This is a genomic window from Pseudoroseicyclus sp. CXY001, assembly GCF_041714655.1.
Lineage (GTDB): Bacteria > Pseudomonadota > Alphaproteobacteria > Rhodobacterales > Rhodobacteraceae > Pseudoroseicyclus_A.
Window position 1 is genome coordinate 2089993 of sequence record NZ_CP168219.1, and the last position, 55576, is coordinate 2145568.

A 55576-nucleotide genomic window follows, 5' to 3' on the forward strand; every position below is an offset into this window, starting at 1 on the left:
TCGGACTCCCCCGGCTCCGGGCCGATGCCCGGCAGGTCGGGCAGGCCCATCGGGGCCGCGGCGAAGCCCGGCGCCTCGCCGTCGCCCCCCATCGCCATGCCGAGCGGCGCGGCCATGGGGGCGAAGGCGGGCGCTGCCTCTCCCTCCTCCTCCCCCGCGCCGGGGCGCATGGCCATCGGCATGGGCTGAGGCATGGGTGCGAGCCCGGCGGCCGGCATCGGCATCCCGAAGCCGGTGCCTGTATCCGGTGCGGTGTCAGGAGGGATGCCGGGAGCGGTGCCCGGCGGCCCAGCGGGCGGAAGGGCGCCGAAACCGCCAGGCATCCCTCCACCCGCCATTCCCCCGCCCAGGGGCATCCCGCCGACGCCGCTCCGCCCGCCGATCGGCACGTCCTGCAGGGAGGGCGGCCCCGGATCCTCGATGCGCACGGCCCGCAGGCCCGAGGCCTGGCCGAGACGGGCGCGGGCCTGGAGCTTGCCATCCGGCCCCTCGAGCCGGAGAGAGCCGACGGTGACGCCGGGCAAGGGCAGCACCTGGCCGACCTTGAAGCTCTCGATGGCAGCGTAAGGCAGGCGGAAGCGGTGGAGCACCGCCGTCAGCACCGCGGGGGCGGAGAGAACGGCGCTGCGCAGCGCGCCCGACCAATCGGTCTCTGGCCCGGCATCCTCGGCCTGGCCGGCGCCGGTGGCGGGGAGCATCAGGAAGAGCGCGCCCTGCCGCTCGGCGAGGCCGAGATCGAGCGTCAGCCGCGCCATGCGGTAGCTGCCCTCCGGCAAGACCAGCCGCGCCGCCTTGACGCCGCTGAGCCGGCGGAGCGCCCGGGCGCCGTTCGCCCAGCCGTCGAGCGTCGTGCCCTCCGCTGTCTGGCAGACATCGGCGATGAGCGCGTCGATCAGGGGCAGCGAGAGGGCGGCATCGGTGCCGGTGATGGGGCGCGATTCGGCGGGGCGGCTCCGGAGCTCCCCCAGGGTCTGCATCTCGACCACGGCCCCCCGGGCCTCGGCATCGAGCCCGGCGAGGCCGTTGATCATGCCGTCCGGCCCGCAAAGGCCGATCAGCAGCCAATCCTCCCCCAGCCCCTCGAGCGCCGGCTCGAGCTCCAGCCGCTCCTCGCCGACGCCGAGGACGACCAAGGACAGGCCGATGGCCGATTCGGCGGCGCGGGTCATCGACAGGCGCAAAACACGGGCGGCCGAAGGCGGAAACTCCCCCTTCGGCACCTGCCGACGCTTGACCAGCCGGCTGAGCAATGGCGTCTCGTCCGTTTGCGACATCCTGCCCGCAGTCCTTGGGGAGCCGTGTGCCCCCAACGGGTAAATGCCTACCGAGGGGGGTTTAAGGCGAGGTTGATGTCAGGCCGCGACGCGTGCCCGCGCCGGCAGGGTGACGCGGAAGGCGGCGCCCCCCTGCCCCGGCAGATAGGCGATCTGGCCGCCGAGCCGCTCCATCACCTCCCGGCAGATGGCGAGCCCGAGCCCGGCGCCGCCGGCGCGGGCATGGTCGGTCAGACGAGAAAACTTCTCGAAGATCAGGCTCGTATGCTCCGCCGGGATGCCCGAGCCGTTGTCCGTAAAGTCGATCACCACCGCCTCGCCCGCGCGGCGGATGTCGATGCGCAACTCCGGCCGGGCGGCGTCGCAATATTTCGCGGCATTGGAGATGAGGTTGATGAAGACCTGCGCCAGCCGGTCGTGATCGGTGGTGACCCGCAGCTCCTCCTCGCCCGGGCGGCGGAGGATGCGCAGCCCCTCCGCCCGCTGCCCGGCGGCGCCGATGGCGCGCTCGATGGTCTGGCGGAGCGGCTGGGCGGCGATGTTGAGCACCACCTGCCCGTTCTCGAGCACCGAGAGGTCGAGGAGGTCGTCGAGCAGGCGCGTCAGGCGCATCGCCTCCTCCGAGATGATCGCCGCATAGCGCCGCTGCATCTCCGCCCCGATGCCGCCCTCGCGCAGGATCTCGGAGAAGGAGCGGATCGAGGTCATGGGCGTGCGGAGCTCGTGGGAAATCTGGCCGAGGAAGGCATCCTTCTGGGCCGAGAGCGAGGTGAGCTTGGCATTGGCATCGCGGAGCGCGCGGGCGGTGCGCTCCAGCTCCTCCGACTTCGCCTCGAGGCGGGCGGAATATTCCATGATCTGCGCGGCCTCGTCGGCGACGGCCATCAGGTCTTCGACCGACACCATGACGCCCTCAGTCATCTGGCCGATCATCGCATGGGCGGTCGCGGCGCCGACGGAGCCGGAGAGCTCGCGCTCGAGGCTCTGGATGAATTCCGGCGTCACATCCGGCAGATAGCCGGCTTTCCCCTGCCCCGCCGCGGCGGCCTGGAAGATCGCCTGCGCCTCCACCGGGCCGATGATGCGCTGCGCCATGATGAGCAGGTCCTCCGCCTGCGCGGCGCTTTGCCGCCAGGTGGTGGCGCCGGCGGCATGTTCGAAGACATTGACGAACTGCGCCCCCTGCAGCCGCTCGACCGGCGTCGGGAAGGTCATGAGCGAGCCGAAAAGGAAGAGCCCGGTGTTGAAGAGCATCGACCAGAGGATGCAGTGAAGGAGCGGGTCCATCCCCTCGATGCCGAAGAGCGCATGGGGGCGGAGCCAGGCGAGGCCGAAGGGGCCGCTCTCCATCCAGGCGAGCGGGATGACCGCGCCCTCCCCGAGCCCGGGGAGGAAGAGCGTCCAGAGCCAGAGGAGGAATCCGGCGCTGAGCCCGGCGCCGGCGCCGACCTTGGTAGCCCCCCGCCAGAACATGCCGCCGATCATCACCGGCAGCACCTGCGCGACGCCGGCGAAGGAGATGAGCCCGATGGCCGCCAGCGCCTCCCCCCCGCCGGAGAGGCGGTAATAGACGAAGCCGAGCCCGAGAAGCGCCGCGATGGAGAGCCGCCGCGCCGAAAGCACCACGGCCCGCACGTCGCCCGAGACGGTGGCGCCGGGGCGGCGGAGGCTCAGCCAGAGCGGCAGGGCAATGTGGTTCGAGATCATGGTGGAGAGTGCGATGGTGGCGACGATGACCATCGAGGTGGCGGAGGAAAAGCCGCCGAGAAAGCTCAGCGTCGCCAGCCCGTATTGCTGCTCGGCGAGCGGCACGGTGAGCACGAACATGTCGGGGTTGGAGCCCGCTGGCAGCATCGCGAGCCCGGTGACGGCGATGGGCACGGTGAAGAGCGACATGGCGGCGAGATAGGCGGGGAAGGCCCAGCTCGCCGTCGCGAGGTGGCGCTCGTCGGCATTCTCGACCACCAGCACCTGAAACATGCGCGGTAGCGTCAGGAAGGCGGCGGCGGAGAGGAAGGTGAGCCCGATCCAGCGGCCGTGATCCTGCTCCCATGCGGCGATGGGCGAGGCGTCGATGGCGGCGAGCATGGGGCGCAGGCCCCCGCCGACGCCCCAGATGACGAAGATGCCGACGGCAAGGAGCGCGCCGAGCTTCACCACGGCCTCGACGGCGATGGCCATGACGATGCCGTGGTGCCGCTCGTTTGCATCGAGGTTACGCGTGCCGAAAAGGACGGTGAAGAGCGCGAGCCCGGCGGCGCTCCAGAGCGCGATGCCGCCGAGATCCACCGCGTCGCCGCCGGCATTCTCGGCGAAGACGGCGAAGGAGAGCGTGATGCTCTGCAATTGCAGCGCGATATAGGGCGTGACGCCGACGACAGCGAGCAGCGTCACCAGCACGGCGAGCGGCGCCGACTTGCCGAAGCGCGACGAGATGAGATCGGCGATGGAGGTGATCCGCTGGCTCCGCCCGATGCGGACGAGCTTGCGCAGGATCAGCCACCAGCCGGTGATGACCAGCGTCGGGCCGAGATAGATCGTCAGATATTCGAGCCCCGACCGCGCGGCGTAGCCGACGGCGCCGTAGAAGGTCCAGGCCGTGCAATAGATCGAAAGCGACAGCGTATAGACCAGCGGCGAGCGCAGCCAGGAGCCGCCGGCGCGGGCCGCCCGGCGCTCGGCGGCGAAGGCGACGATGAAGAGGAAGGCCACATAGCCGACGGCGGCGGCGATGAGGGCATTGAACGGCGGCATCAGCGCGGGGCCTCGCCGGGGCCCTCGTCCTCCGCGGCACCCAGCCGGTGCGACAGGACGCGGGCAAGCACGATCAGGAGCGTCCAGATCGTGAAGATGTAGATGAGCCCGGCGGCCGTCCCGGCCTCGCCCTCGCGCCACAGGAGCGGCAGCATGAAGAGAACGGCGCCGAGCACCGGCAGGATCCGCGCGGCATCGGCGAGCCGGCGGCGGCGATAGGTGTTGCGCGCGAGAAAGACCGGGGCGGACGGGCGCGCCATCGGCCCCTAGCCCCCCGCGAGCGTGCGGACGTGGGCCAGGATCTCGGCGTTGGAGAAGGGCTTGATCATGAAGTGATCGGCCCCGAGCCGCAGCGCCATGTCGCGGTCCTTCGACTGGCCGCGCGCGGTAAGCATCATCACCGGCAGGCGCTCGGTGAGCGCGTCGGCCCGCAGGTCGCGCAGGATGTCGTAGCCGGACCGGCCGGGGAGCATGACATCGAGAATGATGAGATCCGGCGGATGGGCACGGACCCGTTCTGCGGCGGTCTCGCCGTCGGAATGGGTGTGCACCGTCCAGCCATCGCGGGTCAGAATGAAACTGATCGCCTCGATGATGTTCGGCTCGTCCTCGATGAGCAGGACGCGCTTGGCCATAGATATCCCCCTGGCCCGCGCCTCTTTGCGGGAGCGGGACCTCGCGGACTATCGCGGCCTTTGACGTTCAAGTCAAAGTGTCGCAACCCCTCGGGGGGAGAAATTTTCCTCGGAAAGTATCTCGGGCCACACCGGCGCCGCGGTGCGCCGCTCAGAGCCCCGGCGCCATCCCGGGCACAAGCGCCGGCTCGCGGCGGGCGCTGCACTGCGTGCGGGGGCAGATGCGGCAGGCCGTCCCGGCCGGGATCGCCGCGCCCTCCGCCGGAGCGGGCCGCAGGAGCATGACGGAGGTCAGCGGCGCCGGGCCGCCGAACCCCGCCGGGCGCTCCGGCGCCGCCGCCGCATGGGCGAGGAAGGTCCCGCCCCGCTCCCCCGGCATGGCGACGCGCGCCGCGATCGGGCGGCCGGGCTGGCCCAGCGCCTGAAAGAGCGGCCAGAGCGGGCAACCGCCCGAGCGGGGCAGCGCCAGGCCGGGCAGCGGGCGGAGCCGCGTGAGCGCCCCCGCCGCATCGCAGATTGCGAGACCGAAGGCGGGGTGCCCGCCGGAGGGCGGCAGCGTCGCGAGGCGGCGCAGCACCACCTCGGCCGGGGCGCCGGTGGCGGCGACGAGGGCGCCGGGGTCGTGATCCTCCGCCTTGGCGAGGGGTGCGAAGCCTTGCAGAGGCAGGGCCCTCGCATCCGCGCGGTAGCGGCGGGCCCAGGCGAGGGCCAGGGGCGCCGCAGCGGCCGAGAGGCCGGGAAGCGCGGTCAGGATCGCCTCGGGCTCCGCGCCCGCCGCCTCCAGCGCCGGCAGATGCTGGCCGGCCCGCTCGAGCGCCGCCTCGAGCTCGTCGAAGGGCGTCTGCAGCGCCGCCTCGCCGGGGCCTTCGAGATAGGCGGCGAGCGAGCGGCTCTCGGCCGCGAGGCGCTGGGAATCCTCGAAGATGTTGCGATGAAAGCGCGCCTGCCAGTCGCCGTCGAGCGCTTCGCCGGAGGCGAGGATCGAGGCGGTGGAGCGGATCGCCGTCACGGCCGAGATTACCTCGTGCATCGAGGCGGCGAGCGCCGGATCATGCGTCAGCCTGTCCGTGAGCGCGGCCATCTGCTCTTCCAGCGCGCCGATCCGGCCCGCCTGCGCCGCCAGAAGCCGCGCCCAGCCGGGGAAGCGCCCGGCGAGATCCTCGGCCCGCTCGAGCTCCGCCCCCGCCTCCGGCCGGGCCCCCGCCGCCGCGCGCAGCGCCGCCGCCAGCCCGGCGCCGCCGCCTTCTACCAGGAGCGCCGGATCGCTGCCGAGCTCGCGGGCGATGGCGTTGAGCAGCGCGCCGCCGATTCTGCGCCGGTTGTGCTCGATCAGATTGAGGTAGGAGGCCGAAATCCCGACCACGGCCGCCAGCTCGACCTGCGAGAGCCCGCGGTCCAGCCGCCGCTGGCGGATGCGCGAGCCGGTGAGCGCCGGCTGAACGGGCTGGGCCATGCCGATTTCCTTTCGCCTTTTCAGGCGCTTTCTGCGGGCGCGGGAAAACTTCTTTACAGATTAACCGCCCTTCATGTGGATGTCTTTACAAAAAAACCGTTTTAAACGTGAGGCTTGTTGAGAAGTTTTCGCCACACCCCGAGTATGCAGCCCAGCACTGGTACTCAGTGCGCCCGCCTTGGCGGGGGGCGAGGAGGCCCCCTTCCGCAGGCGCGCCCGTGGCAAGGGAGGAGAAACCACCCATGACAAAGAGCAACTTCACGCGACGCGGCGTGATGAAATCGACGGCCTTCACCGCCGGCGGCCTGGCGCTGCCGACGATCTTCACCGGCTCCTCGGCAGCCGCCTTCACGAACGAGCCGACGGGCGATTCCGTCGTCTTCGGCTTCAACGTTCCCCAGACCGGCCCCTATGCCGAAGAAGGTCTCGACGAGCTGCGCGCCCAGCAGCTGGCCGTCGAGCATCTCAACGGCGAAGGCGACGGCGGCATGCTCAACACCTTCTCGTCGAAGGCGCTGGACGGCACCGGCATCCTCGGCAAGCGCGTCGAGTTCGTCACCGGCGACACGCAGACCAAGTCCGACGTCGCCCGCGCTACCGCGCAGTCGATGATCCAGAAGGACGGCGCGATCATGATCAACGGCGGCTCGTCCTCGGGCGTCGCCATCGCCGTGCAGGGCCTGTGCCAGGAAGCCGGCGTGATCTTCATGGCCGGCCTCACCCACTCCAACGACACCACCGGCAAGGACAAGAAGCGCAACGGCTTCCGTCACTTCTTCAACGGCTACATGTCGGGCGCCGCCCTCGGGCCGGTGCTGGAGCAGGCCTATGGCGGCGAGCGCCGCGCCTATCACCTGACCGCCGATTACACCTGGGGCTGGACCCAGGAGGAATCGATGATCGCCGCCACCGAGGCGCTCGGCTGGGAGACGGTCGAGACGGTGCTGACGCCCGTCGGCGCGGGGGACTTCTCGTCCTACATCGCCCCGGTCATCAACTCCGGCGCCGACGTCCTCATCCTCAACCACTATGGCGGGGACATGGTGAACTCGCTGACCCAGGCCGTGCAGTTCGGCCTGCGCGACCGCCAGGTCAACGGCAACAACTTCGAGATCATCGTGCCGCTCTATTCCGAGCTGATGGCGGCCGGTGCCGGCGATGCCATCAAGGGCGTCTACGGCTCGATGAACTGGAACTGGCAGCTGGGCGACGAGGGCACCGCCGCCTTCACCCGCTCCTTCGGCGAGAAATACGGCTTCCCGCCGTCGGGCTCGGCGCACACCTGCTACGTGCAGACGCTGCTCTATGCCGATGCCGTGACGCGGGCCGGCTCGTTCAACCCCTGCGCCGTGGTCGAGGCCCTCGAGGGCTTCGAGTTCGACGGGATGGGCAACGGGCCGACGCTCTACCGCGCCGAGGATCACCAGTGCTTCAAGGACGTGCTGGTCATGAAGGGCGCCGAGAACCCGACGACGCCGTTCGACAACCTCGAGATCGTGGAAGTCACCCCGGTCGAGCAGGTCACCTACGAGCCCGATCACCCGATGTTCGCCGGCGGCGATCTCGGCGAGTGCAACCCGGGCGCCTGACGGCCCCGGGGGCGGGGGCCGGCGCGGCCGGCCCCCGCCCGATCAAGAAGAGCGGCTGTCCCCCCAAGGCGGGGACGGCCGCCGCATCTGAGGCGGGACAATGGACGCAATCATCCTTCAGATCCTCAATGGTCTGGACAAGGGCTCGGCCTATGCGCTGATCGCGCTGGGGCTGACGCTCATCTTCGGCACGCTCGGCGTGGTGAACTTCGCCCACGGGGCGCTCTTCATGATCGGCGCCTTCTGCGCCGTCACCGTGCAGCGGCTGATGGGCCTGTCGCATACCGAGATCGACGACACGCGCACCGACTTCCTCGGCAATCCGCTGAAGGTCGACGTGCCCTATCTTCACTCCTGGTTCGGCCCCGAGGTGGGCGAGACGCTGATCTCCTGGTCGGTGCCGATCGCCATCCTCCTTGCCATTCCGGTGATGATGCTCATCGGCTGGATCATGGAGCGCGGGCTCATCCAGCATTTCTACAAGCGCCCCCATGCGGACCAGATCCTGGTGACCTTCGGGCTCGCCATCGTCCTGCAGGAGGTGATCCGCCAGTTCTACGGCGCCAACCCGATCCCCACCCCGGCGCCCGATGCGCTGCGCGGCTCGATCGACTTCGGCGCCTGGCTCGGCTTCCCGCCCAATGCGATCATCTATCCCGCCTGGCGGCTCGTCTATTTCGTCTTCGCGGCGCTCATCATCGCCGGGGTCTTCGCCTTCCTGCAGTTCACCACCTTCGGCATGGTCGTCCGCGCCGGCATGGCGGACAGGGAAACGGTCGGCCTTCTCGGCATCGACATCGACAAGCGCTTCACGCTGATGTTCGGCATCGCCGCCGCCGTCGCGGGGCTCGCGGGCGTGATGTACACGCCCATCCTCAGCCCCAACTACCACATGGGGATGGACTTCCTCGTCCTGTCCTTCGTGGTCGTCGTGGTGGGCGGCATGGGGAGCCTGCCGGGCGCCGTGCTCGCCGGCTTCCTCCTCGGCATCGTGCAGAGCTTCGCCTCGATGAACGAGGTGAAATCCATCCTGCCGGGGATCGACCAGATCATCATCTACCTCGTCGCCATCGTGATCCTGCTGACAAGGCCGCGGGGCCTTCTCGGCCGGCGCGGCGTGATGGAGGAGTAAGACATGCTCGGACTTGGCAGACGCGACACGATCATTCTCGTCATCGTCGCGGTGATGGCGCTGGCGGCGCCGATCATCCTCAACCCCTTCCCCACCGGCTCGGCCATGGCGCAGTTCAACGCCGGCTATCCCGACCTGATGCAGCGCTTCGTGATCTTCGGGATCTTCGCCATCGGCTTCAACATCCTCTTCGGGCTGACGGGATATCTCTCCTTCGGCCATGCCGCCTTCCTCGGCGCCGGCTCCTATGCCGCGGTCTGGATGTTCAAGCTGCTCAGCTACAACGTGCTGCCGGCGGTGCTCCTGTCGATCATCGTGGCCTCGCTCTTCTCGGTGCTGATCGGTTACATCTCGCTCCGCCGCTCGGGGATCTACTTCTCGATCCTGACGCTGGCCTTCGCGCAGATGAGCTACAACCTCGCCTATTCGGTGTTGACGCCGCTCACCAACGGCGAGACCGGCCTGCAGGTCTATACCTCCGACCCGCAGTACCTGCGCGACCCCGGTGACCCGATCGTCACCCATCTGTTCGGGCTCGAGATGCGCGCGAAGGAGACGCTGAGCCTTGGCCCCTGGGATTTCGACTTCTCGGTCGGCTACTACTTCTGCGCCATCATCATGCTGATCTCCTTCTACGTCTCGATCCGCATCTTCCGCTCGCCCTTCGGGCTGATGCTCCGGGCCGTGAAGTCCAACAACAACCGCCTCAGCTACACCGGGCTCAACTCGCGCCCCTATGCGCTGACCGCCTTCATCATCTCCGGCGCCTATGCCGGGCTGGCGGGCGGCCTTCTGGCGGCGATGGACCCGCTGGCGGGAGCCGAGCGGATGCAGTGGACGGCCTCGGGCGAGGTGGTGCTGATGACCATCCTCGGCGGCGCGGGCACGCTCATCGGCCCCGTCCTCGGCGCCGGCTTCATCAAATATTGCGAGAACATCTTCTCGAAGATCAACGAGACGGTGCTGCATTCCTGGTTCCACGCCCTGCCCGACGGGCTGGAGCAGGCCATTGTCTGGGTCGCCTCGAAATTCGTCGGCGAGGGCTGGCACCTGACGCTGGGGCTCATGTTCATGCTCGTCGTCATCTTCCTGCCCGGCGGGCTGGTCGAGGGCGGCCAGCGCATCGGCCGCATGCTCTCTCGCCGTCGCCGCGGCACCGACGAGCCGGCCGAAGACGCCAGCCGCAACCCGGCCGAATAGGAGGCACCGATGGGCATTCTCGAAGTCAAGGGCGTCAACAAGCGCTTCGGCGGGCTGAAGGCGCTGAGCGACGTCAACCTCTCCGTCGAGGAGGGGAGCGTCCATGCCATCATCGGCCCGAACGGCGCCGGCAAGTCGACGCTCCTGAACGTGCTCGTCGGCAAGCTGATCCCGGATTCGGGCTCGGTCATGTTCGACGGCAAGTCCGTCCTTGGGCGCAAGCCGCACGAGATCAACCAGATGGGCATCTCCCGCGTCTTCCAGACGCCGGAGATCTTCAACGACCTCTCGGTCTTCGAGAACGTGCTCATCCCCTCCTTCGCGCGGCGGGACGGCGCCTTCCGCATGCAGGGCTTCGCGACCGTCGGCAGCCAGGCCGGCGTCATCGAGGAGGCGGAGCAGATCCTCGTGGACGTCAACATGGCCGACAAGCGGCACCTGCATGCCGGCTCGCTCTCGCGCGGCGACAAGCGCCGGCTGGAGATGGCGATGTGCCTCGTGCAGCAGCCGAAGCTCCTGCTTCTCGACGAGCCGACCGCCGGCATGGCGCGGGCCGACACCAACAACACGATCGACCTTCTGAAGGAGATCAAGGCGGCGCGGCCCATCACCATGGCCATCATCGAGCACGACATGCATGTCGTCTTCTCGCTCGCCGAACGCATCACCGTCCTCGCCCAGGGCACGCCGCTGATCGAGGACACGCCCGAGAACATCAAGGGCCACCCGAAGGTCCGCGAAGCCTATCTCGGCGAGGCGCAGGTCTAGATGCCGGGCCCCGCCCCTTTCGCCGACAAACGCCCGCCCGCCCCGAAGGAAACGCAAGAATGACCCATGTAGAGCGCCTCTCGTCCGGCCAGCCCTTCGACAAGCACCGGAACATGGCGGCGACCTCGTCCAAGTTCCTCTCCGTCTGGGACATCCGCGCCTATTACGGCGAGAGCTACATCGTGCAGGGCGTCAGCTTCGACATCCACGAGGGCGAGATCCTAGCGCTCCTGGGGCGGAACGGCGCCGGCAAGACCTCGACGCTGCGCACCATCGCCCGGCTCGGCAATCCGGCGCTGTTGCATGGCGAGATCTGGCTCGACCACCAGCCGCTGCACCAGATGAAGAGCCATCAGGCCGCGCAGGCCGGCATCGCGCTGGTGCCGGAAGACCGGCGCATCATCGCGGGGCTGACGGTGGAGGAGAACCTCAAGCTCGCCCAGATCAACCCGCCCATCGGCTGGTCGCTCGATAGGATCTACGAGCTCTTCCCCCGCCTCGGCGAGCGGCGGACCCAGGAGGGCGTCACCCTCTCCGGCGGCGAGCAGCAGATGCTGGCCATCGCCCGGGCGCTGGCGCGCGATATCAAGGTGCTCCTCCTCGACGAGCCCTACGAGGGCCTCGCCCCGGTCATCGTGCAGGAGATCGCCAAGACGCTGGAGCTGATCCGCGACCAGGGCATCACCACGGTCATCGTCGAGCAGAACGCCGTCGCCGCCCTCAAGCTCGCCGACAGGGCCGTCATCCTTGACACCGGGCAGGTGGTGTTCGACGGATCGGCAGAGGAAGTGCTGGAGAACGAGGCGCTGCGCGCCCAGTATCTGGCGATCTGACGGCCAATAAGGGGGAGGAGACCATGGCAGACGCAAACGAGGTGACGGCGAAGAGCTTCCCGCCCCCGGCGGAGCTCGCCGCCTCGGCTCATGCCGACAAGGCCCGCTATGACGAGATGTATGCCGCATCGGTGGCCGACCCCGAGGCGTTCTGGGGCGAGGAAGGCAAACGGCTCGACTGGATCGAGCCCTATACCCGCGTGAAGAACACCTCCTTCGCCTTCGGCAATGTCTCGATCAAGTGGTACGAGGACGGCGTTCTCAACGTCGCCGCCAATTGCATCGACCGGCATCTGGATACGCGCGGCGACCAGACCGCCATCATCTTCGAGCCCGACGACCCCGAAGACGAGGCGCAGCACATCAGCTACCGGCAGCTTCACGAGAAGGTCTGCCGCTTCGCCAATGTGCTCCTCAGCCAGGGCGTGATGCGGGGCGACCGGGTGGTGATCTACCTGCCGATGATCCCCGAGGCCGCCTATGCCATGCTCGCCTGCGCCCGGATCGGCGCCGTGCATTCGGTCGTCTTCGCCGGTTTCTCGCCCGACGCGCTCGCCAACCGCATCAACGACAGCGGCGCCAAGGTCGTCGTCACCTCCGACACCGCCCCGCGCGGCGGGCGCAAGACGGCGCTGAAGTCGAATACCGACGCGGCGCTGCTGCATTGCTCCGACAAGGTGCGCTGCCTCGTCGTCAAGCATACCGGCGACCAGACCACCTGGATCGACGGGCGCGATGTCGACGTGAAGGCGCAGATGGAGGTCGCGGCCCCCGATTGCCCGCCCCGGCCGATGAACGCGGAAGACCCGCTCTTCATCCTCTATACCTCCGGCTCGACCGGCAAGCCCAAGGGCGTCGTGCACAGCTCCGGCGGCTATCTCGTCTATGCGGCGATGACCCACCAGTACACGTTCGACTATCACGACGGCGACGTCTTCTGGTGCGGCGCCGATGTCGGCTGGGTCACGGGGCACAGCTACATCCTCTACGGGCCGCTGGCGAACGGCGCGACGACGCTGATGTTCGAGGGCGTGCCGACCTGGCCGGACGCGAGCCGCTTCTGGCAGGTGATCGACAAGCACAAGGTCAACCAGTTCTACACGGCGCCGACGGCGATCCGCGCGCTGATGGGTCAGGGGACAAAATTCGTCGAGGGCGCCGATCTGTCGACGCTGAAGGTGCTCGGCACGGTCGGCGAGCCGATCAACCCCGAGGCCTGGGCCTGGTACAACACCCATGTCGGCAAGGGAAAACTCCCCATCGTCGACACCTGGTGGCAGACCGAGACCGGCGGCCACATGATCACCCCCCTGCCCGGCGCGACGACCACCAAGCCCGGCTCGGCCACCCTGCCCTTCTTCGGCGTGCAGCCCGCGGTGCTCGAGGCCGAGAGCGGCCGCGAGATCGAGGGCAATCCCGCCGACGGCGTGCTGGCGATCAAGGACAGCTGGCCGGGGCAGATGCGCACGGTCTGGGGCGATCACGAGCGGTTCGAGGCCACCTATTTCCAGCAATACAAGGGCTATTACTTCGCCGGCGACGGCTGCCGCCGCGACGAGGACGGCTATTACTGGATCACCGGCCGCGTCGATGACGTCATCAACGTCTCGGGCCACCGCATGGGCACGGCCGAGGTCGAAAGCGCCCTCGTCGCCCATGAGAAGGTCGCCGAGGCCGCCGTCGTCGGCTATCCGCATGACGTGAAGGGCCAGGGCATCTATGCCTATGTGACCCTCATGAACGACGTGGAGCCCTCCGACGAGCTCCGCAAGGAGCTCGAGACCTGGGTGCGCCGCGAGATCGGCCCGATCGCCAAGCCGGACCTCATCCAGTGGGCGCCCGGGCTGCCGAAGACACGCTCGGGCAAGATCATGCGCCGGATCTTGCGCAAGATCGCCGAAAACGACTACGGCTCCCTCGGTGACACATCGACGCTGGCCGACCCCTCGGTGGTCGACGAGCTGATCGAGAACAGGATGAACCGGGGCTAACGCCCCGCCACGGTATGAACCGGGGCCTCCCGCCTCGGCTCATGACGCCGGCCACCTCCTCGGCCGGCCCTCCCCGCCGCCGCCGGTTCGCCGGTGGCGGCGACCCACGGTCCGGAGCCCCCCATGATCGAGATCCGCCGCATCCCCGCCCCCGAGGGGGACGATGCCGCCCCCGCGACCCCGGCCGATGCCGCCCGCGGCCGCATCGGCGCGCTCCTCACCGAACATGCCGCCGCCCTCGGCATCAGTTTCCACTCCCGGGCCCTGATCTTCGAGGCGCATGAGAGCACCGCCCCCGAGGGCGAGAGCTATGCCGGCGGCATCGACGCCGCGCTCGGCGCCGCCTTCTGCTTCGTCCGCCTCCTCGCCGTGGCGCCCGCCCAGCGCGGCAAGGGCGTCGGCGCCCTGCTCCTCAGCGCCGTCGAGGACGAGGCCCGCGCCGCCGGCGCCCGCGGCATCTGGCTCGACACCTTCTCCTTCCAGGCCCCGGCCTTCTACCGCGCCCATGGATTCGAGGAGGTCGGCACCATCGCCGAGTACCTCCCCGGCCATTCCCGCCATTTCTTCGTGAAGCGCTTCCCCGGCTGAGCCCGCCCGCCCCGGGATCGCCCCGCCGCCAGCCGAACCGCCCCAACCGCGTCCCGCCCCCTCCGCCACCAGGGCCGCTGCTTCGGAGCCGTCCATCGCTGGGGCCTCGTCCGGCCGCGGGGGCGGCCCGGTCAAGCGGAATTGCGGAGGCTCCGCCGCCCGGCACGGGCGGTGGAAACCGTCATTCCGCTTGACCGGGCTGCCGCCGTGGCCGAGGCCCCACCAGCGATGGAGGGCTCCGAAGCTGCTGCTTTGGTGAGTTCGGAAGCGAAAATCTCTTCCACCCCACCGCGGGCCGTAGCACCGCCTTCCCCTCACACGCCCCACTCTCTTCCGGCGCGGGCCGCAGGCCCGCGCCCCCCGTCGACGCGCCGAAGGCGCGGCGAAACCCGCGCGCAGCGCGCCTCAGCTCTCACGCCGCGCCATGACCAGCTCCAGCCGGCGGATCTCGCGGATCACTCGGTCGGCCTGGATCTGCGGCATGAGCGAGAGCTTGAGGCTCACCGCCATCAGCCAGAGGACGGCGCCGGAGATCCCCCAGCGGATCGCGGGCAGGAGCTCCTCGGTGCCGAAGAATTTCACGGCACACCAGCCGCCCGCGACGAACATCACGGTTTGCACCACCATCAGCACCCAGGTCACCCAGCCGAGCGGGCCGCGGAAGAGCCCGAAGGCGAGGCGGAACCAGCCCGCCTCCTCCAGCTCCTTCGCCATCTGCCGGTCCTCGCCCTCGAGCGCCTCCCGGATCAGGTCGTCGATCTTGCTCATGAGACTTCTCCATCCTGCGGCTCCAGGAGCGCCCGGAGCTTCGCCCGGGCATGCATGAGCCGCGTCTTGATCGTGCCCAGGGGCACATCCAGGACCGCCGCCACCTCGGCAACGGTCAGATCCTCCAGATAGAAAAGCGCCACCGTGGCCCGGTGGGCCGGGGGCAGCGCCTCGAGTGCCGCCCGCACCCGGGCGGCGTCATGCGCCTCCGCCCCCGGCTCACCCGCCTCAGCGGTGCCCAGCGCCAGGGCCTGCGCTCCCGCCTCGGCGGCGATGGCGCGCTGGCGCTGGCGGGCGCCGATGATCCGCCCTACGCGGCGGGATGTGATCCTTAGCGCGAAGGGCAGGAAGGCCGCGTCGTCGCGGAGCGCCGGCAGGGCGCGGAGGATCTCCACCCAGGCCTCCTGCACCGCATCCCGCGCGCCCTCGCGCTCGCCGAGAAGCCGCGCCGCATGGGCGAAGAGCCGCGGCCCGTGGAGCCGCACGAGCCCGTCCATCGCCCGCCGGTCGCCCGTGCGGGCGGAGGCGACGAGATAGGCGCCGAGCGCGCGTTCCTTCTCCGCCTGGCTCATGCTCGCTCCACGACCTTGTCAGGGCAATCGGCGCCCCGCGCCCGCCTTCGGTCAAAGGTGCCGCCACGAGGCGCGCCGGTTCAACCCGGGGCCCGCCGTTAACCAGCACCTCCGTTCCCCTGCCGGACTTTACCCCTCGTTTACGCCTCGGGGCGCAGATTCCCGTCGCCCGATATGCGTCATCTGGAGATCGCGATGGATATCACCGTCAATCCGGGCGTGCCGCCGCCGGGCGGCCACGCCGCCCCGCAACCGACCCCCGACCTGCGGCCCAGCGCCGACAGCGCCGCCCTCGCCCGGTCGGCCCCCGAGGCCCTGCCGCTCGTCCTCGCTCCGCCCCAGGCTGCGGCCTCAGTCGGCCCCACCACCGAGGCCGGCAAGATCGCCCGCGCCCGGCTCGAGGGGCTGGAGACCGCCCGCCCCTCCACGGCGCCCGAGCGCGTGCTCAAGCCCTTCGGCATCTCGATGCTGCCGGATTTCGAGGCGCGCCAGCGCGAGGCCGCGGCCCGCGAGGCCGCCGAGGATTCGCGCCAGCGCTCCGCCGAGGCCGCCATCGACGCCGAGACGGCCGCCGCCGCCGCGGCGGAGGACGAGGCGAGGGCAGAGGCCGTAGCCCGCGAGGTCGATGCCAGCACCGAACGCGCCGCCGCCGCCACGGCCCGCGCCGACCAGCCGGCCGAGACCGCGGCGCCCGATACGCGCGAGAGCTGACGGGTCAGCGGCCCGGCCCTCCGGCGCACCCGCGGCAGCCCCCGGGGCGCCTAGCGCGCCGCGGCATCCTCCACGGCGGCCACGATGTCGCCCACGACATCGGCGAGGAGGCTCTCGTCCTCCGCCTCGGCCATGACCCGGATCAGCGGCTCCGTCCCTGATTTGCGGATCACCAGCCGCCCCGAGCCGTTCAGCCGCGCCTCGCCCTCGGCGATGGCCTGGGTGACCTCCAGCATCTCGAGCGGCTGCACGCCCGCCGCATAGCGGACGTTCTTCAGCATCTGCGGCACCGGCGTGAATTGGCGCACGAGCTCGCTCGCCTGGCGCCCTGTCTCCACCATCGCCGCCAGCACCTGCAGGCCCGCGAGGAGCCCGTCGCCGGTCGTCGCATAGTCGGTCATGACGATATGGCCCGATTGCTCGCCGCCGAGGTTGAAGCCGCCCTGCCGCATCGCTTCGACCACATAGCGGTCGCCGACGCGGGTCCGGTGGAGATGCAGCCCCCGCCCCTCGAGGAATTGCTCGAGCCCGAGGTTCGACATCACCGTCGCCACCAGCGTGCCGCCGGAGAGCCGCCCCGCCCCGCCCCAGCGCGCCGCCATCAGCGCCATGAGCTGATCGCCATCCGCCTCTTCGCCGTTCTCGTCGAGGATGATGACCCGGTCGGCATCGCCGTCGAGGCAGATGCCGATGTCGGCGCCATGGGTCACGACCGTCTCCGCCGCCGTCCGCGTGAAGGTCGAGCCGACGCGGTCGTTGATGTTGAAGCCGTCCGGCTTGGTGCCGACCTCGATCACGGTCGCGCCGAGCTCCCACAGCACCTCCGGCGCCACCTTGTAGGCGGCGCCATTGGCGCAATCGATCACCACCTTCAGCCCGTTGAGGCGCAGCCCCTGCGGGAAGGTGCTCTTCAGACGCTCCGCATAGCGGAAGCGCCCGTCGTCGATCCGCTTGGCGCGCCCGATGTTGTTGGCCTGGGCGGGCTCGAGCTCGCTCATCACCAGCGCCTCGATCTCCGCCTCCGCCGCATCGTTGAGCTTGAAGCCGTCGGGCCCGAAGAACTTGATGCCGTTGTCCTGGTGCGGGTTGTGGCTGGCGGAGATCATGATCCCCACATCGGCGCGGACGGAGGTCGTCAGCATCCCCACCGCCGGCGTCGGCACCGGCCCGAGAAGGAAGACGTTCATCCCCGTTGACGTCAGCCCCGCCGTCAGCGCGTTCTCGAACATGTAGCCCGAGAGCCTTGTGTCCTTGCCGATCACCACCCGGTGGCCGTTGCTGCCGTCGTTGCGGAAGTATCGGCCGGCGGCGGCGCCGATCTTGAGCGCCATTTCGGCCGTCATCGGCCAGGTGTTGGCGGTGCCGCGCACGCCGTCTGTTCCGAAAAGCTGCCTCACCATGTCTCTGCCTCATTCAGCGCGGCCTGCACACGCAGGGCCTGCCGTGTTTGCCGGGTGTCATGCACCCGGATGATCTGCACCCCCGCCCGCGCCCCTGCCAAGGCGACGGCGATGGAGCCCCCCAGCCGGTCCGCCGCCTCCGGCGCCTCGCCGATCGTGCCGAGGAAGCGCTTGCGCGACGCACCGAGGAGGAGCGGCGTGCCGAGGTCATGATATAGCGGCAGATGGGCGAGAAGACTCAAGTTATGTTGCAAAGTCTTGCCGAAGCCGATGCCCGGATCGGCAATGATCCGCTTCCTCCGGATGCCCGCGGCCTCGGCCAGGGCAATGCGCTCGGCCAGATGGTCGAAGACCTCCGCCACAACGTCGTCATAGCGCGCCTCGGCCTGCATGGTCTGCGGATCGGCGAGGGAATGCATGAGGCAGACGGGCACGCCCCGCTCCGCCACCAGCCCCGCCATGGCGCTGTCGAAGCGGAAGGCCGAGACGTCGTTGACCATGTCGGCGCCGGCATCGAGCGCCGCCGCCGCCACGTCCGCCTTGCGCGTGTCGATGGAAAGGGGCGCTCCGATCCCGGCCGCGCGGATGGCGCGGATCACCGGGGCGGTGCGGGCGATCTCTTCGGAGGTGGAGACCTCCTCCGCCCCAGGCCGCGTGCTCTCGCCGCCGATGTCGAGGATGTCGACCTCGGCCGCCATCTCGCGGGCGCGGGCGAGCGCCGACTCCAGCGTGGCATGGCGCCCGCCGTCGGAGAAGCTGTCGGGCGTGACGTTGAGGATGCCCATAAGTCGGGGCCGGTCCATCGGGATGCCGCAGATCGCGGGCCGGGGGGCCGAGAGCCGCGCCCGCGCCGCCTCCGGTAAGGCCGCGGCCGGCATCCGGCCGCCGCCCCATTTCTGCACTTCGGCGAACCAGAGCCCGTCCTGCCCGGCGAGCGGCAGCGCCCCCTCCGGCCTCGGCCCCGCCCCGGGGATCGGCGCCAGCCTCACGGGAGCGCCCGCACAGGCACGAGTGCCACCGGCTCGGGCTGCCCGACGGAGACGATCTCCGCCGCGCCGAGCGTATCGGCCAGCCAGGCGGCGAGCGTCGCGGCGTCGCGCGCCTCGGGCGCGCCTGGGGTGTTGAGCACCAGCCGCGAGGGCAGCCAGAGCGCCGTCTGGCCGTTGCGGAGCCCCCAGTCGAGCTCCGTCCGGCTGGCGACCGGCACCAGATCGGGGTGGCGGGCATGGAGCGCCCAGGCCGCCTGCTCCATCGCCAGAAGCGCGATCCGCCTGGCGGCCCCCGGCTCCGCCGCCGCCGGCACCGGCAGGTCCGCCGGTGCGGTCAGGGCGATCATGGGCATGTCGCCCAGGCCCTCCGGCGGCACGCGGCCCGGCCCCAGCAGCACCACACGGAAGCGCGGCAGCGCCCCGCCCTGCCCCTCGGCCTCCCCCTTCGCGCGGACGATCTCGACGCCGAGCGCGAAGGGCCCCCGGTCGAGCTTCTGGATGCGCAGGATCACCCGCTCGGCGAGCGGCTCGGCGAGGATCCGTGCCGCCACCGCCTCGGCGAGCGATTCCAGCAGGTCGTGGCGCGCCGCCCCGAGCTCCGCCGCGATGGCCTCCGTCACCCTGTCGTAGGAGAGGATGGCATCGACATCGTCACCCGCCCCGGCGGCCCGCACCTCGACCACCACGTCGAACTGCAGCCCCTGCCTCAGCCCGCGCTCCGCCTGAAAGGCGCCGATCTCGGCCTCGGTACGGTAGTCCCGCACCGAGATCCTGTCCGGCAGCCCCGCCAGCGCCGCCGCCCGCCCCTCCGGGTGCCCGAAGGCCTCATCCGTCTCGCTCATCCTGCACCCCTCATCTGCCCCTCCCACCTAGGCAACCCGCCGCAGCCCCGCAACATGTGCCCCCCGCCCCCCGTCTTTGCTCCAAAGAAATCCTCGGGGGGAGTCGCCTGAAGGGCGACGGGGGGCAGACAGCCCCCCTCCCCGCTCTCCTCCCGGTACACCGGCGGCCCGCCGGGCGCCCGAAATCCGTCTCGAGAACACTTCCGCCCCGATCTTCCGCCGCCGCCCCGCCCCCCGCGCTTGACCCGCCGCGCTCCGCCGGGCACCTCTGGGTCCATGCCCGATCTCGACATGATCATCTCGCCCGCCCTCGCCGCCCGGCATGCCTTCTTCGGGCGGGCCGGCGGCGCCTCGTCGGGGGTCTATGCCGGGCTCAACTGCGGGCGCGGCTCGGGGGATCAGGCGTCGGCCGTCACCGTCAACCGCGCCCGGGTGGCCGAGGCGATGGCGGTCCCAGGCCTCGCCGGCGTCCATCAGGTGCATTCCGCCGATGTCGTCACGCTGACCGGGCTGCCCGAGACCGCGCCCAGGGCCGACGCCATGGTCACCGCGACGCCGGGCCTCGCGCTCTCCATCCTCACGGCCGATTGCCAGCCGGTGCTCTTCGCCGATGCGGAGGCCGCCGTCATCGGCGCCGCCCATGCCGGCTGGCGGGGGGCGCTCGCGGGCATCCTCGAGAACACCATTGAGGCGATGGAGGCACTCGGCGCAGACCGCTCCCGTATCCTGGCGGTCATCGGCCCCACGATATCGCAGGCCGCCTACGAGGTCGGCCCCGAGTTCCTCGACGAGATCCGCGCCGATGACGAGGAGGCCCTGCGCTTCTTCGCGAATGGCGAGGGCGACCGGATGCTCTTCGATCTGCCCGGCTACGGGCTCTGGCGGCTCCGCCGCGCCGGGGTCAGTGCCGAGTGGACGGGCCATTGCACCTATGCCGATGCGGGGCGCTTCTACTCCTACCGGCGCGCCACCCACGAGGGCGCACCGGACTACGGCCGGCTGATCTCCGCCATCCGGCTCTGACCCGGCGGAACCTCCGGGGCCTCTCACCGATTTCATCTTCATGCCGGCCGGCGGCCGCATTGGTGCCGTTTTGCCGGACGAGCCTGAAGCCCTGCCAGGACTGCTGCAAGTCCGCCAAAGGAGAGGCGAGAGATGAAGACGACCCCCCGCTGGATCAGCGCCCGGATCCGTGACGCCGCTGCTTGCCGTCACCGGATGCCCTGGGAGCGCGGGCTGCGCCGCGCCGCCATGATCGCCCGCCGGCAGGCCGGCTTCGCGGCCGCCGGGGGCGCGCATCTGACCGCACGCCCTGCGACCGTCGCTATCCCGGTCGCCATCCACGTCGCCCTTGCTGACGGGCCCGGCCCGCGCCGGGCCGGGCGCGGCTGAGAGCCGCCGGCCGGCCGCCCTGCTCGCGGGCCGGCCGGCGTGCCTCGAAGGAAGGCCGAATCTCCGCAACGGCACGGTTGACGGAAATACACCAATCCGGGCGCCATGGTTGCGCCCGGCGAGACGATCCGCCGAAGCCCGCGGAATTGCCCGGGCTCCGGCGACAAACCGTCCCTGATTTTGACAGGCCCGTCCCGGGTCCGTCATGGTCGCGGGCACAGCGAAGATCCTCAGCTGTTGTCGGTGGGGGCCGGCAGGTGAGCCTGATGAAGGCGATGCCATGACGATCCCTCTGCCCGCCGTCCATCTGACGGCGGATCCATCGGCAAGCCAGCCCGACGGCCGGCTTCACTCCGCCCAGATCACTCGGGCCGACGGGCGACCTCAGCGCAATCAGCCTCTCCTGCGCAAGATCGAGGTCGCCTGTCTCGACGAGCGCGGCGATATCGTCGATTTCACCCGCCTCGTCCCCTCGCATCCCGTCTTCGACGGCGCCTTCAGCGCTGTCGCCCGCGGCGCGCTGCTGCAGACGGAGCGCGGCGCCGTCGCCATCGAGGACGTGCTGCCCGGCGACCGGATCCGCACCGGCGGCGGCGACTTCGAGACGCTGCTCTGGAAGGGCTCGACGCTGATCCACGCCCAGGCGCGCGGCCAGTCGGACGCCATGCGCCGCCTCATCCGCATCCCGGCCGATACGCTCGGCATCGCCCGGCCGATGGCCGATCTCGTCCTCGGCCCGGCGGCGCGCATCGTCCGCTCCGTGCCCGGCATCCGCCGGCTGACGGGGGGCGATCACGCCCTGATGCCGGCGCGCGACTTCATCGACGATCTCGGCTTCATCGAGCTGACACCGCAGGTGCCGGTGCCGGTCTATCACCTCGCCTTCGCGCGGCACGAGCGCGTCGCCGTCAACGGGCTGGAGGTGGAGAGCTTCCACCCCGGCCCCGCCCATGCGCTCGGCCTTTCCGGCGAGCTGGAGGAGCTCCTCCTCTCCTGCTTCCCGCATGTGAGCCGCCTCGCCGATTTCGGCGCGACGCTGATGCCACGCCTCCGCCGGGCGGATCTCGACCTGATCGACGTGGCCTAGGCCAGAAGCGCCGCCTCCTGCGCCGCGCTCATCCCGGCCTTGAGCGGCTGCGCCCGCGCAGCCCGGTCATGGGCGAGGATGTCGGCGATGGTCTCGCCGAGCGGCCGGAGCACCAGCCCCGCCGCCTCCGCCTTCGCGGTCGAGAGGGCCATCATATGCGCGAAATCCGGCGCGTCCGGCAGGGCGAGCGGCATGTCCGACCAGGGCGCGACCCCGGCGGCGTCCATCTGCGCTGCGGTGACCCAGCGCCAGTCCGGCGTGGTGCCCGCGACGCGGGCGATCTCGCCGAAGACCTCCCGCCTTGGCACCCCGCGGCCGGTGACGTTCCAGATGCCCCCGAGCCCCGATGCGGCGGCCTGCAGCGCGAAACGGGCGGCGTCGCGCATGTCGATGATCTGCACGGGAGCCTCCGGCGGGGCGGGTACGGGGACGGTCCCGCCCGCCCCCGCAAGATCGATCCGCCGCACCCAGAAGGTGAAGCGGCCCGTCGGATCACCCGGCCCGACGAGCAGCCCCAGCCGCAGCGCCGTTGCCCGGCTGCCGAGCCGCGCCTCGGCGGCAAGCTCGGTGGCACGCTTCAGGGGCCCGTAAAGCGCCGCAAGGCCGGCGGCGCTGCGCTGATCCGGCGGCGTCGCCTCCACCTCGGCGACGGTCTCGGGCGACGCCGGCGGCACATCCGCAGTCTCGTCGAGCCCGGGCGCGGCGAAGCCGGGATAGGCGGAGATGGAGGAGGCGAAGACATAGCGCGCCGGCGGCTCCGGCAGCGCATCCATGAGCCCCGTCACGTCGCCGGGCGTGAAGGCGCAGGTGTCGAGCACCCAGTCGAAGGGCGCGGGGATCGGCCTGCCCTCGTGCCGGTCCATCGCCAGATGTCGGGCGCCCGGGGGCAGGCCCTGCCCCCGGCGCGAGAGCACCGTCACCTCATGGCCGGCGCCCAGCGCCGCCGCCGTGATGGCGCCGCCCAGAAACCCCGTGCCGCCGACAACCAGTACCCGCATGGCGCCCCTCCTCTGCCCCGAGGAAAGCCCAGCTTAATACGTAAGTCAATGCTTACAGTAAGCGCCCACTTACCTCTCGGCGGCGAGCCGCGCCTCGAGCACGTCGAAGGGCACGCCCGGCTCGTCCTTGGCGTCGCGGATCACCAGCGAGGTCTTGACCGAGGCGACATTCGGCGCGGCCGTCAGCTCTTCCGTCAGGAAGGTCTGGAAGCTGCGCAGGTCCGGGGAAGTACATTTGAGCAGGAAATCCACCTCGCCGTTCAGCATGTGGCATTCGCGGACGAGCGGCCAGTCGTGGCAGCGCTTCTCGAAAGCGGTCAGATCCGCCTCCGCCTGCTTGACGAGCCCGACGGAGGCGAAGACCGTCACCTCGAAGCCGAGCTGGCGCGGATCGACATCGGCATGGTAGCCGCGGATGAAGCCCTGCTCTTCCAGCGCCCGCACACGGCGCAGGCATGGCGGCGCCGAAATGCCCACGCGGCTTGCAAGCTCGACATTCGTCATGCGCCCATCGGCCTGCAGCTCGGCGAGGATCTTGCGGTCGATCTGGTCCAAACGGTTGCCGGGCACCCTGGCTCTCCCTCGCTACATGCAAAGATCATACGTCAAGACGGCAGCGTGCGCAATAAAATGTCGCCCTGACGCAACTTCCGGCAAGCTTCGGGCGACAACCTGCCGAAGGACGAGGCACGGCACGCGGCAGGGCCGCGGGGGTTTCCCCGGGGCGGAGCCGGGCCTATATCCCCATCCACTGCTCGCCGAAAGGAAGGACATCCCATGGCCGATCCCACCCATACGCGCCTGCTCATCATCGGCTCGGGCCCGGCCGGCTATACGGCCGCCGTCTATGCCTCCCGCGCCATGCTGTCCCCGCTGCTGATCCAGGGGCTGGAGCCGGGCGGCCAGCTCACCACCACGACCGAGGTGGAGAACTGGCCCGGCGACATCGAGGTGCAGGGCCCCGGCCTCATGGAGCGGATGGAGGCCCATGCCCGCGCGATGGGGGCCGAGATCGTCTCGGACATCGTGACCAAGCTCGACCTCAAGCGCCGGCCCTTCACGGCGACCTGCGATTCCGGCGCCGTCATCACGGCTGATGCGGTGATCCTCGCCACCGGCGCCCGCGCCAAATGGCTGGGCCTGCCGAGCGAGGAGAAGTTCAAAGGCTTCGGCGTCTCCGCCTGCGCCACCTGCGACGGGTTCTTCTATCGCGGGCAGGAGATCGTCGTGGTCGGCGGCGGCAACACCGCCGTGGAAGAGGCGCTCTTCCTCACCAATTTCGCGTCCAAGGTGACGCTGGTGCACCGCCGCGATTCGCTCCGCGCCGAGCGCATCCTGCAGGATCGGCTCTTCAAGCATCCGAAGATCGAGGTGCTCTGGCATCACGAGCTGGAAGAGGTCGAGGGCGCCGACAGCCCGCTCGGCGTCGAGGGCGTGAAGGTCCGGCATGTCGATACCGGCGAGATCACCGAGATCGCGGCCAAGGGCGTCTTTATCGCCATCGGCCACGCCCCGGCCTCCGAACTGGTGAAGGACCAGCTCGTCACCCATCAGGGCGGCTATGTGAAGGTCGAGCCGGGCTCGACCCGCACCTCCATCCCCGGCGTCTTCGCCGCGGGGGACCTGACCGACCACATCTACCGCCAGGCGGTCACCTCGGCCGGCATGGGCTGCATGGCGGCGCTCGATGCCGAGAAGTTCCTCGCCGAGACCATGGCCGAGGTCGAGACGGCGCAGATCCCCGCCGAGCCGGCGCCCGCCGCCGAGTGATCCCGGGCAGCCCGCCGGAGGGATGGCGCCCAAGGCGCGCCTCTGGCGGTCTGGCTAACGGGAACGCGGTCGCCCCAGGCGTAGGGTGGGTTTCCAACCCACCACCCCCCCCCCCGCGAAAGCGCCACTCCGCCCCAGCCCCCCTCCCTCCCGCCCCCTCGGCAGCCATTCGCCCACAACAAGGCAGCATTCGCGCGCCCCCGCCTTGCCCCTGCCAAAACCCTTCTCTAGGGAGCGGGCGACATCCGATTTCCGCAAGGCCGCACGCAATGACCACCGTTTCGAACCTCGATCCCATCCCCGAACTCTATGTCTCGCCCGAGAGCGCCCAGAAGCTGAAGGTCGAGGCGGCGGACCTCGTCTCCTGGGATCTGACCCCCCGGCAGATCTGCGACCTCGAGCTCCTGATGAACGGCGGGTTCTTCCCGCTGAAGGGCTTCCTCTCCGAGGCCGATTACGACGGCGTCATCGAGTCCATGCGCCTGAAGGACGGCACGCTCTGGCCGATGCCGATCACGCTCGACGTCTCCGAGAAGTTCGCCGAGGGCATTGAGCCCGGGCAGGACATCGCGCTCCGCGACCAGGAGGGCGTGATCCTCGCCACCATGACGATCTCCGACAAATGGGTGCCCAACAAGGCCCGCGAGGCCGAGAAGGTCTTCGGCGCCGATGACCAGGCGCATCCGGCGGTCAACTACCTGCACAACAAGGCCGGCAAGGTCTATCTTGGCGGGCCGATCACCGGCATCCAGCCGCCGGTGCACTACGATTTCCGCGGCCGCCGCGACACGCCGAACGAGCTGCGCGCCTATTTCCGCAAGCTCGGCTGGCGCAAGGTCGTGGCCTTCCAGACCCGCAACCCGCTGCACCGCGCCCACCAGGAGCTGACGTTCCGCGCCGCGCGCGAGAGCCAGGCGAACCTGCTCATTCACCCCGTCGTCGGCCTCACCAAGCCGGGCGATGTGGATCACTTCACCCGCGTGCGCTGCTACGAGGCGGTGCTCGACAAATATCCGCAGTCGACGACCACCATGTCGCTCCTCAACCTCGCCATGCGCATGGCCGGCCCGCGCGAGGCCGTCTGGCACGGGCTCATCCGCGCCAACCACGGCTGCACGCATTTCATCGTTGGCCGCGACCACGCCGGCCCGGGCAAGAACAGCCAGGGCGAGGATTTCTACGGCCCCTACGACGCGCAGGACCTCTTCAAGGAATATGAGAGCGAGATCGGCATCGAGATGGTGCCCTTCAAGCACATGGTCTACGTGCAGGAGCGCGCCCAATACGAGCCGGCCGACGAGATCGCCGACAAGGATGACGTGACCATCCTCAACATCTCCGGCACCGAGCTCCGCCGCCGTCTGGCCGAGGGGCTGGAGATCCCCGAGTGGTTCTCATTCCCCGAAGTGGTGGCCGAGCTCCGCCGCACCCGTCCGCCGCGGTCGAACCAGGGCTTCACGGTGTTCTTCACCGGCTTCTCGGGCTCCGGCAAGTCGACCATCGCCAATGCGCTGATGGTCAAGCTGATGGAGATGGGCGGCCGCCCGGTGACGCTGCTCGACGGCGACATCGTGCGGAAGAACCTCTCCTCCGAGCTCGGCTTCTCCAAGGAGCACCGCGACCTCAACATCCGCCGCATCGGCTATGTGGCGAGCGAGATCACCAAGAACGGCGGCATCGCCATCTGCGCGCCGATCGCTCCTTACGCGACCACCCGCCGGGCCGTCCGCGAGGATATCGAGGAGTTCGGCGCCTTCATCGAGGTCCATGTCGCGACCTCGATCGAGGAATGCGAGGCCCGCGACCGCAAGGGGCTCTACAAGCTCGCGCGTGAGGGGAAGATCAAGGAATTCACCGGGATTTCCGACCCTTACGACGTGCCGGAGAACCCCGAGCTGCGCATCGAGACCGAGGGCACCGACGTCGACAACTGCGCGCATCAGGTGATCCTGAAGCTGGAAAGCATGGGGCTGATCTCGGGGAGCTGAGGCTCACCGGACTGCCGGAAGATCGAAGGGCGGCGCCGCGGGCGCCGCCCTCTTCTTGTCCCTCATATGCCGGGTCAGGGCTGCCCGAGCTGTCGGCCGATCACCCTCAGATGCCCTGAGCAAGGCAACGATCACGATCGCGCCGCTCGGTGACGTGGCTCGGGAGGCGACGTAGATCACCGCGAAGGCGCCTTTCCCTTCCGAGGCATTCGCTTGACTCCGTTGGAGAGGTTGCTGTCAGGTCTCTCCATTCGAAGGGCGGGGGACGACCCAGTGGCAGCGCGGCAAAAGATCGAGGGCGTTCAGGCTCTTCGCGCCGTCGCGGCCCTCAGCGTCGTGCTTCAGCACGTCGCCGAAGCGGCGGCCAAGGATCTCGACGCGCCCACCGCCATGCTCGGCCTGCAGCAAGCCGGCCTCGGCGTCGATCTGTTCTTCGTCATCAGCGGCTTCGTCATCCTTTATGCCCATAATCGCGACACACAGACGACGCAGGCCGCGGGGCGCTACCTCTGGCGACGGTTCGCACGGGTTATTCCCCCGGTCTTCCTGATCGCCACGGGCTGGGCCCTTCTCGTGCTGGTCACGAACGGGCTCGGCTTCACCGACATCTACATGACTCTCCGCGTCTGGGTGAGCTCGGCCTTCGTATTGCCGATGCTGGAGCCACCGAACCCGCTCGTCATCTGGTCGCTGCGGCACGAGGTGCTGTTCTACCTGATCTTCCTGACGTTCTACATCTCGCCGAAACTGTTCATCGGCGCTCTCGCTGTCTGGGTCGTGGCCTGCACCCTGCCGAGCAGCCTGCACGACCCCTTCGTCGTGATCGTTGAGGACGACATCTTCCGGGCGACGTTGCTGGCACCGATCAACATGCTCTTCGCCTTCGGCGGGCTTGCCTTCCTCGCGATGCGCCATCTGGACGAGACGCCGATCTGGCCGTGGCTGATCGCCGGGGCCGGCGGCGTCGCAGTCGTCATGTTCGCAGAGAAGCCGCTATGGCTGGAATATCCGGTGATCGGCGCGACCTGCGTGGCGCTCGTCATGTCCGTCGGACGGATGCCGTTTCGCGGGCTGCTCGGCAAGGCGCTGGAGGAATTGGGCAATGCCTCCTACGCGCTCTACCTCATCCATCCCATCGTGATCTCGGTCGTGGCCCGGCTCTTCGCCGACGCCATCGGCAGCCCGGCCCTCTTCGTGGTGATCCTCGTCCTGCTCTCCATCGCCTCGGCGCTCGTCTGGTACCGGCTGATCGAGCGCCCGCTCACGATGTGGCTGCGCAGCCCGTCCTGGCTGCCCTACGTCTCGAAGCCGAGCCGAACCTGAGCCCGGCCCCCGGCCCTCAGAACCGCATCATCCGCCCCATCAGCCCGTCGCGCCGGACGAACTGGTGGAAGAGCGCCGCCGCCACATGCAGCACCACGATGATCCACAGGAGCCAGACGAGCGTGCCATGCAGCTCCGCCGCCGCCTCCACGCCGCCGACCCATGCGGTGAGGCCGAGAATCGGCAGGATGATGAGGAGCGCATAGAGCGCGATATGCGAGAAGGTCGCCGCCAGGGCCATCAAAGGCGGCATCGGCGGCTCCGGCGGGGCGCCGTAGCGCATCCGCAGGACGAGCCGCGCGAGGGTCAGGAAGAGGATCGCCACCCCGGCCAGCCGGTGCGGCAGCGCGCCGACCGCAGCGCCGCCATCCTCCACCAGATCCCAGGCGTCTTCCATCGCATCATGGCTGATGAGGCTCACGAGAAGGAGGAGGACGGTCAGCCAGTGCAGCCAGACCTGAGGGCGGGCATAGCGGGCTTTGGTTACGGTCATGGCGCGGGCTCCGGGGTGCGGGCCGGCCATGGCCTGAGGCATGGGGCTCGTATCAGCCGGCCGGCGTCAGTGGATCGTCATCGGAACCATGTCATGCTCGCGCGCCAGAGCAAAGGCGAGCTTTTCGTCGATGACCAGCGCAAGCTGCCTGCCGTCGGAATTGTGCACGGCAAAGAGGCGTTCGCGCCCCTCCGCCTGGGCCTGCACCTCTTCGGGCAGGTCGGCGACGTCGACGGGCTTGACGTAGACGACATTGCGGCCGAGCCGCGCCAGATTGATGGGCGTATTCATGCCTCGCTCTCCTTCTTCCTGTCGCCCCGCTGGATGCGGATGGTCTGCACGACGCTTTGCGGGGGCTTCCGCGCCAGGTCGATGTGCAGAAGGCCGTTCTCTATGGCGGCGCCCTCGATCTCGACCCCGTCGGCAAGCACGAAGCTGCGCTGGAACTGCCGCGCGGCGATGCCGCGATGCAGGAACACGCGCTCCTCCGGCTCGTCGCGCTGGCGGCCGCGGACGACCAGCGACTTCTCCTCGAGGGTGATCGAGAGGTCATCCTCGGAGAAGCCGGCCACGGCGAGCGTGATCCGGTAGGAATGCTGGGAGGTCTGTTCGATATTGTAGGGCGGGTAGCCGTCGCCGGCCGATTTCGCGGTGCGCTCCATCAGCCGTTCGAGCTCCTCGAAGCCCAGAAGATAGGGATGCGCCCCCAGTGAGATCTTGGTCATGCCAATCGTCCTCGCAAGCAACTCAGGCGGCGGGCCCCTGAAGCGGCAGCCCGTCCTGCCCCGAAATATGGGCGCGGGCGCCTTTGGTCGCAAGGGGCGCTCTGGGATTGCCGCAAGGGGGCGGCTAGGATGGGGGAGCGAGACAACGGGAGCAGCATGGCATGAGCGGCAGCGAGAAACTCGGCGAGATGGAGGTGCTGCGCATCGAGCTGGAGGTCATGCGCCGCCAGCACCGCGACCTCGATGACGCGATTGCCGCGCTGGAAGAGCGCGGGCCCCTCGCCGACATGCTCACCGTCAAGCGGCTGAAGAAGCAGAAGCTGGCCCTGAAGGACAGGATCGCCAGCATCGAGGACCGTCTGACGCCGGACATCATCGCCTGAGGGGGGCGGGGCTCGGCCCGCCCTGCCCGGGCGGGCTCGCGGCTCGGGCGCCCCCGCCGCCCCCGGCTTTCCCGCCTGCTTTTCACTCAATCGCCGATCGCGTATAAGACATGACGAACCCCGGGGCGCAGGCCGCCACCGGGGCATTGGCAGAGGCAAGGCCGCGAGGAATTACATGAGCGAGAATGACCAGCACGAGGGAGATGTGGAGTTCATCCGCGCCCTGGCAGAGCTGCTCCGGGCGAACGATCTGACCGAACTGCAGGTCAAGCGCGACTATGGCGAGAACGACAGCCTGAACGTCCGCGTCTCGCGGCAGACGCAGGTGATGACGCAGGTGAGCGTGCCCGCCACGCCGGCGACGCCCGCCGCCCCGACCCCGCAGGCCGCCCCCTCCGCCGCGGCGCCCGCCGGTGCCGAGAGCGACCCGGCGAGCCATCCCGGCACCGTCACCTCCCCCATGGTCGGCACCGCCTATCTGCAGGCCGAGCCCGGCGCCGCGGCCTTCGTCAGCGAAGGTGCCCAGGTGAAGGAGGGCGACACCGTCCTCATCATCGAGGCGATGAAGACCATGAACCAGATCCCGGCGCCGCGGTCGGGCAAGGTCACGCGGATCTTCATCGAGGACGGCTCTCCCGTCGAATACGGCGCCCCCTTGATGATCATCGAATAGGCAAGCCCATGTTCGACAAGATCCTCATTGCCAACCGCGGCGAGATCGCCTTGCGGGTGGTGCGGGCGGCGCGCGAAATGGGCATCCGCTCCGTCGCCGTGCATTCCACCGCCGATTCCGACGCCATGCATGTGCGGATGGCCGACGAAGCCATCTGCATCGGCCCGCCGCCGTCCGCGGCCTCCTACCTTTCCTTCCCGGCGATCCTCAGCGCCTGCGAGGTCACCGGCGCCCAGGCGATCCACCCCGGCTACGGCTTCCTTTCCGAGAACGCCGCCTTCGTGCAGGCGGTCGAGGATCACGGGCTGACCTTCATCGGCCCGAAGGCGGAGCATATCCGCATCATGGGCGACAAGATCACCGCGAAGGAGACGATGAAGGCCCTCGGCGTACCTTGCGTCCCCGGCTCCGCCGGTGGTGTCGGGACGCTGGAAGAGGCCCGCACCGTCGCCGCCGAAATCGGCTATCCCGTCATCATCAAGGCCACCGCCGGCGGCGGCGGCCGCGGCATGAAGGTGGCGCTGAGCGCGGCCGAGATCGAGCGCGCCTTCCAGACGGCGCGGTCGGAGGCCAAGGCCAATTTCGGCAATGACGAGGTCTATATCGAGAAGTACCTTACCACGCCGCGGCATATCGAGATCCAGGTCTTCGGAGACGGCAAGGGCCGCGCCGTGCATCTCGGCGAGCGCGACTGCTCGCTGCAGCGCCGCCACCAGAAGGTGCTGGAAGAGGCCCCCGGCCCCGCCATCACCGAGGCGCAGCGCGCCCGCATCGGCAAGGTCTGCGCCGACGCCGTGGCCAATATCGGCTACAGCGGCGCCGGCACCATCGAGTTCCTCTTCGAGAACGGCGAGTTCTATTTCATCGAGATGAACACCCGCCTGCAGGTGGAGCATCCGGTGACGGAGGCGATCTTCGGCGTCGATCTCGTCCGCGAGCAGATCCGCGTCGCGGCCGGCGAGGAGATGTCGCTCCGCCAGGAAGACCTCACCATCCGCGGCCATGCGATCGAGGTGCGGATCAATGCCGAGAAGGTGCCGGGCTTCTCGCCCTGCCCCGGCCAGATCACCCAGTATCACGCGCCGGGGGGCCTCGGCGTGCGCATGGATAGCGCGCTCTACGACGGCTACCGCATCCCGCCCTATTACGATTCGCTCATCGCCAAGCTGATCGTCCACGGGCGCGACCGGGGCGAGGCGCTGGCGCGGCTGAAGCGGGCGCTCGGCGAGCTGATCGTCGACGGGGTGGACACCACGGTGCCGCTCTTCCACGCCCTGCTCGAGAACGAGGACATCCTGCGCGGCGATTACTCCATCCACTGGCTCGAGAAGTGGCTGACCGAGGCCCTGCAACCCGCCTGAGCGCCGAGCGGCTGCTCGGCGCCTATGCCTCCGGCATCTTCCCGATGTCGGAGGGGCAGGACGACCCGGAGATCTTCTGGGTCGACCCCCGCTTCCGCGGTGTGTTCCCGCTGGAGCATTTCCACATCTCCCGCAGCCTCGCCCGGCGCATCCGCCGGGGCGGCTACGAGGTGACGGCGAACCGGGATTTCGCCGGCGTCCTCGCCGGTTGCGCCGACCGGCCCTCCACCTGGATCAACGAGGAGATCGCGGCGGCCTACGGCCTTCTGCACGCGGTCGGCCATTGCCATTCGGTGGAGGTCTGGCAGGGCGGGCGGCTCGTCGGCGGCACCTATGGCGTCGTCCTCGGCGGCGCCTGGTTCGGCGAGAGCATGTTCAGCCGGGCGACCGATGCCTCGAAGCTGGCGCTGGCGCATCTCGTGGCGCGGCTGAGGGCCGACGGCTTCCAGCTCTTCGACACGCAGTTCCTGACGCCGCATCTGGCGAGCCTCGGGGCCATCGAGATCCCCCGCATCGCCTACCGCCGCCAACTCGACCTCGCGCTCCGCGCGCCCGCCGCTTTCCGCGGCGCGGTGGAGGGGATGCCGGCGCCTCTCTAGGCGGCCGGGGCTGGTGGGTCGGGCCCAGTCAGACCGGTCTAGTCGGTCGGAACGACCTGCAGCTCCTCGCCGGTCTCGCCGCCCTCGGGCTCCACCATCGCCGGCGCAGTGGCGCCGTCGGTGAGGCAGGAGAGCGCCCAGACGTCGTAGCGCGGGTGATCCATCGGGTTGAGCGCCGGGGCGGAGGCGATCATCCAGCCGCGGAAGACGGGCTCCGGCGCGTCCTGGTAATGGACGACCAGCCATTCGAAGGCATCGCCTGAGGGGTTGGCCGTCGGATAGCGGCACTGGCCCAATGTCACGGTCAGGTGGCCGATCTCCTGCGTCTCGCCGGCCATGAGCGTGAGGTCGGTCACCGCCCCGGTGATCTTGTCGAGCACCCTGACGATGCCGCCCCGCGCCTCGGTCGCCACATCCTGGGCGGCGAGCGGCGTGGCGGCGAGAAGGCCGAGGGCGATGGCCAGTGCCCTCACGGCGTTTCCTCCGAGCCGGAGCCGCCACCGATATAGGTGATGAGAAGCTGCAGGAGGCTCACGGCACCTTGGGTGTCGAAGATCTGGCCGCCGTCCTCGAGATTCTCGAGGTCGCCTCCCGGGAAGATCTCCACGAAGGCGCCGCCGAGCAGCCCGTCGGACGAGATGACGGCTGTGGAATCGGCCGGCAGCGGAACGTCCTTGTCGAGCGAGAGGTCGGCGACGGCGCGGAAGCTCGCGGGGTCGAGCGTCAGGCCCGACACCCGGCCGATCTTGACGCCGGCCATGCGCACATCGGTGCCGGGAGAGACGCCCTCGACGGAGCGGAAAGAGGCGCTGACGGAATAGTCCGCCCCCGCCCCGGCGGAGACGCGCGCCGCCCCCCACCAGAGGAAGGCCCCGGCAGCCAGGATCACCAGCGCCCCGGTCGCCACTTCTGCCGGCGATTCCCGCATGAGCCTACTCGGGGCTCCAGCTCTCGTAATCGCGCCGCTCGGTGGCGCCGCGGCGGAGCGAGCCGGGCGGCGCATAGGCGGCGGCGCTGCCGGTGAGGTTGGGCAGGTGCGGCTTTTCCCAGGCCTTGCGGGTCAAGGGGCGCTCGCTCGGCGTCTCGTTCCACGAGCGGTGGAGCCAGCCATGCCATTCGGGGCTGACCCGGCTCGCCTCGGCATAGCCGTCGTAGATCACCCAGCGTTTGGAATCGTCCTTGTTGCGATAGTAGACGTTGCCCTCGGCATCCTCGCCCACCTTCACGCCGCGGCGGGCGGTGAAGAGCTGGGTGCCGAGCGTCTGCCCGTTCCACCAGGTGAACACCCGGGTGATGAAGGTCTTGATACCCATGGCCGGCCTCGCAACTTGCTCGCCCCCTCATGACGCATGGCGCGCGGAACGTCCAGTGACGAGGCGGTGCGCGGGGCGGGGGGCGAGGGATGCGGGGATGGGCGGGAGTTTCAGATGGGGCGTTGGGGGACGCGTAGCGGTGGCGGCTGACGGGGATGGTCCGGCGGGAGCTGGCCGAGCCATCCGTTGCGGTCCCGGGAGGCAACGGATTGAGCTTCGGGGCTTGTGCGCCAAGCGGCTTGGGTCCCGGCCCCGCCTCTCGCGGAGGTCGTGAGTGTGCCAGGCCGGGCCGGTCGCGGTGTGCCTTGGAGCAGTCCGGAAGGCAGCAGGTCGCGGTTCCTCTCTGGCCGACCCATGCGAAGAGGCCCGGCAGGCAGGTACGGGCTTCTCTCGAGCGCTCGAAGGCAGGCGGGTCTTCGGCCGCCCTTCCGGCAAGCCCGGCCTGGCGCCCGGCGGCGAGCGGGTATCCGGGGGGCTGTCTGCCCCCCGTCGCGCCAGGGGCGCGACTCCCCCCGAGGATTTTTCGGGAGCAAAGACGCGGAAGCGGCCCGTCTCCCCTTCAAGAGAGCACGGGCCGCCGACGGTCGCCCGTCTTCGCTCACAACCTTTCGCATCCCTGCTCCGGCTGCCCCCGCAGCCTCGCAGGTCATGATAAATGAAACCCCAACCTTCCCCGTCTTTGCTCCCAAAAAATCCTCAGGGGGGATCTCGGGGGGCGCGAGCGCCCCCCGAGGCAGGGGTCCGGGGGCGGCAGCCCCCGCTACTCCTCCGGCTGCGGCACCGGCAGCCCGCTCGGCACCGCATCCGGCACGCCCAGCCGGCCCGCCTCCGCCACCGGATCGGTCAGCGTCCCGAGGAAGGCCACGAGCGCCGAGATATCGCCCTCGCTCAGCGCCAAGGGCGGCACGGCGACGGCGGCGGCGATGGCGGCGCGGCTCTCGGCGCTCTCCATGATCCCCCAGTCGGCGACGGCGAGCTCGGGCAGGATCGCCTCGCCCCTGTCATAGGCCTCGAGCGCCGTCACCGGGTCGGCATGGGCGGCGAGGAAGCCCTCGAGCGTCCGGTAGGCGCCGGCATGGCCATAGGGCGCCGTCAGCGCCACGTTGCGCAAGGAGGGCGTGCGGAAGGCATAGAGATCCTCCGGCCGGCCGGTCACCTCGAAACGGCCCTCGTCGCGGTCGTGGCTCTCGAAGCGGGCGCCCTTGCCGGGGCCGAGCTGCACGTCGCCCATGGCGTGGAAGCTGTGATCGGTCAGGAAGGGGCCGGAATGGCAGCTGCCACAGGTGCCGCGGCCGTAGAAGATCTCGGCGCCGAGGGCGGCCTCGGGGGGCAGCTCGGCCTCTCCCCTGAGCCAGTCGTCGAAGGGCGCCGTGTCGGAGCGGAACTCGAAGGCCATGAAGGCGGCGATGGCGTTGGAGATGTCCTGGTAGGTGATGTCCTCCGGCGCCGCGATCCGGCCCGGATAGACCGCGGCGAAGGCCTCCGCATAGGCGGGGATGGCGGCGACGCGGCGGGCGAGGATGTCCCACGCGCCGCCCTCGCCGGTGAGGATCCCCTGGCGGACGGCGCGGCTGACGTCGCTTTCCTGATAATGCCCGGCCATCTCGTCCGGCGAGACGACGGGGAACATCGCCTGGGTGGAGAGCATGGAGCTCAGCCCCTCCAGCATCTCGTCCTCGAGCGGGGTGCGCATCCCGTGGGCATGGCCCTCGTCGAGCTCGACGCGGCCGTCCATGAACATGGCGCGGTATTGCAGCGCCGAGACGTTCCAGAGCCCTTGCGCGTTCCGCGGCACCCGCTCTTCCGGCAGGTTGTCCGGGTCGGCATGGCGGGCGGGGCCGAGCCCGATGCCGCCGTCGCCGAGCCCCAGCGACAGCCCGTCGGAGGTGCCGAAGGCGGGGTGGTGGCAGGTGGCGCAGGCCACCTCCTCGCCGCCCGAGAGGATCGGGTCGTAGAAGAGGAGCTGGCCGAGCGCCGCCTCGGCGCGGTCGACCGGGGGGAAGTCGGCATCGGTGAGGGGGGCCGGGGTGCCGGGCAGCTCGGCGGCCGGGCGGGTTTGCGCGAGGGCGGCGGCGGCGAGGGCCGTGAGTCCGGCTGTGAGGCAGAGGGCCGCGGGCGCGGCGTGGATGGGTCTCATGAGGTCCTCCCTTGGGGCGAAGGATGCCCCGGCGCGCGGCGGCGCGAAAGGGGAAAGGCGGTTGACCGGGGGGGGCGGCGGGATTAGAACAAAAAGAGAACATCAGTGAACATGAGTCTGTCTTGCCTTGGCCCGCTGCCACGATCGCCATTGCATCGCAGCCCTCTGCCGCCCCCGGCAGGGAGGGTCTGCGCGATGCCTCCCCCTCCCTCCTGGCCGCCGCCGGGGCGGCGCGGGAGGAGGCCGTGCCGGCGCCGCTCCCCGGCCGGGCCTTTGCGGAGGGGCTGGCGCTCGTCCCTCCCTCCCGGGCGGGCCTCGCGGGCGGGGGCGCCGCCTCACCGCCTGGCCCCTCTGCGCCAGCCGGGGCACGCCTCGGCCCAGCCCCGTTCCCGACCCCAGCCCCGTTCCCGACCCCGGCCCCGGCCCCGTTCCCGACCCCGCTGCGGCTGGCGTCGGAGCCGCAGGGCGCCCCGCAGCCCGGGCCCGACGCCGGGGGGGCGTCTGTGGCGGAGGTCTCGAGGCCGGGCGCCCTGCCCTCGCCTCCCGCTCGACCCGTCATCCGGTCACCGGTTGGGTCACTGGCCGGGTCACTGGCCCGACCACCGGCGCCCGCGCCCTCGCCCGTTCCCTCCCATGCCCCCGCCCCCTCGCCCGTTCCCTCACATGCTCCCTCCCACGCCCCCGCCCCCTCGCCGCTCGCCGGGCGGGCGCCGAGCCTCGCGGAGGTCTTCGCCAGCCACCCCTCCGATGCCGCGGCGCCCGGCTTCGTCCTTTCGCATGTGGCACCGGGGCCGGTGCTCTGGGTGCAGGACCGGCTCTCCCGCCGCGAGGCGGGGCGGATGCTGCGCGCCGCCCTGCCGCCGGGGGTGGAGCTCTTCGTGCTGACGGTCTCGCGCCCCGCCGACGTGCTGCGCGCCATGGAGGAGGGGCTGGCCTGCCCCGGCCTCAGCGCCGTGGTGGGCGAGGTCTGGGGCGAGACGCCGGCGCTCTCCTTCACCGCCAGCAAGCGGCTGGTACTGCGGGCGGAGCGCGAGAAGGTGCCGGCCTTCCTCATCCGCCGCGCGGCGCGGGCGGATCTGTCGGCGGCGCGGAGCCGCTGGCAGCTCGCCTCGCTGCCCTCCCGGCCGGAGGATCCCGACCCCGAGGCTCCCGCCGCCGCCACCTGGCGGGCCGGGCTCTTCCGCGCGCGCTGGCGACAGCCGGCGGACTGGGTGGTCACCCATGCTGCCCCTGACAGCGCGCCCGGCGCCCTGCCTCTCTTCACCCATGAAGCGCCCTTCAACCCCGCCGCCTGGCCTGCTCTCGGCCGGGCCGGTGGCGAGCCGGATGGGGACCGCCCCGTGCGGCCCGATGCGGGGTCGGGTCTGCGACCAGTTCCGGGGCCAGATCCGGGGCCAGATCCGGGAACGAACAGGGCACCCGGCGCCCCCTCCCCGGCCGACCCCCCGCGGCCTCTCCCCGCGGCGCAGTCCAATGTCATCTACCTGCCCGGAGCCCGCTGAAACCAGGCCCTGCCTGCCCGCGCGCCCCCGCGCCCTTCCCGGCGGGGCGCCCCCTCACGGCCATCCAAAGCGGCGCCCGTCCCCGCCCGGCGGCCACCTGCCCCGGGCCCTCCCTAGCCCCTCCCCCCGCCGGCCGGCCGGCCCATCTTCTCGGGCCGCCCGGAGTTCTCAGGCCGCCCGGGTCTCTCGCCGTGCCGGGGGGTTCTCTTCCCGCCCGGGTTTCTCGGGCCACCCCCGCCCCTCGTCCCGGCACAGCCTTTCATACCGCCCCCGTCCCTCGCCCCGACGCACGGGCCCTCCTGCGGCCCGGCCCGGCCCGCCCGTCGCCGGCCGCCGCGCGCCCGGCTCTCGGGTGGCGCCCTGCCTTGCCGCCTCGCGACGCGCGGGCCTTCGGCCATGGTTGTGAGGGCACCGTGGAACGGGGGGCTGTCTGCCCCCCGGCCCCCCCGAGGATTTTTTGGGAGCAAAGACGGGGGGAGAGGGGCAGAGCTCGGCCCGCGGTCACCCGCCCCCGCGGTGGCGGGCTGGCCGATTCCGGGCGAGGCGCCCTTGGCCGACCCGCCGCCTTTGGGGAGGCCCGCCGGGCGGGCATGGGCGGGCGGCAAGGCGCGCGACGACGGGTCCGGGCCGGCCGCTTCCCGGTGCCCCTCGGGGGTCGAGAGGAGGCGAGCCGCGCGCCGCGAGAATCGCGAAGCGGCCCGCCGCCCGAAGGAGGCGAGCCGCCCAGCGGTCACCCGCCGTAAACAGCCTTTCACGTCCCCGCTTCAGCTGCGCGCCGAGCCTGCCATGAGCGTGGTTAAGAAAGTCCTGCCGGGCGCGCGCCCCGGCCGGAGGCTCCGGCCTTGTGACCCATGGCCGCATACCCCCCGGCCTCACGCCCCGCCTCACGCCCCGCGGCCTCACGCCCCGCGACCGGGCGGCTCGGGGCCCACCCGGCGCGCGCGCCTCTCCGCCGGGGGCGGGGCGGTCTGCCCTGCCTCCTGCCCCTTGCCAAATACCTTCGGAGGGCTCCGGGGGGCAGAAGGCCCCCCGGGCCCGCCCTCTCCTCCTGCCCCCGCGTCTCCGCGATGAGCGGCGCGGCGGATATGTCCCGCCGGCTTCTCTCCATCGACCTGCCGCTCTTCGCCATCGAGCGGCATCTCAGGGAGGCGGAGCGGCAGGGGGAGGCGGTGGCCGAGGAGCAGCCGCTGGCGCTGGCGCTCGAGGGGCGGCACGGGCCGGTCGTCGCCGCGGCGAACCGGGCGGCGCGGCTGGCGGGGGTGCATCCGGGCGCCCGTATCGTCGATGCCCGGGCGCTCCTGCCCGAGCTCAAGGTTGCCTATGGCGACCCCGGCGGCGATGCCGCGGCACTCACCCGGCTCATGCGCTGGGTGCGCCGCTGGGGGCCGTGGAGCGCCGTCGACGAGAGCGCGCCGCCACGGCCCGGCACCGGGTCCCTCCTCCTCGACACCACCGGCGCCGCGCATCTCTTCGGCGGCGAGGCGGAGATGCTGCGGCAGATCGAGGGGGACCTCTCCGGGCTCGGCCTCACCGCGCGGCTCGCCATCGCCCCCACCGCCGGCGCCGCCTGGGCGCTCGCCCGCTTCGGGCCGGTCCGGGCGCTCTGCCCGGCGGAGGCCCTCGCGCCCCAGCTCGCCCCCCTCTCCGTCCGCGCCCTGCGGCTGGAGGAGGAGGCGGTGCTGATGCTCCAGCGGCTCGGGCTCAAGACCATCGGCGACCTCGCCGCCCTGCCCCGGCTCTCGCTCGCCCGCCGCTTCGGCCGCGAGCCGCTGGCGCGCAACCCGCTCCTGCGGCTCGATCAGGCCACCGGCCGCGCCGCCGAGCCGCTCGACGCGCCGGAGGAGCCGCCGCGCTTCCTCGCCCGGGTCCGGCTGGCCGAGCCGGTGATGGACCCGGTGCCGCTCCTGCCCGCCCTCGCGGAGGAGCTCTGCGCCGGCCTCGCCGCGGCCGGCTTCGGCGCAAGGCGGCTCGCGCTGACCGTCTACCGGACGGATGGCGAGACCGCCTCTGCCGCCGTCACCACCGCCCGGGCCAGCCGCGACCCGGCCCATCTGGCCCGGCTCTTCGACGGCAAGCTCGACCGGCTGGACCCGGGCTTCGGCTTCGACTGCGTGACGCTCGCGGCGCCCCGCGCCGAGCCGCAAGGCCAGCGGCAGCGGGCGCTCGATGCGCGGCAGGCCGAGGGCGAGGCGCTGGCGGCGCTGATCGACAGGCTCTCGGCCCGCTACGGCGCCCATAACCTCACCCGGCCGGTGCCTGTGGAGAGCCATGTGCCCGAACGCGCCGAGCGGGCACCGCCGGCCCTCGCCGGCCGGCCGGAGCCGGCGGCCGCCCCCCGCCCGCCCGGCGCCCCGCCGCGCCCCTTGCGGCTCTTCGAGCCGCCGGAGGAGATCCGCGTGCTCTACACCGTGCCCGAGGGGCCGCCGGCGCAATTCGTCTGGCGGCGGGTGACCCACCGCGTCACCCGCTTCGCGGGGCCGGAGCGGATCGCGCCGGAATGGTGGCAGGACGCCTCCGGCACGCGCCTGCGCGATTACTTCCGCATCGAGGATCACGAGGGCCGCCGCTGGTGGCTCTACCGCGAGGGGCTGGAGGATGACGGCCGCGGCGGCGCGCCCCGCTGGTTCATGCACGGAGCCTTCGCATGAGGGGGTGGGCATGGGGGTCCGGGGGCCCATGGGCCCCCGGAAGCGGGGCGCCGGGGGCGGCAGCCCCCGCACGCTCCGGCCTCGCCGCGCGGGGCAAGCGCCGGCTCGTGGGGTGGCGCTCCGACGCTTCCGCATCGCAATTTATGGTGCAGCCTGCCTCCCCGCCCAGAGCTCAGCGCTGCCCCACGAGAGCGCCAGCCCGCGGGACGGGCCGGCGCTCGCCCTGCGCCGTGCCGGCGCGTACCGGGCGGGGAAACCGCACGAGCATCGGTCCAGCCGTAGGGTGGGTTTTCAACCCACCGTCCTCCTCAGCACCCGGGCGCACCAGTGCCGCGCGGGGCGAGCTCCGGCTCGTGGGGTGGCGCTCCGACAGTCGAGCAGCGCGCTTTATGGCGCAACCACATCCTCGCTCGAAGCGGCGGGCTGCCCCACCAGAGCGCCAGCCCGCGGGACGGGCCGGCGCTCGCCCTGCGCCGTGCCGGCGCGTACCGGGCGGGGCGCGGCACAACCGCCCGTCCCCACGCCCGCGGCACGCGTGGCACACCACCCCATGACGAGCCCCTCTGATGCCTGAATCCGACAAGATCCCGCCCAAGCGCCTCGACCCCGAGGGCTTCGCGCCGAACCCGCCGGCGCCCTTCGTCGAGCTCGGGCTCGCCAGCGCGTTCTCCTTCCTGAACGGCGCCTCCGAGGCGACGGAGCTCGTCGCCGAGGCGCATGCGCAGGGCTATGATGCCATCGGCATCGCCGATCTCAACACGCTCGCCGGCGTCGTCCGGCTTCATGCCGCGGCGAAGGCCGCCGGGCTCCGGCCGATCATCGGCTGCCGCCTGAGGCTTCTCTCCGGCGAGGAATTCCTCGCCTATCCGACCGACCGCGCCGCCTACGGGCGGCTCTCGCGCCTCCTCTCCAAGGGCAAGCGGCACGACATCGAGGGGAAGTGGCAGGAGAAGGGCGCCTGCGACATCTCGCTGAAGGACCTCGCGGCCCATCAGGAGGGGCTGATCCTCATCGCCCTGCCCGGCGACGACCTGACCCGCTTCGCCGCCACGCTCCCCGAGGCGGCCCGGCGCCTGCCCGCCCTCAGCCATATCGCCGCCCGCATCCGCTATCGCGGCGACGACCGGGCGCGGCTGAACGCGCTCGACAGGCTCGCCCAGACCCATGGCCTGAAGCTCCTCGCCACCAATGACGTGCTCTACCACCGCCCCGAGCGGCGGCCCTTGCAGGACGTCATGACCTGCATCCGCGAGAAGACAACGATCCAGCGCGCCGGCTACCTCCTCGAGGCGAACGGCGAGCGGCATCTCAAGGGCCCCCGCGAGATGATCCGCCTCTTCGGCCGCTTCCCCGAGGCGATCCGCGCCGCCCGCGACATCGCCGACCGCATCACCTTCTCGCTGGAGGAGCTGGCCTACGAATACCCCCGCGAGGTGATCCCGGAAGGCCAGACCCCGCAGGCCCATCTGGAAGAGCTCACCTGGGCCGGCGCCGCCCGCCGCTACCCGGAGGGCGTGCCCCCGGCCACGAGGGCCACGCTCAACAAGGAGCTGGCGATGATCGAGAAGCTCGACATCGCCCGCTACTTCCTGACCATCCACGACATCATCCGCTTCGCGCGGGAGGAGGCCACGCCGCCGATCCTCTGCCAGGGCCGCGGCTCGGCGGCCAATTCGGCGGTCTGCTACGTGCTCGGCATCACCTCGGTCGACCCGGCGCAGCACCAGCTCCTCTTCGAGCGCTTCATCAGCGAGGAACGCAAGGAGCCCCCCGATATCGACGTCGATTTCGAGCATGAGCGGCGGGAGGAGGTGATCCAGCACATCTACCAGAAATACACCCGCGAGCGGGCCGGGCTCTGCGCCACGGTCATCCATTACCGCCCCCGCTCGGCCATCCGCGAGGTGGGCAAGGTCATGGGGCTCTCGGAAGACATCACCGGCGCGCTCGCCAAGACCGTCTGGGGCTCCTACGGCCGCTCCATCGACGGCGCCAAGCCCGAGGAGGCGGGGGTGGACCTCGCCGACCCGCTCCTGCGGAAAACGCTCAAGCTCGCCGAGCAGCTCATCGGCATGCCCCGGCACCTTTCCCAGCATGTCGGCGGCTTCATCCTCACCGAGCGGCCGCTGACCGAGACCGTGCCCATCGGCAACGGCGCCATGGCGGATCGCTCGTTCATCGAATGGGACAAGGACGATATCGACACGCTCGGCATCCTCAAGGTCGACATCCTCGCGCTCGGGATGCTGACCTGCATCCGCAAGGCCTTCGACATGATCGCCGCCCATCATGGCGAGCATCTGACCCTCGCCAACATCCCGCAGGAGGATGCGCGGGTCTACGACATGCTCTGCCAGGGCGATTCCATCGGCGTCTTCCAGGTGGAGAGCCGGGCGCAGATGAACATGCTGCCGCGCCTCCGCCCCCGGGTCTTCTACGACCTGGTCATCGAGGTCGCCATCGTCCGCCCCGGCCCGATCCAGGGCGACATGGTGCATCCCTACCTCCGCCGCCGCTCGGGGGAGGAGGAGGTGATCTACCCCTCCCCCGGCGCGCCGCATGACCCGGCGGAGCTCAAGTCGATCCTCGGCCGGACATTAGGCGTGCCGATCTTCCAGGAGCAGGCGATGAAGATCGCCATCGAGGCGGCGGAATTCTCCCCCGCCGAGGCCAACGAGCTCAGGAAGGCCATGGCGACCTTCCGCTCGCGGGGGACGATCGGCAAGCTGGAGGAGAAGATGGTCGGCCGCATGGTGGCGCGCGGCTACGAGGAGGACTTCGCCCGCCGCTGCTTCGACCAGATCAAGGGCTTCGGGGAATACGGCTTCCCCGAAAGCCATGCGGCGAGCTTCGCGCTGCTCGTCTATGTCTCCGCCTGGCTCAAGTGCCATTATCCGGGGATCTTCGGGGCGGCGCTCCTCAACTCCCAGCCGATGGGCTTCTACGCCCCGGCGCAGATCGTCCGCGACATGCGCGAGCACGGGGTGGAGGTGCGCCCGGCCGACGTGAATTTCTCCGGCTGGGACACGGGGCTGGAGCCCGCCGGCACCGACTTCGCCGTCCGCCTCGGGCTCCGCCAGATCGGCGGGCTCAACCGCGAGGGAGCGGAGCGGATGCTGGCCGGGCGCGACGCGCCATTCGAGAGTGTCTCCGAGCTGCAGACCCGCGGCCGCTGCACCCCGGCACTGGTGCGCCGCCTGGCGGAGGCCGACGCCATGCGCTCGATGTTCATCGACCGCCGGCAGGCCCTCTGGGAGGCGCGGGGCCTCAAGGAGGCCCCCGACCTGCCGCTCTTCCAGGGCCTGCCCGACGAGGGGGCCGAGCGCCCCGTCGCGCTCCCCGCCATGCCGCTCTGCGAGGCGGTGGTGGCGGATTACCAGACGCTGCGGCTCAGCCTGAAGGCGCATCCGATGGGCTTCCTGCGGAAGAGCCTCGCGGGCCAGGGGTATCTCTCGACGGAGAACCTCGCCCGCGCCCGCAACGGCCAGCGGCTGAAGCTCGCGGGGCTCGTGCTGCTGAGACAGCGCCCGGGGACGGCCAAGGGCGTCTGCTTCGTGACGCTGGAGGACGAGCACGGCACGGCGAACCTGGTGATCTGGGAAAAGGTCTTCCGCAGCTACCGCAAGGAGGTGATGCAGAGCCGCCTGATGGTCGTGGAGGGCCGCATCCAGCGCGACGTGAGCATCATCCACCTCGTGGTGGAGCGGGTGGAGGACCGGACGGACGCCCTCCTGCGCCTCGGGCCGGACGGGATGCCGGCCCCCCTCGCCCGCGCCGACGAGGTCCGCCGCCCGATCCAGGGCTCACGGGGCCCGGGGCAAGGCCACCCGCGGGACGCGCGGATGTTCCCGAAGAGCCGGGATTTTCATTGAAGGCCGGGGCCTTACGGCGTGCAGTAACTCGACGCGGAAACCTCGCCCCGCATGGTGCCGAGGGCATCCGCCCGGCGGAAGGGCGACCAGTAGCGCGCCATGCCCCGCCACGAGCCGGAGGCCGTCTGGCCGGAGATCACGCCGTCGCCGCCGACCCAGCGGTCCATGATGCGCACGGCGCAGGAGAGGTTGGTCCGGGGGTCGTGAAGCTCCTCGGCCTCGCCGATGCCGCAGCCATAGCCATTCGCGCTTTCGATGGAGAGCTGTAGAAGCCCGCGGCTGACCACGCGATTGCCGGCGGCATCGTCGAAAGGCTCGGTATAGGAGGTCGTCGGGTCGTAATTGCTTTCGAACCGCATGAGAGACGACATCAGAAACGCCCAGAAGGCCGTGCGCTCCTCCGGCGATTGCCCGGAATAGGCCGGGCACCACGCCCCGATGTCCGCCGGCGTCGACGACAGAAGAGCCCCGCCGTGGTCACTGATCGCCTCCGCCGCGAAGGAGAACCAGTCGCCGCTCTCTGCGTTTCTGGCCAGCCAGAGCATGGGCGTGCCGGGCGTGGCCATCGGCTCACCGGAGGGAGAAGACGGCATCTCGGCCGAATCGCAGGCGCCGAGGGAGAGAAGAAGGCAAAAGAAACCGGATTTCAGGCCAATATGCATGGGGGCGGGCTCCACTGAATACGCTGCGACCAATTGAATATGGCGCAGAGAATAGCACAGAGCCGCGAAAATATCGACGATCCGGAAGAGGGCCGGGCCGCCCGGGAATAGAAATCCTATTCCCGGGTGGCCATAATGGGCCCGCATGCATCAGGCGCCGGCGTCTTCCCTCACCGCACGCAGAGGAACCACCAGTCCTGCCCGAGCGCCGCTTGCGCCTCGGCCGTCTGGCTTGGCCCCGGCTCGATGCAGGCCGCATCCGCCTGGCTCTCCCAGATTCCCACCGCGCGCCAGCCGGGGTTGGTGGCGAAGGAGGCCCAGACATGGGCCTCGCCGGAGGGCAGGAGCTTCACCAGGTAGTTTTCGCCCGGAAAATCAAGCTGGTAGATGCGCGGATAGTCGGGCTCCGCCGCCATGGAGGTGACGTTGCACGTGCCCTGGCGGTAGCTCACCGTCTCGCAGGGGCGCACGCCCGTCGGGGGGAAGAAGCCGGCCGGGGTCGGGGTCGTCGTCTGGGTCGGGGTCGTCGTCGTCACCGTCACATTGGGCGCGGCCGGGGCCGCCGGTGCGGCGGGCGCAACGGCCGGGGCCGCGCCGCCCCGCTCGACGCATTCCTGCACCTTCAGGATCGCCGCGGTCGTCCCCGCCAGCGACATCGGCATGTCGGCGCGGCCGATGCTCAGCATGGCTGTCGAGCCCTGGCCGAGCGCCTCCAGCTCGGCGCGGCCGAGCCAGGCGATGGCCCAGCCGCCGCTCGCCGTGCCGGAGATCCAGTTGCCCCCGCGCCCGTAGCCCTGGCCGGCGCCCATGCCGTCGACCTCCAGCGTGCCCTCCCAGCCCGGGGCCACGTCGTAGGGCATGGCGAGCTGCCATTGCATCCCGTCCCAGCCGAGCCGGTTGGCATAGCCGTCGCCCCGGTCCCTTTCGGCCACGCAATAGGCGAAGCGCCCCCCGGCGGTGGCGGCGAGGACCGTCCAGCCCCGGGTCTCGCCATAGACGCGCTCGTCGGCCTCCATCAGGCCGCCGACGTCATAGCCTCCATAGTCGTTCTGCTGGGCCAGGCTTCCGCCGGCCGACAGCAACAGCATCCCGAGGCCCAGATACCCGAGGCCCATGAGCCTCGCGACCGCCGCCCGAAAATTCGGCATCTCGCAAACTTTCTGAAAAGGTGAGTCTTCACGCGAGTGTTACCGCCGCGCCAGACCGCCTGGCAACGATCATCTGATGCAGAAGCCCCCGCCTGCCCCGCCCCCGCGCGATGAAACTTTGCGCCTTCCGGCGGAAAATCCGATGGCGCCCGCAAGGGCCCGGTTGCTCCCGCCCGTGATCCGCCCATACACTCGGGGCATGAACAACACATCCGGCTACGATGAGATGTGGGGACTGGTGCAGAGCCAGAGCATGGGGGACATGGTGCAAGGCCAGTCCCTCCCCCGCCCACCCTATCAGAACCTCGACAGCTGGATTCAGGGCGAAGACCCGACCCGGCTGAAGAAGAAACAGCGCGAGGCGGAGGAGATCTTCCGGCTCACGGGCATCACCTTCAACGTCTACGGGCGGGCCGAGGCCGACGAGCGGCTGATCCCCTTCGACATCATTCCGCGTATCATCTCGGGCCGCGAATGGGCGAAGCTGTCGCGCGGCATCGAGCAGCGCGTGCGCGCGATCAACGCCTTCCTGCATGACATCTATCACCGGCAGGAGATCATCCGCGCCGGCCGCCTGCCGATCGAGATGATCGCGCAGAACGCCGCCTTCCTGCCGCAGATGATCGGCGTGACGCCGCCCGGCGGCGTCTACACCCATATCGTCGGCATCGACCTCGTGCGCACCGGCGATGACGATTTCTACGTGCTCGAGGACAATGCCCGCACGCCCTCCGGCGTCTCCTACATGCTGGAGAACCGCGAGACGATGCTGCAGATGTTTCCCGAGCTCTTCAGCCAGAACCGCGTGCAGCCGGTCTCGAACTACCCGAAGAACCTGCACCGCTCGCTCTCGGCCTGCGCCCCCGCCGGGGCGGACGGCCCGCCCGTGGTGGCGGTGCTGACGCCCGGGATCTACAATTCCGCCTATTACGAGCACGCCTTCCTCGCCGACAAGATGGGCGTCGAGCTGGTGGAGGGCCATGACCTCCGCGTCGTCGACGGCCGCATCGCCATGCGCACGACGCGCGGCTACAAAGCCATCGACGTGCTCTACCGCCGGGTGGATGACGATTTCCTCGATCCGCTGAACTTCCGCCCCGATAGCGCGCTCGGCATCCCCGGCATCTTCGATGTGTTCCGCTCGGGCGGCATCACCATCGCCAATGCGCCGGGCACCGGCATCGCCGACGACAAGGCGATCTACAGCTACATGCCGGATATCGTGGAATTCTACACCGGCGAGAAGGCGATCCTGCAGAACGTGCCGACCTGGCGCTGCGGCGAGCCGCAGCAGCTGCAATACGTGCTCGACAACCTCCCCGACATCGTCGTGAAGGAGGTGCACGGCTCCGGCGGCTACGGGATGCTGATCGGCCCGACGGCCAGCAAGAAGGAGATCGCGGCCTTCCGCGAAAAGCTCCTCGCCAAGCCGGGCAATTACATCGCGCAGCCGACGCTCAGCCTTTCTACCGTGCCGATCCTGACCAAGGCCGGGCTCGCGCCGCGGCATGTCGACCTCCGGCCCTTCGTGTTGGTGAGCCCCGAGGGCGTCACGATCACGCCCGGCGGGCTGACGCGGGTGGCGCTGAAGAAGGGCTCGCTCGTCGTGAACTCGTCGCAGGGCGGCGGCACGAAGGACACCTGGGTGCTGGAGGAATAGATGCTGGGGAAGACCGCCGGCGGCCTCTACTGGATGTCGCGTTATCTTGAGCGTTCCGAAAACGCCGCCCGCCTCGTCGAGGCCGGGCAGCGCATCGCGCTCACCCGCTCGGCCGATGAGGACGAGTGGCATTCGATCCTGCAGACCGCCGCCTCCTATGCGGGATACATCGAGAAATACGGCGAAGAGGTGAACCGCGACGCCGCGGTCGACTGGATGCTCCGCGATCCGGACAATCCCTCCTCCGTGCTCTCGGTCGTCTCTCACGCGCGGCAGAACGCCCGCATGGTGCGCACCGCCATCACCCGCGAGGTGTGGGAGGCGGTGAACCAGGCCTGGATGACGCTGAAGAGCGCCCTTGCCCGCCGCGTGCCCGAGCGGGACCTGCCGGCCGTGCTCAGCCTCGTGCGCCAGCGCTCGGCCTTCGTGCGCGGCGCCATGCACGGCACGATGCTGCGCAACGACGCCTATGATTTCGCCCGGATCGGCACGTTCATCGAGCGGGCGGATTCCACCGCCCGGATCCTCGATGTGAAATACTACGTGCTCCTGCCCTCGGCGCTCGCCGTGGGCTCGTCGCTCGACAACGTGCAATGGGAGAGCATCCTGCGCTCCGTCTCCGCCGAGGGCGCCTATAGGATGACCTACGGCCAGGACGTGCGCCCCCGCGAGATCGCGCATTTCCTGATCTTCGACACGCGGATGCCCCGCAGCCTCGCCTTCTGCGCCGGCAAGCTCGTCGACAACCTCGCCTATCTGGAAAAGGACTACGGCGAGACCCACCGCTCACACGGGCTCGGCGGCGAGCTTTGCGCCTGCACCTCGGGCAGCAATGTCGACCAGGTGGTCGAGACGGGGCTGCACGAGTTCATCCAGGATTTCCTCGCCCGCGCCTCGGCCCTCGGCGCCCAGATCGAAAGCGATTACCGGTTCCATGAGTAACCCAATGCGCCTGAAGATCGAGCACACCACCCGCTACGATTACGACGAGCCCGTCAGCTACGCGCTGCAGCAGCTTCGCCTGACGCCGAAGAGCCACGCCAGCCAGACGATCCTCGGCTGGGAGACGGAGGTGACGGGCGGCAAGCGCGAGCTCTTCTTCGAGGATTCGCACCGCAACCGCGTGGACCTCATCTCCTTCGAGCCGGGCACGGAGGTGATCGAGGTGCGCTGCCGGGGCGAGGTCGAGATGACCGAGACCCATGGCGTCATCGGCGCCCACGGCGGCTTCATGCCGCTCTGGATGTTCCTGCGCACCACACCGCACACCCGCGCCGGCAACGGCATCCGCCATCTGGCGTCGGGGATCGAGACGGGCGGCAGCGATCTCGACCGGCTCCATGCGCTGAATACGGCGATCCACGATGCGATCGCCTTTCAGCCCGGCACGTCGAACGTGAGCTGGACGGCGGAGGATGCCCTGACGGCAGGCACCGGCGTTTGCCAGGACATGGCGCATCTCTTTATCGCCGCGGCGCGCGTGCTGAAAATTCCGGCGCGTTACTGCTCCGGTTACCTTTATATGGAAGGTAACGACCAGCAGGACGCCGCTCATGCCTGGGCAGAGGCGCATGTGGAAGGGCTGGGTTGGGTCGGGTTCGACCCCGCCAACGACCAGTCCCCCGATATGCGCTACGTTCGTGTCGCGACCGGGCTGGACTATCTCGAGGCGGCGCCTGTATCCGGAATGCGCCACGGCGCGGGCGGGGAGCGACTCACCGTCCATGTCGAGGTCCAGCAGCAGTAACAGGCGGCCAGAATGACCTATTGTGTTGCCCTGAAGCTCGATCAGGGCCTGGTGTTCATGTCGGACACCCGCACCAATGCCGGGCTCGACAACATCTCGACCTTCCGCAAGATGTTCTCCTGGTCCGACGGCAAGTCCTGCGCGGTGACGCTGCTCGCCGCGGGCAACCTCGCAACGACGCAGAGCGTCGTCTCGCATATCGAGGAACGGATGAAGGCCCCCGCCGAGCGGGCGCCCTCGATCCTCACCCTGCCCTCGATGTTCCAGGTGGCGCGGATGCTGGGCCAGCTCCTCAAGGACGTCATCGCCGAGCATGCCGAAAGCGGCCAGCGCGCCGATGCCGCCTTCAACGCCTCGCTGATCGTCGGCGGGCAGATCAAGGGATCGGAGCCGCGGCTCTTCCTGATCTATCCGGAGGGGAATTTCATCGAGGCGGGCGAAGACACGCCCTGGTTCCAGATCGGCGAGGTCAAGTATGGCCGCCCGATCCTCGTGCGCACCTTCCAGCCCGAGATGAGCTTCGCCGAGGCCGCGAAGCTGCTCTATGTGAGCTTCGATTCAACGATCAAGGCCAACCTCTCGGTCGGCCTGCCGCTCGATATGCAGATCTACAAGGCGGGCGGCTTCTCCCCCGGCGCCATCCGCCGGATCGAGGCGGATGACGAGACCTATCTTGCGATCTCCGAGATGTGGAGCCAGGCGCTCAAGGACAGCTTCGCGCATCTGCCGGAGGTGGAGGTCTAGCCCCTCCCCCTCCGGCCGCGAGTCCCTCAGGCCAGCGCCGCCTCGGCCCGCGCCTTGACGCGCGCCGCGGCGCTTTCGACCCCCCTGTCCTCCGCCTTCGGCACGATGCGCCACATGGCGTTGGTGAAGCAGAAGACGGCGAAGCCGAGGAGCCCGAGGCAGAGGACGCCCACCAGCACCCGCCCATAGGGCTTGGCATAGAGCCAGTCGAAGGCGGAGCCGACGCCGCCGGCGGCATTGGGATCATGCCCGATGGCGGCGAAGACGAAGAGCAGCCCGATGATGCCGATCACCACGCCCTGGGCGATGAGCCCGACCTTGAGGACGATATTGGCATGCATCGTCACCCGGTTGGCCTTCAGATGCTCGCGATATTCCTCGCGGACGCCCTTCTGGATGTAGTAGATCCCGGCGCCGATGGTCACGAGCCCGCCGAGCCCGACGGCCCAGACGCCCCAGGGCTCCGACATCAGCCGCGACAGAAGGCCCGAGGAGCCCTCTCCCGAGCCGCCGCCCGACAAGAGCGCCGCGACGGCGATGCCGCCGATCGCCAGATGGGCGAGCCCGGTGACGACCATGCCGAGCCGGGCGACGATGCCCTTGGCGCCGGAGCCATAGGCCTCCAGATCCCAGAAGGAATCGACGAGCCGCCAGATGCAGTAGGCGAGCATGCCGAGCGCGATGAGCACGACGAGCGCCGTGCCCCATCCGCTGTCGAGCCGCTGGAGCACCTGGCTGGTGCCCTCGGCCTCTCCGCCCTGGAAGAAGGCGGCGACGCCGAAGCCGGCGACGACGGCATAGACCAGCCCGCGCCCGGCATAACCGGCGCGCATGAAAGGAAGGGCCCAGGCGAAATCGCCGGGGTCGACATCGGAAAGGATCTTGCGGCGGGTGTCGTCGAGGCTGGTCATCGGGCGTCTCCTGCTGCCTGCCGGGCCAATGCGGGGGGCGCGCGTAGGGTTCCCGATCCTGTGAGCGCCTTGTGACCGGCCGGCGGGCCCTCAGCCTTCGATCAGCCGTTCAAGGAGCGCCGCGCAGCGGGCTATCTCGCTGACGGCAATGGATTCGTCGGCCCGGTGCGCATCGCGCATATGCCCCGGCCCGCAGACCACCGCCGTCAGACCCGCCTCGGCGAAGACGCCCGCCTCGGTGCCGTAGGAGACGGTGACCGGCGCCGGATCGTCCAGCATCCCCGCCAGCCGGGCGACGGCGGGCAGGCCCGGGTCGGTCGCAAGCCCGGGGTAGCGGGAGATCTGATTGAGCGTCACCCCATCGGGCAGCGGCACCCCGGCGAGGATCGCCTCCGGGCTCTCCTTCGCCAGATGCCGGATCTCGAAGAGCACCTCCGCCGCCTCGGGCACGATGTTGAGCGCCGCGCCGCCCCGCATCACCCCGGCGTGCACCGTCGAGAAGGGCGGATCGAAGGCCGCATCGCGCGCGCCCTCCTCCGCCAGCCGCGCCTGCGCCGCCTTCAGCGCCAGCACCAGCTCCGCCGCGCCGTGAAGCGCGTTGCGGTGATAGGGCGCCTGAGCCGAATGCGCCGCCTTGCCGGTGGCGACGGCCCGCCAGGCCGTCTTGCCCTTGTGGCCGAGGCAGAGCCGCATGCCCGTCGGCTCGCCGACCAGCACCAGCTCCGGCCGCCCGACGAAGGGGATCAGGTCGCCGATCATCTCGGCGATGCCCCGGCAGCCGATCTCTTCATCGAAGGAGATGGCGAGCGACAGGGGCCGCACCCCCGCCTTCCCCCGCCGCTCCGCGGCCGCGAGCGCGCAGGCGAGGAACCCCTTCATGTCGCAGGCGCCCCGCCCGTAGAGCCGCCCCTCCCGCTCCCGCAGCGTGAACGGGTCGCCGCTCCAACCCTCGCCCACGGGCACCACGTCGCTATGGGCGGAGAGGAGGACGCCGCCCTCCCCCGTGCCGATCTTCGCCAGAAGCCCGAAGCGCCCTTCCGGCCCGGCGATACGCCTGGTCTCGAACCCCGCGCCCCGGAGCAGCGCCTCCGCCCAGTCCACCAGCCCGCCGTTCGGCCCGTCCGTCACCGTGGCGAACGCCACCGCCTCTGCCAGAAGCTCGACTTCTCTCACCCCGCCCTCCATTCGCTTCGCAGAAGCCTCTCTCCCCCGGGGTGCCTTGTAAACCGCCCCTCCCCCTCGCTTTTCTCCAGATACCCACGGTGAGGGGGGCAGCGCCCGCCTCCCCGCCCGCCACAGGCGCCCCCCGATTGACCCCGCCGCCCCGCCGCCGCATCCTGCCCCCCGACCCCGCATCAGGAGCCCCTCATGACCAGCCGCACTGCCACGACCTTCGCCCCCCCGGTGATGGAGGCGCGCCGCTGGGCGGAGGGCATCCCGGCCGAGCCGCCGCTCCTCAACGTCAGCCAGGCCGCGCCCGTGGCGCCGCCGCCGCCGCCGCTCCTCGAGGCGATGGCGGATTTCGTGCTCAACGACCCGGCCACGCATCTCTACGGCCCGGTCCTCGGCCTGCCGGAGCTGCGCGCCGAGGTGGCGATGCAGAGCGCCAATCGCTACGGCGGGCAGGTCTCGCCCGCGCAGGTGGCCATCACCTCGGGCTGCAACGAGGCCTATACCGCCGCGCTCGCCGCGCTTTGCGGCGAGGGGGACGAGGTGATCCTGCCGCTGCCCTGGTATTTCAACCACAAGATGGCCCATGACATGGCGGGCGTGACGACCGTGCCGCTCGGTCCCGGCCCGGGGCTCGTGCCCTCGCCCGAGGAGGCGGCGGCGCTGATCACCCCCCGCACCCGTGCCATCGTGCTGGTGACGCCCAACAATCCCTCCGGCGTCGAATACCCCGCCGCCACGCTCCGCGCCTTCTACGAGCTCGCCCGCGACCGCGGCCTCAAGCTCATCGTCGACGAGACCTACCGCGACTTCCATTCCGGCGAGGGCGCGCCGCATGACCTCTTCGCCGGGCCCGACTGGGACGCCACGCTGATCCACCTCTATTCCTTCTCGAAGGCCTACCGGCTGACCGGCCACCGCGTCGGCGCCATGATCGCGGCGGAGCCTTTCCTCGCCGAGGTCGAGAAATATCTCGACACCGTCACCATCTGCCCGACCCAGCTCGGCCAGAAGGCGGCGCTCTGGGGGATGCGCAACCTTGCCCAGTGGCTCGCCGGCGAGCGGCTGGAGATCCTCGCCCGCCGGCAGGCGATCGAGGAGGGCTTCCCCCGGCTCGCCGCCAAGGGCTGGCAGCTTCTCGGCTGCGGCGCCTATTTCGCCTATGTGGCGCATCCCTTCGATCTGCCGTCGAACGAGATTGCCCCCCGCCTCGCGCGGGAGGCCGGCGTCCTGCTCCTGCCCGGCACCATGTTCATGCCGAAGGGCCATCCGGAGGCCGCGCGGCAGCTCCGCATCGCCTTCGCCAATCTCGACGTGCCGGCGGTGGCCACGCTCTTCGACAGGCTCGACGCCTTCGCGCCCTGAGCGCACCACAAGCCCGCCCCAGAGCCCCGGCCTTGCAGCGCCCCCTGCCCTTGCCTATGCAGGGCTGGCTGCGCCGGGAGGGGCGCGTGACTTCGGGCAAGGGAGCCGGCCATGGCGACGCGCAAACGCGGCAATGTGATCCTCTACGTGATCCTCGGTCTTCTGATCGTCGGCCTCATGGGGTTCGGCGGCGCCAGCTTCTCGAGCCGGCTGACGAAGATCGGCGCGGCGGGCGAGAAGACCATCACCGTGGCCGACTACACCAACGCCCTGCAGGAGCAGCTGCAAAGCCTCTCCGCCCAGATCGGCACCAATGTCTCCTTCGCGCAGGCCCAGCAGTTCGGGCTCGACCAGGCCGTGCTCGGCCAGGTGGTAACCCAGCGCGTCCTCGACAACGAGGCGGCGCGGCTCGGGCTCTCCGCCCCCGACGAGCGGGTGGCGGAGGAGGTGCGCGCCGTGCCGGCCTTCCAGGACCTCTCCGGCAGCTTCAGCCGCGAGACCTATCGCGACGTCCTCGCCCGCAACAGCCTCGGCGAGGAGGCCTTCGAGCAGAGCCTCCGCGAGGACATGGCCCGCACGCTCCTGCAGGCCGCCGTCTATGGCGGCGTGGCCCCGCCGGAGACCTACGGCGCCAATATCGCCGCCTGGTATCTCGAGCGCCGCACGGTGACCTGGGCGACCCTGCCCGCCGACGGGATCGAGATCCCTGAGCCGGAGGAGCAGCAGCTCCTCTCGTGGTACGAGGCGCATCCCGATGCCTATTCCTGGCCCGAGCGCCGGCGCATCGCCTATGCCTGGCTGACGCCCGACATGCTGGTCGACACCGTCGAGGTGGACGAGGCCTCACTGCAGGATCTCTACCAGCAGCGCATCGGCGAGTTCGTCCAGCCCGAGCGCCGGCTCGTCGAGCGGCTGGTCTTCCCGACCGAGGAGGCCGCCGCTGCCGCCCGCGCCCGGATCGACGAGGGCTCCACCAGCTTCGACGAGGAGGTCGATGCCCGCGGGCTCGATCTCGATGACGTCGACCTCGGCGATGTCGGCGAAGAGCAGCTCGGCGCCGCCGGGCCCGATGTCTTCGCCGCCGCCGCCGGCGATGTGGTGGGCCCGCTGGAGACGAGCCTCGGCCCCGCGCTCTTCCGCCTCAACGCCGTGCTCGCGGCGCAGGAGACCTCCTTCGAGGATGCCCTGCCCGACCTCCGCGAGGAGCTGGCCGCCGCCCGCGCGCGGCGGACGATCGACCAGGAGCGCGAGCGCCTCAACGACCTCACCGCCGGCGGCGCCGGCATCGACGACCTCGCCGCCAACACGGCGATGGAGGCGGGCGAGATCACCTGGTACGAGGGCGTGACCGAGGGCATCGCCGCCTATCAGAGCTTCCGCACTGCCGCGGCGGCCGCCACCGTCGACGCCTTCCCCGAGATCCTCGAGCTGGAGGACGGCGGGCTCTTCGCGATCGACCTCATCGAGGTCATCGAGCCGGAGCTTCGCCCCTATGACGAGGTCGCCGATCAGGTGCTCGCCGACTGGCAGGCCGATGCGCAGGCCGGGGCACTCGCCGAACGCGCGGGCGTGCTCGCCGGCCAGATCGTCGCGGGCGAGAGCTTCGAGGAGGCGGGGCTCGCACCCCAGACCACCGCCGGGCTCACGCGCCGGGACTTCCTCGCCGATGCGCCGGAGGGCTTCGTCGACCTCCTCTTCTCGCTGCCGCTCGGCGGGGTGGAGCCCCTGGCGGCCGAGGGCGGCGTGGTGATCCTCAGGCTGGATGCCATCGAGGCGCCGAACCCGGACGACGAGGCCTTTGCGGCCGAGCTCGCCAGCGTCACCGAGCGGATGCAGAGCGCCATCGCGCAGGACATCTCGACCATCTACAACGGCGCCGTGCAGATGCGCACCGATGTCACCATCGACCAGTCGGCCATCGCCTCCGTCAACACCTCCTTCCAGTGATGCGACCATGCTAGAGCCCTCCTTCGACGCCTTCGCCCGCGGTTTCGAGGCCGGGGAGAACCAGGTCGTCTGGATGCGGCTGCCGGCCGATCTGGACACGCCGGTCTCGCTCATGCTCCGCCTGAACGGCGCCGGGAAGAATGCCTTCCTCCTCGAGAGCGTCACCGGCGGCGAGGTGCGGGGCCGCTATTCCATCGTCGGCATGAACCCCGACCTCGTCTGGGAATGCCGGGGCGAGACGGCCCGGATCAACCGCGCCGCCCGCTATGACGAAACGGCCTGGGAAGAGATGGCGGAGGATCCGCTGACCGCGCTCCGCAAGGTCCTCGCCGAGAGCCGCATCGACCTGCCGGAGGGGCTGCCCGCCGCCTCCGCCGGGCTCTTCGGCTATCTCGGCTACGACATGATCCGGCTCGTGGAGCATCTGCCGGACGTGAACCCCGACCCGCTCGGCCTGCC

At 70.4% G+C, this 55576-nt stretch carries 51 protein-coding genes (2 of these 51 running past the window's edge); 28 read left to right on the forward strand and 23 right to left on the reverse strand.

Annotated features, from left to right (window positions below; genetic code table 11):
- From ACAZ03_RS10220 to ACAZ03_RS10240, 5 genes are all read right to left on the reverse strand, one after another.
- Positions 1–1169, reverse strand: partial view of a FliM/FliN family flagellar motor switch protein gene (locus ACAZ03_RS10220; RefSeq protein WP_373353282.1) — the 5' portion only. 10 nt of this gene lie to the left of the window's left edge; 1169 of the gene's 1179 nt are visible here — the first part of the coding sequence; the start codon lies at positions 1167–1169; its stop codon lies beyond the left edge, outside the window.
- A 183-nt stretch (positions 1170–1352) separates the two neighbouring features.
- On the reverse strand, positions 1353–4028 hold the full coding sequence (locus tag ACAZ03_RS10225; RefSeq protein ID WP_373353283.1) for an ATP-binding protein: 2676 nt from the start codon (positions 4026–4028) through the stop codon (positions 1353–1355).
- Complete coding sequence (locus ACAZ03_RS10230) at positions 4028–4288, reverse strand: hypothetical protein (protein ID WP_373353285.1); 261 nt, start codon at positions 4286–4288, stop codon at positions 4028–4030. The genes ACAZ03_RS10225 and ACAZ03_RS10230 overlap by 1 nt, the downstream gene beginning before the upstream one ends.
- Positions 4289–4294: 6 nt before the next feature.
- Positions 4295–4663 (reverse strand): response regulator transcription factor, encoded by a 369-nt coding sequence (locus tag ACAZ03_RS10235; protein WP_373353287.1) that lies wholly within the window; start codon positions 4661–4663, stop codon positions 4295–4297.
- 151 nt (positions 4664–4814) lie between these two features.
- The gene (locus ACAZ03_RS10240; protein ID WP_373353288.1) at positions 4815–6116 is read right to left on the reverse strand and encodes a helix-turn-helix domain-containing protein; all 1302 of its coding nucleotides are present in this window, start codon (positions 6114–6116) and stop codon (positions 4815–4817) included.
- A 242-nt stretch (positions 6117–6358) separates the two neighbouring features.
- On the opposite strand from ACAZ03_RS10240, the gene ACAZ03_RS10245 reads away from it, so the two are divergent.
- The 7 genes from ACAZ03_RS10245 (at position 6359) to ACAZ03_RS10275 (ending at position 14217) form a co-directional block, all read left to right on the forward strand.
- Positions 6359–7705, forward strand: coding sequence for a substrate-binding protein (locus tag ACAZ03_RS10245; protein ID WP_373353290.1), 1347 nt, complete (start codon positions 6359–6361; stop codon positions 7703–7705).
- Positions 7706–7805: 100 nt separating this feature from the next.
- Complete coding sequence (locus ACAZ03_RS10250; RefSeq protein WP_373353292.1) at positions 7806–8837, forward strand: branched-chain amino acid ABC transporter permease; 1032 nt, start codon at positions 7806–7808, stop codon at positions 8835–8837.
- A gap of 3 nt (positions 8838–8840) precedes the next feature.
- Positions 8841–10037 carry a branched-chain amino acid ABC transporter permease gene (locus tag ACAZ03_RS10255; RefSeq protein ID WP_373353294.1) on the forward strand — a complete coding sequence of 399 codons (1197 nt, stop codon included), beginning with the start codon at positions 8841–8843 and terminating at the stop codon, positions 10035–10037.
- Positions 10038–10046: 9 nt separating this feature from the next.
- Entirely contained in the window at positions 10047–10805 is a 759-nt protein-coding gene (locus ACAZ03_RS10260; protein WP_373353295.1) for an ABC transporter ATP-binding protein, read from the forward strand.
- 59 nt (positions 10806–10864) lie between these two features.
- The gene (locus ACAZ03_RS10265) at positions 10865–11638 is read left to right on the forward strand and encodes an ABC transporter ATP-binding protein (protein ID WP_373353297.1); all 774 of its coding nucleotides are present in this window, start codon (positions 10865–10867) and stop codon (positions 11636–11638) included.
- A 23-nt stretch (positions 11639–11661) separates the two neighbouring features.
- Positions 11662–13629, forward strand: a complete 1968-nt coding sequence (gene acs / locus ACAZ03_RS10270; protein WP_373353299.1) for an acetate--CoA ligase — start codon at positions 11662–11664, stop codon at positions 13627–13629.
- A gap of 123 nt (positions 13630–13752) precedes the next feature.
- A complete protein-coding gene (locus tag ACAZ03_RS10275) occupies positions 13753–14217 on the forward strand; it encodes a GNAT family N-acetyltransferase (RefSeq protein WP_373353301.1) in 465 nt (154 codons plus the stop codon).
- 405 nt (positions 14218–14622) lie between these two features.
- On the opposite strand, the gene ACAZ03_RS10280 is transcribed toward ACAZ03_RS10275, so the two are convergent.
- Positions 14623–14985, reverse strand: coding sequence for a DUF6768 family protein (locus ACAZ03_RS10280; RefSeq protein WP_373353302.1), 363 nt, complete (start codon positions 14983–14985; stop codon positions 14623–14625).
- Positions 14982–15557: an RNA polymerase sigma factor gene (locus ACAZ03_RS10285; protein ID WP_373353303.1), complete on the reverse strand. Its 576-nt coding sequence runs from the start codon at positions 15555–15557 to the stop codon at positions 14982–14984. The genes ACAZ03_RS10280 and ACAZ03_RS10285 overlap by 4 nt, the downstream gene beginning before the upstream one ends.
- Before the next feature lie 174 nt (positions 15558–15731).
- Between ACAZ03_RS10285 and ACAZ03_RS10290 the strand changes: the two genes are divergently transcribed.
- Positions 15732–16268, forward strand: a complete 537-nt coding sequence (locus ACAZ03_RS10290; protein WP_373353305.1) for a hypothetical protein — start codon at positions 15732–15734, stop codon at positions 16266–16268.
- A 50-nt stretch (positions 16269–16318) separates the two neighbouring features.
- On the opposite strand, the gene glmM is transcribed toward ACAZ03_RS10290, so the two are convergent.
- The 3 genes from glmM to ACAZ03_RS10305 are packed head-to-tail and all read right to left on the reverse strand — an operon-like array spanning position 16319 to position 19499.
- The gene (glmM, locus tag ACAZ03_RS10295) at positions 16319–17668 is read right to left on the reverse strand and encodes a phosphoglucosamine mutase (protein WP_373353307.1); all 1350 of its coding nucleotides are present in this window, start codon (positions 17666–17668) and stop codon (positions 16319–16321) included.
- Positions 17662–18651, reverse strand: coding sequence for a dihydropteroate synthase (gene folP, locus ACAZ03_RS10300; protein WP_373357069.1), 990 nt, complete (start codon positions 18649–18651; stop codon positions 17662–17664). The genes glmM and folP overlap by 7 nt, the downstream gene beginning before the upstream one ends.
- Positions 18652–18653: 2 nt before the next feature.
- Positions 18654–19499, reverse strand: coding sequence for a dihydroneopterin aldolase (locus tag ACAZ03_RS10305; RefSeq protein ID WP_373353309.1), 846 nt, complete (start codon positions 19497–19499; stop codon positions 18654–18656).
- Between the two features lie 276 nt (positions 19500–19775).
- On the opposite strand from ACAZ03_RS10305, the gene pgeF reads away from it, so the two are divergent.
- The 3 genes from pgeF to ACAZ03_RS10320 all read left to right on the forward strand — a co-directional run bounded on the left by pgeF (position 19776) and on the right by ACAZ03_RS10320 (position 21978).
- Positions 19776–20522 (forward strand): peptidoglycan editing factor PgeF, encoded by a 747-nt coding sequence (gene pgeF, locus ACAZ03_RS10310; RefSeq protein WP_373353311.1) that lies wholly within the window; start codon positions 19776–19778, stop codon positions 20520–20522.
- Between the two features lie 132 nt (positions 20523–20654).
- On the forward strand, positions 20655–20891 hold the full coding sequence (locus tag ACAZ03_RS10315) for a hypothetical protein (RefSeq protein ID WP_373353313.1): 237 nt from the start codon (positions 20655–20657) through the stop codon (positions 20889–20891).
- A gap of 280 nt (positions 20892–21171) precedes the next feature.
- Positions 21172–21978: a Hint domain-containing protein gene (locus ACAZ03_RS10320; RefSeq protein WP_373353315.1), complete on the forward strand. Its 807-nt coding sequence runs from the start codon at positions 21172–21174 to the stop codon at positions 21976–21978.
- On the opposite strand, the gene ACAZ03_RS10325 is transcribed toward ACAZ03_RS10320, so the two are convergent.
- Both ACAZ03_RS10325 and ACAZ03_RS10330 read right to left on the reverse strand, forming a co-directional pair.
- Complete coding sequence (locus ACAZ03_RS10325) at positions 21975–22976, reverse strand: NAD-dependent epimerase/dehydratase family protein (RefSeq protein WP_373353316.1); 1002 nt, start codon at positions 22974–22976, stop codon at positions 21975–21977. The two genes, ACAZ03_RS10320 and ACAZ03_RS10325, sit on opposite strands and share 4 nt — an antisense overlap.
- A gap of 69 nt (positions 22977–23045) precedes the next feature.
- On the reverse strand, positions 23046–23546 hold the full coding sequence (locus ACAZ03_RS10330; protein WP_373353317.1) for an Lrp/AsnC family transcriptional regulator: 501 nt from the start codon (positions 23544–23546) through the stop codon (positions 23046–23048).
- A 207-nt stretch (positions 23547–23753) separates the two neighbouring features.
- Here ACAZ03_RS10330 and trxB point away from each other — a divergent pair, with 207 nt between their 5' ends.
- The 3 genes from trxB (at position 23754) to ACAZ03_RS10345 (ending at position 28057) form a co-directional block, all read left to right on the forward strand.
- Positions 23754–24746 carry a thioredoxin-disulfide reductase gene (gene trxB / locus ACAZ03_RS10335; RefSeq protein WP_373353319.1) on the forward strand — a complete coding sequence of 331 codons (993 nt, stop codon included), beginning with the start codon at positions 23754–23756 and terminating at the stop codon, positions 24744–24746.
- Between the two features lie 269 nt (positions 24747–25015).
- The gene (locus tag ACAZ03_RS10340; protein WP_373353320.1) at positions 25016–26734 is read left to right on the forward strand and encodes a bifunctional sulfate adenylyltransferase/adenylylsulfate kinase; all 1719 of its coding nucleotides are present in this window, start codon (positions 25016–25018) and stop codon (positions 26732–26734) included.
- A 273-nt stretch (positions 26735–27007) separates the two neighbouring features.
- Positions 27008–28057 (forward strand): acyltransferase family protein, encoded by a 1050-nt coding sequence (locus ACAZ03_RS10345; protein WP_373353322.1) that lies wholly within the window; start codon positions 27008–27010, stop codon positions 28055–28057.
- A 16-nt stretch (positions 28058–28073) separates the two neighbouring features.
- Here the strand turns inward: ACAZ03_RS10345 and ACAZ03_RS10350 are convergent, their stop codons facing one another.
- The 3 genes from ACAZ03_RS10350 to ACAZ03_RS10360 all read right to left on the reverse strand — a co-directional run bounded on the left by ACAZ03_RS10350 (position 28074) and on the right by ACAZ03_RS10360 (position 29275).
- Positions 28074–28550 carry a cytochrome b gene (locus tag ACAZ03_RS10350; protein ID WP_373353324.1) on the reverse strand — a complete coding sequence of 159 codons (477 nt, stop codon included), beginning with the start codon at positions 28548–28550 and terminating at the stop codon, positions 28074–28076.
- 66 nt (positions 28551–28616) lie between these two features.
- Positions 28617–28841, reverse strand: a complete 225-nt coding sequence (locus ACAZ03_RS10355) for a DUF1150 family protein (RefSeq protein WP_373353326.1) — start codon at positions 28839–28841, stop codon at positions 28617–28619.
- A complete protein-coding gene (locus tag ACAZ03_RS10360) occupies positions 28838–29275 on the reverse strand; it encodes an Hsp20 family protein (protein ID WP_373353328.1) in 438 nt (145 codons plus the stop codon). The genes ACAZ03_RS10355 and ACAZ03_RS10360 overlap by 4 nt, the downstream gene beginning before the upstream one ends.
- A 161-nt stretch (positions 29276–29436) precedes the next feature.
- On the opposite strand from ACAZ03_RS10360, the gene ACAZ03_RS10365 reads away from it, so the two are divergent.
- The 4 genes from ACAZ03_RS10365 (at position 29437) to aat (ending at position 32291) form a co-directional block, all read left to right on the forward strand.
- A complete protein-coding gene (locus tag ACAZ03_RS10365; RefSeq protein ID WP_373353329.1) occupies positions 29437–29658 on the forward strand; it encodes a YdcH family protein in 222 nt (73 codons plus the stop codon).
- A gap of 175 nt (positions 29659–29833) precedes the next feature.
- Positions 29834–30331, forward strand: a complete 498-nt coding sequence (accB, locus tag ACAZ03_RS10370; RefSeq protein WP_373353331.1) for an acetyl-CoA carboxylase biotin carboxyl carrier protein — start codon at positions 29834–29836, stop codon at positions 30329–30331.
- Positions 30332–30339: 8 nt separating this feature from the next.
- Positions 30340–31692, forward strand: coding sequence for an acetyl-CoA carboxylase biotin carboxylase subunit (gene accC / locus ACAZ03_RS10375; protein ID WP_373353333.1), 1353 nt, complete (start codon positions 30340–30342; stop codon positions 31690–31692).
- A complete protein-coding gene (gene aat, locus ACAZ03_RS10380) occupies positions 31662–32291 on the forward strand; it encodes a leucyl/phenylalanyl-tRNA--protein transferase (protein ID WP_373353335.1) in 630 nt (209 codons plus the stop codon). Before accC ends, aat begins: the two co-directional genes overlap by 31 nt.
- A 38-nt stretch (positions 32292–32329) precedes the next feature.
- On the opposite strand, the gene ACAZ03_RS10385 is transcribed toward aat, so the two are convergent.
- The 4 genes from ACAZ03_RS10385 to ACAZ03_RS10400 form a co-directional block, all read right to left on the reverse strand.
- Positions 32330–32764, reverse strand: a complete 435-nt coding sequence (locus ACAZ03_RS10385; protein ID WP_373353337.1) for a DUF2155 domain-containing protein — start codon at positions 32762–32764, stop codon at positions 32330–32332.
- Positions 32761–33219: an outer membrane lipid asymmetry maintenance protein MlaD gene (locus ACAZ03_RS10390; RefSeq protein WP_373353339.1), complete on the reverse strand. Its 459-nt coding sequence runs from the start codon at positions 33217–33219 to the stop codon at positions 32761–32763. Before ACAZ03_RS10390 ends, ACAZ03_RS10385 begins: the two co-directional genes overlap by 4 nt.
- Positions 33220–33223: 4 nt before the next feature.
- Entirely contained in the window at positions 33224–33604 is a 381-nt protein-coding gene (locus tag ACAZ03_RS10395; protein WP_373353340.1) for an NADH:ubiquinone oxidoreductase subunit NDUFA12, read from the reverse strand.
- 760 nt (positions 33605–34364) lie between these two features.
- Positions 34365–35741, reverse strand: coding sequence for a cytochrome-c peroxidase (locus tag ACAZ03_RS10400; protein WP_373353342.1), 1377 nt, complete (start codon positions 35739–35741; stop codon positions 34365–34367).
- Positions 35742–36535: 794 nt separating this feature from the next.
- On the opposite strand from ACAZ03_RS10400, the gene ACAZ03_RS10405 reads away from it, so the two are divergent.
- The 3 genes from ACAZ03_RS10405 to ACAZ03_RS10415 all read left to right on the forward strand — a co-directional run bounded on the left by ACAZ03_RS10405 (position 36536) and on the right by ACAZ03_RS10415 (position 43763).
- A complete protein-coding gene (locus ACAZ03_RS10405) occupies positions 36536–37243 on the forward strand; it encodes a hypothetical protein (protein ID WP_373353344.1) in 708 nt (235 codons plus the stop codon).
- Positions 37244–38328: 1085 nt separating this feature from the next.
- Positions 38329–39891 (forward strand): DNA polymerase Y family protein, encoded by a 1563-nt coding sequence (locus tag ACAZ03_RS10410; RefSeq protein WP_373353346.1) that lies wholly within the window; start codon positions 38329–38331, stop codon positions 39889–39891.
- Between the two features lie 566 nt (positions 39892–40457).
- A complete protein-coding gene (locus tag ACAZ03_RS10415; RefSeq protein WP_373353348.1) occupies positions 40458–43763 on the forward strand; it encodes an error-prone DNA polymerase in 3306 nt (1101 codons plus the stop codon).
- 11 nt (positions 43764–43774) lie between these two features.
- Here the strand turns inward: ACAZ03_RS10415 and ACAZ03_RS10420 are convergent, their stop codons facing one another.
- Entirely contained in the window at positions 43775–44425 is a 651-nt protein-coding gene (locus ACAZ03_RS10420) for a hypothetical protein (protein WP_373353349.1), read from the reverse strand.
- 170 nt (positions 44426–44595) lie between these two features.
- The gene (locus ACAZ03_RS10425) at positions 44596–45573 is read right to left on the reverse strand and encodes a hypothetical protein (protein ID WP_373353351.1); all 978 of its coding nucleotides are present in this window, start codon (positions 45571–45573) and stop codon (positions 44596–44598) included.
- Positions 45574–45772: 199 nt separating this feature from the next.
- On the opposite strand from ACAZ03_RS10425, the gene ACAZ03_RS10430 reads away from it, so the two are divergent.
- From ACAZ03_RS10430 to ACAZ03_RS10445, 4 genes are read left to right on the forward strand one after another with little or no spacing between them, the layout of a single operon-like run.
- Entirely contained in the window at positions 45773–47233 is a 1461-nt protein-coding gene (locus ACAZ03_RS10430; RefSeq protein WP_373353352.1) for a circularly permuted type 2 ATP-grasp protein, read from the forward strand.
- Positions 47234–48175, forward strand: a complete 942-nt coding sequence (locus ACAZ03_RS10435) for an alpha-E domain-containing protein (RefSeq protein WP_373353354.1) — start codon at positions 47234–47236, stop codon at positions 48173–48175. It begins immediately after the preceding gene.
- Between the two features lie 4 nt (positions 48176–48179).
- Positions 48180–48980, forward strand: a complete 801-nt coding sequence (locus tag ACAZ03_RS10440) for a transglutaminase domain-containing protein (RefSeq protein WP_373353356.1) — start codon at positions 48180–48182, stop codon at positions 48978–48980.
- 12 nt (positions 48981–48992) lie between these two features.
- Positions 48993–49724 (forward strand): peptidase, encoded by a 732-nt coding sequence (locus ACAZ03_RS10445; protein ID WP_373353357.1) that lies wholly within the window; start codon positions 48993–48995, stop codon positions 49722–49724.
- A gap of 26 nt (positions 49725–49750) precedes the next feature.
- Here the strand turns inward: ACAZ03_RS10445 and ACAZ03_RS10450 are convergent, their stop codons facing one another.
- On the reverse strand, positions 49751–50635 hold the full coding sequence (locus ACAZ03_RS10450) for a DUF1206 domain-containing protein (RefSeq protein ID WP_373353358.1): 885 nt from the start codon (positions 50633–50635) through the stop codon (positions 49751–49753).
- Between the two features lie 90 nt (positions 50636–50725).
- Positions 50726–51808 carry an acetylornithine deacetylase gene (argE, locus tag ACAZ03_RS10455; protein ID WP_373353360.1) on the reverse strand — a complete coding sequence of 361 codons (1083 nt, stop codon included), beginning with the start codon at positions 51806–51808 and terminating at the stop codon, positions 50726–50728.
- 195 nt (positions 51809–52003) lie between these two features.
- Between argE and ACAZ03_RS10460 the strand changes: the two genes are divergently transcribed.
- The 3 genes from ACAZ03_RS10460 to trpE form a co-directional block, all read left to right on the forward strand.
- A complete protein-coding gene (locus tag ACAZ03_RS10460; protein ID WP_373353362.1) occupies positions 52004–53170 on the forward strand; it encodes an aminotransferase in 1167 nt (388 codons plus the stop codon).
- Between the two features lie 111 nt (positions 53171–53281).
- Positions 53282–55117 (forward strand): SurA N-terminal domain-containing protein, encoded by a 1836-nt coding sequence (locus ACAZ03_RS10465; RefSeq protein WP_373353364.1) that lies wholly within the window; start codon positions 53282–53284, stop codon positions 55115–55117.
- A gap of 7 nt (positions 55118–55124) precedes the next feature.
- Positions 55125–55576, forward strand: partial view of an anthranilate synthase component I gene (trpE, locus tag ACAZ03_RS10470; protein ID WP_373353365.1) — the 5' portion only. Its footprint extends 1057 nt past the window's final position; 452 of the gene's 1509 nt are visible here — the first part of the coding sequence; its start codon is at positions 55125–55127; the stop codon falls past the right edge of the window.

What these genes read in the sequence shown, in the direction of transcription:
- ACAZ03_RS10420 (WP_373353349.1), bottom strand. Translation starts at nt 44,425, where the DNA reads ATGCATATTGGCCTGAAATCCGGTTTCTTTTGCCTTCTTCTCTCCCTC.
- ACAZ03_RS10350 (WP_373353324.1), bottom strand. Translation starts at nt 28,550, where the DNA reads ATGACCGTAACCAAAGCCCGCTATGCCCGCCCTCAGGTCTGGCTGCAC.
- ACAZ03_RS10450 (WP_373353358.1), bottom strand. Translation starts at nt 50,635, where the DNA reads ATGACCAGCCTCGACGACACCCGCCGCAAGATCCTTTCCGATGTCGAC.
- ACAZ03_RS10430 (WP_373353352.1), top strand. Translation starts at nt 45,773, where the DNA reads ATGAACAACACATCCGGCTACGATGAGATGTGGGGACTGGTGCAGAGC.
- glmM (WP_373353307.1), bottom strand. Translation starts at nt 17,668, where the DNA reads ATGGTGAGGCAGCTTTTCGGAACAGACGGCGTGCGCGGCACCGCCAAC.
- ACAZ03_RS10275 (WP_373353301.1), top strand. Translation starts at nt 13,753, where the DNA reads ATGATCGAGATCCGCCGCATCCCCGCCCCCGAGGGGGACGATGCCGCC.
- accB (WP_373353331.1), top strand. Translation starts at nt 29,834, where the DNA reads ATGAGCGAGAATGACCAGCACGAGGGAGATGTGGAGTTCATCCGCGCC.
- ACAZ03_RS10460 (WP_373353362.1), top strand. Translation starts at nt 52,004, where the DNA reads ATGACCAGCCGCACTGCCACGACCTTCGCCCCCCCGGTGATGGAGGCG.
- ACAZ03_RS10320 (WP_373353315.1), top strand. Translation starts at nt 21,172, where the DNA reads ATGACGATCCCTCTGCCCGCCGTCCATCTGACGGCGGATCCATCGGCA.
- ACAZ03_RS10280 (WP_373353302.1), bottom strand. Translation starts at nt 14,985, where the DNA reads ATGAGCAAGATCGACGACCTGATCCGGGAGGCGCTCGAGGGCGAGGAC.
- ACAZ03_RS10445 (WP_373353357.1), top strand. Translation starts at nt 48,993, where the DNA reads ATGACCTATTGTGTTGCCCTGAAGCTCGATCAGGGCCTGGTGTTCATG.
- ACAZ03_RS10325 (WP_373353316.1), bottom strand. Translation starts at nt 22,976, where the DNA reads ATGCGGGTACTGGTTGTCGGCGGCACGGGGTTTCTGGGCGGCGCCATC.
- ACAZ03_RS10290 (WP_373353305.1), top strand. Translation starts at nt 15,732, where the DNA reads ATGCGTCATCTGGAGATCGCGATGGATATCACCGTCAATCCGGGCGTG.
- ACAZ03_RS10365 (WP_373353329.1), top strand. Translation starts at nt 29,437, where the DNA reads ATGAGCGGCAGCGAGAAACTCGGCGAGATGGAGGTGCTGCGCATCGAG.
- ACAZ03_RS10255 (WP_373353294.1), top strand. Translation starts at nt 8,841, where the DNA reads ATGCTCGGACTTGGCAGACGCGACACGATCATTCTCGTCATCGTCGCG.
- ACAZ03_RS10465 (WP_373353364.1), top strand. Translation starts at nt 53,282, where the DNA reads ATGGCGACGCGCAAACGCGGCAATGTGATCCTCTACGTGATCCTCGGT.
- ACAZ03_RS10250 (WP_373353292.1), top strand. Translation starts at nt 7,806, where the DNA reads ATGGACGCAATCATCCTTCAGATCCTCAATGGTCTGGACAAGGGCTCG.
- ACAZ03_RS10435 (WP_373353354.1), top strand. Translation starts at nt 47,234, where the DNA reads ATGCTGGGGAAGACCGCCGGCGGCCTCTACTGGATGTCGCGTTATCTT.
- pgeF (WP_373353311.1), top strand. Translation starts at nt 19,776, where the DNA reads ATGCCCGATCTCGACATGATCATCTCGCCCGCCCTCGCCGCCCGGCAT.
- ACAZ03_RS10410 (WP_373353346.1), top strand. Translation starts at nt 38,329, where the DNA reads ATGTCCCGCCGGCTTCTCTCCATCGACCTGCCGCTCTTCGCCATCGAG.
- trxB (WP_373353319.1), top strand. Translation starts at nt 23,754, where the DNA reads ATGGCCGATCCCACCCATACGCGCCTGCTCATCATCGGCTCGGGCCCG.
- ACAZ03_RS10305 (WP_373353309.1), bottom strand. Translation starts at nt 19,499, where the DNA reads ATGAGCGAGACGGATGAGGCCTTCGGGCACCCGGAGGGGCGGGCGGCG.
- ACAZ03_RS10235 (WP_373353287.1), bottom strand. Translation starts at nt 4,663, where the DNA reads ATGGCCAAGCGCGTCCTGCTCATCGAGGACGAGCCGAACATCATCGAG.
- ACAZ03_RS10260 (WP_373353295.1), top strand. Translation starts at nt 10,047, where the DNA reads ATGGGCATTCTCGAAGTCAAGGGCGTCAACAAGCGCTTCGGCGGGCTG.
- ACAZ03_RS10390 (WP_373353339.1), bottom strand. Translation starts at nt 33,219, where the DNA reads ATGCGGGAATCGCCGGCAGAAGTGGCGACCGGGGCGCTGGTGATCCTG.
- ACAZ03_RS10285 (WP_373353303.1), bottom strand. Translation starts at nt 15,557, where the DNA reads ATGAGCCAGGCGGAGAAGGAACGCGCGCTCGGCGCCTATCTCGTCGCC.
- ACAZ03_RS10360 (WP_373353328.1), bottom strand. Translation starts at nt 29,275, where the DNA reads ATGACCAAGATCTCACTGGGGGCGCATCCCTATCTTCTGGGCTTCGAG.
- ACAZ03_RS10355 (WP_373353326.1), bottom strand. Translation starts at nt 28,841, where the DNA reads ATGAATACGCCCATCAATCTGGCGCGGCTCGGCCGCAATGTCGTCTAC.
- acs (WP_373353299.1), top strand. Translation starts at nt 11,662, where the DNA reads ATGGCAGACGCAAACGAGGTGACGGCGAAGAGCTTCCCGCCCCCGGCG.
- ACAZ03_RS10240 (WP_373353288.1), bottom strand. Translation starts at nt 6,116, where the DNA reads ATGGCCCAGCCCGTTCAGCCGGCGCTCACCGGCTCGCGCATCCGCCAG.
- ACAZ03_RS10225 (WP_373353283.1), bottom strand. Translation starts at nt 4,028, where the DNA reads ATGCCGCCGTTCAATGCCCTCATCGCCGCCGCCGTCGGCTATGTGGCC.
- ACAZ03_RS10340 (WP_373353320.1), top strand. Translation starts at nt 25,016, where the DNA reads ATGACCACCGTTTCGAACCTCGATCCCATCCCCGAACTCTATGTCTCG.
- ACAZ03_RS10415 (WP_373353348.1), top strand. Translation starts at nt 40,458, where the DNA reads ATGCCTGAATCCGACAAGATCCCGCCCAAGCGCCTCGACCCCGAGGGC.
- ACAZ03_RS10230 (WP_373353285.1), bottom strand. Translation starts at nt 4,288, where the DNA reads ATGGCGCGCCCGTCCGCCCCGGTCTTTCTCGCGCGCAACACCTATCGC.
- ACAZ03_RS10265 (WP_373353297.1), top strand. Translation starts at nt 10,865, where the DNA reads ATGACCCATGTAGAGCGCCTCTCGTCCGGCCAGCCCTTCGACAAGCAC.
- accC (WP_373353333.1), top strand. Translation starts at nt 30,340, where the DNA reads ATGTTCGACAAGATCCTCATTGCCAACCGCGGCGAGATCGCCTTGCGG.
- ACAZ03_RS10245 (WP_373353290.1), top strand. Translation starts at nt 6,359, where the DNA reads ATGACAAAGAGCAACTTCACGCGACGCGGCGTGATGAAATCGACGGCC.
- ACAZ03_RS10400 (WP_373353342.1), bottom strand. Translation starts at nt 35,741, where the DNA reads ATGAGACCCATCCACGCCGCGCCCGCGGCCCTCTGCCTCACAGCCGGA.
- ACAZ03_RS10395 (WP_373353340.1), bottom strand. Translation starts at nt 33,604, where the DNA reads ATGGGTATCAAGACCTTCATCACCCGGGTGTTCACCTGGTGGAACGGG.
- ACAZ03_RS10315 (WP_373353313.1), top strand. Translation starts at nt 20,655, where the DNA reads ATGAAGACGACCCCCCGCTGGATCAGCGCCCGGATCCGTGACGCCGCT.
- ACAZ03_RS10425 (WP_373353351.1), bottom strand. Translation starts at nt 45,573, where the DNA reads ATGCCGAATTTTCGGGCGGCGGTCGCGAGGCTCATGGGCCTCGGGTAT.
- ACAZ03_RS10440 (WP_373353356.1), top strand. Translation starts at nt 48,180, where the DNA reads ATGCGCCTGAAGATCGAGCACACCACCCGCTACGATTACGACGAGCCC.